51 protein-coding genes (2 of these 51 cut by a window edge) are annotated in these 57,671 nt (G+C 61.6%); 19 read left to right on the top strand and 32 right to left on the bottom strand.

Annotated features, from left to right (window positions below):
* Positions 1 to 656 carry the 5' portion of a bifunctional demethylmenaquinone methyltransferase/2-methoxy-6-polyprenyl-1,4-benzoquinol methylase UbiE gene (gene ubiE / locus CD175_RS26990; protein ID WP_007975568.1) on the bottom strand. The gene continues 115 nt to the left of window position 1, outside the view, so 656 of the gene's 771 nt are visible here — the first part of the coding sequence; its start codon is at positions 654 to 656; the stop codon falls past the left edge of the window.
* A gap of 155 nt (positions 657 to 811) precedes the next feature.
* Here ubiE and CD175_RS26985 point away from each other — a divergent pair, with 155 nt between their 5' ends.
* From CD175_RS26985 to CD175_RS26975, 3 genes are all read left to right on the top strand, one after another.
* Positions 812 to 1,087 (top strand): polyhydroxyalkanoic acid system family protein, encoded by a 276-nt coding sequence (locus CD175_RS26985; protein ID WP_015093124.1) that lies wholly within the window; start codon positions 812 to 814, stop codon positions 1,085 to 1,087.
* A 200-nt stretch (positions 1,088 to 1,287) separates the two neighbouring features.
* A complete protein-coding gene (locus tag CD175_RS26980) occupies positions 1,288 to 1,710 on the top strand; it encodes a phasin family protein (protein WP_104451116.1) in 423 nt (140 codons plus the stop codon).
* 10 nt (positions 1,711 to 1,720) lie between these two features.
* Positions 1,721 to 2,578 (top strand): phasin family protein, encoded by an 858-nt coding sequence (locus tag CD175_RS26975; protein ID WP_104451115.1) that lies wholly within the window; start codon positions 1,721 to 1,723, stop codon positions 2,576 to 2,578.
* A gap of 192 nt (positions 2,579 to 2,770) precedes the next feature.
* Here CD175_RS26975 and CD175_RS26965 read toward each other — a convergent pair whose 3' ends face one another.
* The 10 genes from CD175_RS26965 to CD175_RS26920 form a co-directional block, all read right to left on the bottom strand.
* A complete protein-coding gene (locus CD175_RS26965; RefSeq protein ID WP_007975574.1) occupies positions 2,771 to 3,391 on the bottom strand; it encodes a TetR/AcrR family transcriptional regulator in 621 nt (206 codons plus the stop codon).
* A 59-nt stretch (positions 3,392 to 3,450) separates the two neighbouring features.
* Positions 3,451 to 5,133, bottom strand: a complete 1,683-nt coding sequence (phaC, locus tag CD175_RS26960; RefSeq protein ID WP_104451114.1) for a class II poly(R)-hydroxyalkanoic acid synthase — start codon at positions 5,131 to 5,133, stop codon at positions 3,451 to 3,453.
* Positions 5,134 to 5,248: 115 nt separating this feature from the next.
* Entirely contained in the window at positions 5,249 to 6,103 is an 855-nt protein-coding gene (phaZ, locus tag CD175_RS26955) for a poly(3-hydroxyalkanoate) depolymerase (RefSeq protein ID WP_007975576.1), read from the bottom strand.
* A 163-nt stretch (positions 6,104 to 6,266) separates the two neighbouring features.
* A complete protein-coding gene (gene phaC, locus CD175_RS26950) occupies positions 6,267 to 7,946 on the bottom strand; it encodes a class II poly(R)-hydroxyalkanoic acid synthase (RefSeq protein ID WP_104451113.1) in 1,680 nt (559 codons plus the stop codon).
* Positions 7,947 to 8,204: 258 nt separating this feature from the next.
* The gene (locus CD175_RS26945; protein ID WP_008017032.1) at positions 8,205 to 8,582 is read right to left on the bottom strand and encodes a gamma-butyrobetaine hydroxylase family protein; all 378 of its coding nucleotides are present in this window, start codon (positions 8,580 to 8,582) and stop codon (positions 8,205 to 8,207) included.
* A gap of 115 nt (positions 8,583 to 8,697) precedes the next feature.
* Positions 8,698 to 10,035, bottom strand: a complete 1,338-nt coding sequence (hslU, locus tag CD175_RS26940) for an ATP-dependent protease ATPase subunit HslU (protein ID WP_104451112.1) — start codon at positions 10,033 to 10,035, stop codon at positions 8,698 to 8,700.
* A 54-nt stretch (positions 10,036 to 10,089) separates the two neighbouring features.
* Entirely contained in the window at positions 10,090 to 10,620 is a 531-nt protein-coding gene (hslV, locus tag CD175_RS26935; RefSeq protein WP_007975582.1) for an ATP-dependent protease subunit HslV, read from the bottom strand.
* 231 nt (positions 10,621 to 10,851) lie between these two features.
* Complete coding sequence (locus tag CD175_RS26930) at positions 10,852 to 11,565, bottom strand: SPOR domain-containing protein (RefSeq protein ID WP_007999206.1); 714 nt, start codon at positions 11,563 to 11,565, stop codon at positions 10,852 to 10,854.
* A 1-nt stretch (position 11,566) separates the two neighbouring features.
* Positions 11,567 to 13,303, bottom strand: a complete 1,737-nt coding sequence (gene argS / locus CD175_RS26925) for an arginine--tRNA ligase (protein ID WP_104451111.1) — start codon at positions 13,301 to 13,303, stop codon at positions 11,567 to 11,569.
* 218 nt (positions 13,304 to 13,521) lie between these two features.
* Complete coding sequence (locus tag CD175_RS26920; protein ID WP_104451110.1) at positions 13,522 to 15,741, bottom strand: primosomal protein N'; 2,220 nt, start codon at positions 15,739 to 15,741, stop codon at positions 13,522 to 13,524.
* 289 nt (positions 15,742 to 16,030) lie between these two features.
* Here CD175_RS26920 and rpmE point away from each other — a divergent pair, with 289 nt between their 5' ends.
* The 3 genes from rpmE (at position 16,031) to CD175_RS26905 (ending at position 18,525) form a co-directional block, all read left to right on the top strand.
* A complete protein-coding gene (gene rpmE, locus CD175_RS26915; protein WP_007975586.1) occupies positions 16,031 to 16,249 on the top strand; it encodes a 50S ribosomal protein L31 in 219 nt (72 codons plus the stop codon).
* Positions 16,250 to 16,284: 35 nt separating this feature from the next.
* The gene (locus CD175_RS26910) at positions 16,285 to 17,073 is read left to right on the top strand and encodes a thermonuclease family protein (protein WP_104451109.1); all 789 of its coding nucleotides are present in this window, start codon (positions 16,285 to 16,287) and stop codon (positions 17,071 to 17,073) included.
* Between the two features lie 183 nt (positions 17,074 to 17,256).
* Complete coding sequence (locus CD175_RS26905; RefSeq protein ID WP_104451108.1) at positions 17,257 to 18,525, top strand: malic enzyme-like NAD(P)-binding protein; 1,269 nt, start codon at positions 17,257 to 17,259, stop codon at positions 18,523 to 18,525.
* A gap of 267 nt (positions 18,526 to 18,792) precedes the next feature.
* Here CD175_RS26905 and CD175_RS26900 read toward each other — a convergent pair whose 3' ends face one another.
* A complete protein-coding gene (locus CD175_RS26900) occupies positions 18,793 to 21,231 on the bottom strand; it encodes a penicillin-binding protein 1A (RefSeq protein ID WP_420849153.1) in 2,439 nt (812 codons plus the stop codon).
* Positions 21,232 to 21,447: 216 nt separating this feature from the next.
* Between CD175_RS26900 and CD175_RS26895 the strand changes: the two genes are divergently transcribed.
* The 11 genes from CD175_RS26895 (at position 21,448) to hemE (ending at position 37,240) form a co-directional block, all read left to right on the top strand.
* Positions 21,448 to 22,512: a pilus assembly protein PilM gene (locus tag CD175_RS26895; protein ID WP_104451106.1), complete on the top strand. Its 1,065-nt coding sequence runs from the start codon at positions 21,448 to 21,450 to the stop codon at positions 22,510 to 22,512.
* Complete coding sequence (locus tag CD175_RS26890) at positions 22,512 to 23,078, top strand: PilN domain-containing protein (protein WP_104451105.1); 567 nt, start codon at positions 22,512 to 22,514, stop codon at positions 23,076 to 23,078. Before CD175_RS26895 ends, CD175_RS26890 begins: the two co-directional genes overlap by 1 nt.
* Complete coding sequence (locus tag CD175_RS26885) at positions 23,075 to 23,698, top strand: type IV pilus inner membrane component PilO (protein WP_104451104.1); 624 nt, start codon at positions 23,075 to 23,077, stop codon at positions 23,696 to 23,698. The genes CD175_RS26890 and CD175_RS26885 overlap by 4 nt, the downstream gene beginning before the upstream one ends.
* Positions 23,695 to 24,222: a pilus assembly protein PilP gene (locus tag CD175_RS26880; RefSeq protein ID WP_104451103.1), complete on the top strand. Its 528-nt coding sequence runs from the start codon at positions 23,695 to 23,697 to the stop codon at positions 24,220 to 24,222. Before CD175_RS26885 ends, CD175_RS26880 begins: the two co-directional genes overlap by 4 nt.
* A 13-nt stretch (positions 24,223 to 24,235) precedes the next feature.
* Complete coding sequence (locus CD175_RS26875) at positions 24,236 to 26,305, top strand: type IV pilus secretin PilQ (protein WP_104451102.1); 2,070 nt, start codon at positions 24,236 to 24,238, stop codon at positions 26,303 to 26,305.
* A 4-nt stretch (positions 26,306 to 26,309) separates the two neighbouring features.
* Positions 26,310 to 26,828 (top strand): shikimate kinase AroK, encoded by a 519-nt coding sequence (gene aroK, locus CD175_RS26870; protein ID WP_015093141.1) that lies wholly within the window; start codon positions 26,310 to 26,312, stop codon positions 26,826 to 26,828.
* 150 nt (positions 26,829 to 26,978) lie between these two features.
* A complete protein-coding gene (aroB, locus tag CD175_RS26865) occupies positions 26,979 to 28,079 on the top strand; it encodes a 3-dehydroquinate synthase (protein WP_007975598.1) in 1,101 nt (366 codons plus the stop codon).
* Positions 28,080 to 28,089: 10 nt separating this feature from the next.
* On the top strand, positions 28,090 to 29,679 hold the full coding sequence (locus CD175_RS26860) for an AAA family ATPase (protein WP_104451101.1): 1,590 nt from the start codon (positions 28,090 to 28,092) through the stop codon (positions 29,677 to 29,679).
* Between the two features lie 349 nt (positions 29,680 to 30,028).
* Positions 30,029 to 34,474 (top strand): glutamate synthase large subunit, encoded by a 4,446-nt coding sequence (gene gltB / locus CD175_RS26850; RefSeq protein ID WP_104451100.1) that lies wholly within the window; start codon positions 30,029 to 30,031, stop codon positions 34,472 to 34,474.
* A gap of 32 nt (positions 34,475 to 34,506) precedes the next feature.
* Complete coding sequence (locus CD175_RS26845; protein ID WP_007975602.1) at positions 34,507 to 35,925, top strand: FAD-dependent oxidoreductase; 1,419 nt, start codon at positions 34,507 to 34,509, stop codon at positions 35,923 to 35,925.
* A gap of 247 nt (positions 35,926 to 36,172) precedes the next feature.
* Positions 36,173 to 37,240, top strand: a complete 1,068-nt coding sequence (gene hemE, locus CD175_RS26840; protein WP_104451099.1) for a uroporphyrinogen decarboxylase — start codon at positions 36,173 to 36,175, stop codon at positions 37,238 to 37,240.
* 63 nt (positions 37,241 to 37,303) lie between these two features.
* On the opposite strand, the gene CD175_RS26835 is transcribed toward hemE, so the two are convergent.
* Positions 37,304 to 38,578, bottom strand: a complete 1,275-nt coding sequence (locus tag CD175_RS26835; RefSeq protein ID WP_205886358.1) for an MFS transporter — start codon at positions 38,576 to 38,578, stop codon at positions 37,304 to 37,306.
* A gap of 118 nt (positions 38,579 to 38,696) precedes the next feature.
* On the opposite strand from CD175_RS26835, the gene CD175_RS26830 reads away from it, so the two are divergent.
* Both CD175_RS26830 and CD175_RS26825 read left to right on the top strand, forming a co-directional pair.
* Entirely contained in the window at positions 38,697 to 39,599 is a 903-nt protein-coding gene (locus CD175_RS26830; RefSeq protein WP_015093147.1) for a LysR family transcriptional regulator, read from the top strand.
* Between the two features lie 499 nt (positions 39,600 to 40,098).
* Positions 40,099 to 40,314, top strand: a complete 216-nt coding sequence (locus CD175_RS26825) for a DUF6124 family protein (RefSeq protein ID WP_015093148.1) — start codon at positions 40,099 to 40,101, stop codon at positions 40,312 to 40,314.
* A 139-nt stretch (positions 40,315 to 40,453) separates the two neighbouring features.
* Here CD175_RS26825 and CD175_RS26820 read toward each other — a convergent pair whose 3' ends face one another.
* The 19 genes from CD175_RS26820 to CD175_RS26730 all read right to left on the bottom strand — a co-directional run.
* Positions 40,454 to 41,680: a beta-ketoacyl-ACP synthase gene (locus CD175_RS26820; RefSeq protein WP_015093149.1), complete on the bottom strand. Its 1,227-nt coding sequence runs from the start codon at positions 41,678 to 41,680 to the stop codon at positions 40,454 to 40,456.
* Positions 41,680 to 42,408 carry a 3-oxoacyl-ACP reductase FabG gene (fabG, locus tag CD175_RS26815; RefSeq protein WP_102698590.1) on the bottom strand — a complete coding sequence of 243 codons (729 nt, stop codon included), beginning with the start codon at positions 42,406 to 42,408 and terminating at the stop codon, positions 41,680 to 41,682. Before fabG ends, CD175_RS26820 begins: the two co-directional genes overlap by 1 nt.
* Positions 42,405 to 42,866 (bottom strand): hotdog family protein, encoded by a 462-nt coding sequence (locus CD175_RS26810; RefSeq protein WP_007974617.1) that lies wholly within the window; start codon positions 42,864 to 42,866, stop codon positions 42,405 to 42,407. Before CD175_RS26810 ends, fabG begins: the two co-directional genes overlap by 4 nt.
* The gene (locus CD175_RS26805) at positions 42,863 to 44,059 is read right to left on the bottom strand and encodes a beta-ketoacyl-[acyl-carrier-protein] synthase family protein (protein WP_104451097.1); all 1,197 of its coding nucleotides are present in this window, start codon (positions 44,057 to 44,059) and stop codon (positions 42,863 to 42,865) included. Before CD175_RS26805 ends, CD175_RS26810 begins: the two co-directional genes overlap by 4 nt.
* Positions 44,056 to 44,673: a DUF3261 domain-containing protein gene (locus CD175_RS26800; protein ID WP_167399554.1), complete on the bottom strand. Its 618-nt coding sequence runs from the start codon at positions 44,671 to 44,673 to the stop codon at positions 44,056 to 44,058. The genes CD175_RS26805 and CD175_RS26800 overlap by 4 nt, the downstream gene beginning before the upstream one ends.
* Positions 44,673 to 45,398, bottom strand: a complete 726-nt coding sequence (locus CD175_RS26795) for a class I SAM-dependent methyltransferase (RefSeq protein ID WP_104451095.1) — start codon at positions 45,396 to 45,398, stop codon at positions 44,673 to 44,675. Before CD175_RS26795 ends, CD175_RS26800 begins: the two co-directional genes overlap by 1 nt.
* Complete coding sequence (locus tag CD175_RS26790) at positions 45,395 to 46,642, bottom strand: NAD(P)/FAD-dependent oxidoreductase (RefSeq protein WP_104451094.1); 1,248 nt, start codon at positions 46,640 to 46,642, stop codon at positions 45,395 to 45,397. Before CD175_RS26790 ends, CD175_RS26795 begins: the two co-directional genes overlap by 4 nt.
* Positions 46,629 to 47,786: a sodium:proton antiporter gene (locus CD175_RS26785; RefSeq protein ID WP_104451093.1), complete on the bottom strand. Its 1,158-nt coding sequence runs from the start codon at positions 47,784 to 47,786 to the stop codon at positions 46,629 to 46,631. Before CD175_RS26785 ends, CD175_RS26790 begins: the two co-directional genes overlap by 14 nt.
* On the bottom strand, positions 47,786 to 50,125 hold the full coding sequence (locus CD175_RS26780; protein WP_104451092.1) for an MMPL family transporter: 2,340 nt from the start codon (positions 50,123 to 50,125) through the stop codon (positions 47,786 to 47,788). The genes CD175_RS26785 and CD175_RS26780 overlap by 1 nt, the downstream gene beginning before the upstream one ends.
* Positions 50,109 to 50,813, bottom strand: coding sequence for an outer membrane lipoprotein carrier protein LolA (locus CD175_RS26775; RefSeq protein WP_104451091.1), 705 nt, complete (start codon positions 50,811 to 50,813; stop codon positions 50,109 to 50,111). The genes CD175_RS26780 and CD175_RS26775 overlap by 17 nt, the downstream gene beginning before the upstream one ends.
* Positions 50,810 to 51,235: an acyl-CoA thioesterase gene (locus tag CD175_RS26770; protein ID WP_104451090.1), complete on the bottom strand. Its 426-nt coding sequence runs from the start codon at positions 51,233 to 51,235 to the stop codon at positions 50,810 to 50,812. The genes CD175_RS26775 and CD175_RS26770 overlap by 4 nt, the downstream gene beginning before the upstream one ends.
* Complete coding sequence (locus CD175_RS26765) at positions 51,228 to 52,772, bottom strand: HAL/PAL/TAL family ammonia-lyase (RefSeq protein ID WP_102673200.1); 1,545 nt, start codon at positions 52,770 to 52,772, stop codon at positions 51,228 to 51,230. Before CD175_RS26765 ends, CD175_RS26770 begins: the two co-directional genes overlap by 8 nt.
* The gene (locus CD175_RS26760; RefSeq protein WP_104451089.1) at positions 52,753 to 53,694 is read right to left on the bottom strand and encodes a lysophospholipid acyltransferase family protein; all 942 of its coding nucleotides are present in this window, start codon (positions 53,692 to 53,694) and stop codon (positions 52,753 to 52,755) included. The genes CD175_RS26765 and CD175_RS26760 overlap by 20 nt, the downstream gene beginning before the upstream one ends.
* Complete coding sequence (locus tag CD175_RS26755) at positions 53,691 to 54,425, bottom strand: glycosyltransferase family 2 protein (protein ID WP_104451088.1); 735 nt, start codon at positions 54,423 to 54,425, stop codon at positions 53,691 to 53,693. The genes CD175_RS26760 and CD175_RS26755 overlap by 4 nt, the downstream gene beginning before the upstream one ends.
* Positions 54,426 to 54,571: 146 nt before the next feature.
* Positions 54,572 to 56,251 carry an acyl-CoA synthetase family protein gene (locus CD175_RS26750; protein ID WP_104451087.1) on the bottom strand — a complete coding sequence of 560 codons (1,680 nt, stop codon included), beginning with the start codon at positions 56,249 to 56,251 and terminating at the stop codon, positions 54,572 to 54,574.
* The gene (locus tag CD175_RS26745; RefSeq protein WP_104451086.1) at positions 56,248 to 56,793 is read right to left on the bottom strand and encodes a COG4648 family protein; all 546 of its coding nucleotides are present in this window, start codon (positions 56,791 to 56,793) and stop codon (positions 56,248 to 56,250) included. Before CD175_RS26745 ends, CD175_RS26750 begins: the two co-directional genes overlap by 4 nt.
* Positions 56,790 to 57,044 carry an acyl carrier protein gene (locus CD175_RS26740; RefSeq protein ID WP_007972204.1) on the bottom strand — a complete coding sequence of 85 codons (255 nt, stop codon included), beginning with the start codon at positions 57,042 to 57,044 and terminating at the stop codon, positions 56,790 to 56,792. The genes CD175_RS26745 and CD175_RS26740 overlap by 4 nt, the downstream gene beginning before the upstream one ends.
* 9 nt (positions 57,045 to 57,053) lie before the next feature.
* Positions 57,054 to 57,314: a phosphopantetheine-binding protein gene (locus tag CD175_RS26735; RefSeq protein ID WP_095943238.1), complete on the bottom strand. Its 261-nt coding sequence runs from the start codon at positions 57,312 to 57,314 to the stop codon at positions 57,054 to 57,056.
* A protein-coding gene (locus CD175_RS26730) for a lysophospholipid acyltransferase family protein (protein WP_104451085.1) crosses the window boundary here: on the bottom strand, positions 57,295 to 57,671 show its final stretch. Its footprint extends 433 nt past the window's final position; only the last 377 of its 810 coding nucleotides appear in the window; its start codon lies off the right edge, out of view; it ends in the stop codon at positions 57,295 to 57,297. The genes CD175_RS26735 and CD175_RS26730 overlap by 20 nt, the downstream gene beginning before the upstream one ends.

Here is a 57,671-nt window from a genome sequence, read left to right as displayed (position 1 = left end):
ATGCGGATCGATTCGGCCAGGTAGCGATAGCTTTCCGAGTCGTTGGTGATCAGCTTGCCCATCAACGGCATGAAGGCGAACGAGTAGGCGTCGTAGGCCTTGGACATCAGCGCGTTGGTCGGCTTGGAGAACTCCAGCACCAGCAAGCGGCCACCCGGCTTGAGCACGCGCAGCATCGAGCGCAGGGCGTCTTCCTTGTGGGTCACGTTGCGCAGGCCGAAGGCGATGGTCACGCAGTCGAAATGGTTGTCCGGGAACGGCAGTTTTTCCGCATCGGCCTGGACGAATTCGACGTTGCCGGCCACACCGAGGTCCAGCAGGCGATCACGGCCGACCTTGAGCATGGACTCGTTGATGTCGGCCAGTACGACCTGGCCGGTCGGGCCTACCAGGTGCGAGAACTTCCTGGTCAGGTCGCCGGTGCCACCGGCGATGTCGAGTACGCGATTGCCGGCACGAACGCCCGACAGTTCGATCGCGAAACGCTTCCACAGACGGTGCATGCCGCCCGACAGAAGGTCGTTCATCAGGTCGTACTTGGCGGCTACCGAGTGGAAAACCTCAGCGACTTTTTCCGCTTTCTGGCTTTCCGGAACGTTTTTGAAGCCGAAGTGAGTGGTGGGTTCGGCATCGCTGCCTTTGCGCTGATCAGTCATATCGCTGTCACCAAAAGAGAATGCGCGACATTCTAATCCCCAAGGCATGCTTTGTCTTGGCAAGGCTGAAGGTAAGATGGGCAACCATCGGGACGTTTTGACGCAGCAGAGGTCAAGATGCCCCGGGAAAGCATCCACAAAGCAGGAGTCATTCAATGGCCCGTATTAGTGTTGAACGTGCCCACGGCCTGGGCAAGGAAGCGGCTCGCGAGAAGGCCGACAAGCTGGCGCAGAAACTGTCCGATCAGTATGGCCTGGAGCCGCAGTGGTCCGGTGACACCCTGAACCTCAAACGCTCGGGTGTGAAGGGTGCGGTGCATGTCAGTGAAGATTCGATCAAGGTCGATGTGGAGTTGGGCCTGATGATGTCGGCCATGAGCGGCATGATCAAAGCGGAAATCGAAAAGGCGCTGGATAAAGCGTTGGTCTGATCGTGACCCGTAGGAGCTGGCTTGCCAGCGAAGGCGGCATCACGGCCACCATCGATTCGCCAGCAAGCCGGCTCCTACAGGATCGCCCGTGGTTTTGTTGCAGTTGTTAGGGTGCCGTTTCTAATTTTTCTCCCTACTTTGTGCCAGAGCCCGACACTTATCCGGGCAGTTCCTCAAACCTTCTGCGCGTGAGGTGCACCATGGCCAAAGTTATTTTGAAGAAAAAAATCGACGCATCGACCAGCACGCTGGGCGACGTCAAATCCTATGCCCGCAAGATCTGGCTGGCAGGCCTGGGCGCCTACGCCAAGGTCGGCCAAGAGGGCAGCGAATACTTTCAAGAGCTGATCAAGGCTGGTCAGGTTGTTGAAAAGAAAGGCAAAAAAGTAGTCGCTGAGAAACTTGAAGCGGCCAATGCCGAGATCGATGAAGTCAAGAGTGAAGTCAGCACTTTCAAAGGCCGTGTCGAAGTTCAACTCGACAAGGTCGAGAAGGCGTTCGACACGCGTGTCGCAAGTGCCTTGAATCGTATCGGCATTCCGTCTAAACATGACGTTGAGACACTCTCTGCTAAGCTCGATGAGCTGACGGCATTGCTCGAACGTGTCGCGCGTAAATCTTAAGGAGAACGGGATGGCTGTTAAAAAGAAAACCGAAAAAGAAGGCAGCTCGTGGATCGGGAAGGTTGAAGATTACTCCCGAAAAATCTGGCTGGCTGGTTTAGGCGTGTACTCGAAGATCGACACTGACGGCAGCAAACTCTTCGATGCATTGGTTAAGGACGGCGAGAAAGCCGAGAAGCTCACCAAGAGCGCTGTTGGCAAGACAGTCGACGCCGCCAAGGACTCCGCTTCTTCGGCCAAATCGCGCATCAGCGGCGTGAAAGATCGTGCACTGGGCAAGTGGGATGAGTTGGAAGGTGCTTTCGACAAGCGTCTGAACAGCGCCATCTCGCGTCTGGGCGTACCGAGCCGCAACGAAGTCAAGGCACTGCACAGCAAGGTCGAGACCCTGACCAAGCAAATCGAAAAACTGACCGGTGCCAAGGTTGCGCCTGTTGCGGCGAAAACCGCGGCGGCCAAACCTGCTGCCAAGACTGCCGCCGCCAAGCCAGCCGCGAAAACGGCCGCCAAGCCACTGGCAAAAGCAGCGGCTAAACCTGCTGCCAAGCCTGCCGCTAAAACTGCAGCCGCCAAACCTGCTACTGCGAAACCTGCCGCCAAACCAGCAGCGGCCAAGCCTGCGGCTAAAACAGCTGCAGCAAAACCCGCCGCCGCCAAGCCCGCAGCCAAACCTGCTGCTGCGAAAAAACCTGCAGTGAAGAAGCCGGCAGCTCCAAAAGCCGCCGCGCCAAAACCAGCAGTAGCAGCTGCCAAGCCGGCAACCCCGGCAGCCGCTCCGGTCAGCGCCTCTAACTCCGCGACCGCGCCAACCCCTGCTGTCACCCCGACTGCCGCGCCAGCTCCATCGACGCCAACCAGTCAGTCCTGATTTTCAGGGCTCAAAAAAACGCCCGGCCTGCCAAGGTCGGGCGTTTTTGTTTGTGCGCGGATTTCTGAGCGACACAAGCCCACTGTGGGAGCGAGCTTGCTCGCGATAGCGGTGTATCAGTCGACATCCATGTTGGCTGAACAGACGCCATCGCGAGCAAGCTCGCTCCCACAGGGTTGGCGGGTGTCAGGCTTACTCGTGTGCTTCCAGGTACTGCATCGCCATTTGCTCCGTCGCCACTTTGATCGGTGGCAACAGATGCGGCGCCACCAGCATCATGATCTGGTAAACCACCAACCGCACCTCGCCTTCGCGATCGAGTATCCGCTGGTAATCCAGTGAAAACAGCAGGGTCATGGTGATCTGTTCCACCAGTTGCCCTAACGCCTGAGTGTCGCTGACCAATTGCCCTTGAGCCTTCAATCGTGCGAGCAACGACGCCAGCGTGCGCTTGAGTGCATTGAGCAGGTTGCGAATGCCCTTGGCCAGTTTCGGCAGGCGTCCGGCGAGGTTCGACAGGTCCTGGAACAGAAACCGGTAGTGGGACAGGCGTTCGACGATCAGATGCAGGAACAGCCAGTAATCCTCGGGGCCCAATTCGACGTCGGACGGTGGGTCGAGCAGCGGTTGCAGTTCACATTGAAAGCGCTCGAACAGCCCGAGTATCAGCGGTTCCTTGCCGTGAAAGTGGTAGTAGAGGTTGCCCGGGCTGATGCCCATTTCATTGGCAACTTCCATGGTGGAGACATTCGGTTCGCCCTTCTGATTGAACAACTGCAGGGCACATTCGAGGATCCGGTCGCGGGTTTTCATCCAGTCTTCTTAATGATCGGGTCTTGCCACGGCCGGCAGCGGCCGTGGCGCGTTGAACGTCAGCGCACGCGCACGTAAGTACCGGGTGCTGCCTCCATCGGTGGGTAGTTCTGGTTGCCGAGCGCCATGTGGGTTTCCTTCTGCGCGCCGGAGCGTTCCTGAATCCAGCCCAGCCATTGGGTCCACCAACTGCCGTCGACATGTTTGGCGTCGTAATACCAGGCGCGGGGGTCGCTGCTCAGTTTGCCGTTCTCGATGTAGTTGGCTTTCGGGTTGCTCGGCGGGTTGAGGATGCTCTGCACATGACCGCTGTTGGACAGCACGAAGCGCCGCTCGCCGCCGAGCAACAGCGTCGAGCGATACACAGCGTCCCACGGTGTGATGTGATCGTTGATGCCGGCGACGCTGAAGCTGTCGACGGTGACCTTCTGCAAATCGATCGGCGTGCCACACACTTCCAGTCCGCCCGGGTGGGTCAGCGGGTTGTGCTTGAAGAAGTCCAGCAGGTCGCCATGCAGGGCCGCAGGCAGGCGCGTGTTGTCGTTGTTCCAGTAGAGGATATCGAACGCCGGTGGCTCCTTGCCCAGCAGGTAGTTGTTGACGAAGTAGCTCCAGATCAGGTCGTTGGGGCGCATCCAGGCGAAGACCTTGGCCATGTCACGTCCGTCCAGCACACCTTTCTGATAGGAGCGGCGCTTGGCAGCCTCCAGTGTCTGCTCGTCGGCGAACAGCGTAGCGGGGCTGTCCAGCTGACTGTCGAGCAAGCTCACCAGATACGTCGCGCTGGACACCCTGCGCAGCTGCCGTTTGGCCTGCAAATGACCTTGCAGTGCGGCAATGGTCAGTCCGCCGGCGCAGGCGCCCATCAGGTTGACCTCACGTGCGCCGGTGATCGCCCGGCAGACATTCATCGCTTCTTCCACGGCTTCGACGTAGGTCGAGAGCCCCCATTCGCGGTGACGCACATCCGGGTTGCGCCAGCTGATCATGAAGGTTTGCAGGCCGTTTTTCAGGGCGTACTGGACGAAACTGTTGTGCGGGCTCAGGTCGAAAATGTAGTACTTGTTGATTTGCGGCGGTACCACCAGCAGGGGCTTGGAATACTGCTTTTCGCTCATCGGCTTGTACTGGATCAACTCCAGCAGCTCGTTGCGGAACACCACGGCTCCGGTGGTAGTGGCGACCGTCCTGCCGACCTCGAACGCTTGCTTGGTGACTTGCCGGGGCAGGCCGTCGTTATGCAGCAGATCGTCCACCAGATGGCCGATGCCCCGCACCAGGCTGTTACCGCCGGAATTGAACAGCTCCTTGACCGCCAGTGGGTTGAGCAGGGTGTTGGAGGGCGATACGGCGTCGTTGAGCAAGGTGAAGGCGAAGTGGGCGCGGGCGCGGTCGTCCGGGCTCATGTTGCTCTCGTCAATCCAGCTTTTGACCTGCTTCTGCCAGCTCAGATAGGCCTGCAGGCTACGGCGATAAAACGGGTTGAGGCTCCACGCCGGGTCGGCGAAGCGAGCGTCCTGAGGGTTGGTCGGGTGCAGGGTCTCACCCAGCAGCACGCGGCCAAGCTGACCGCCGAGCTTGAGGGCATGCCGGGCGCTGTGCAGTGGGTTGCGCAAGCCATGGGCGGCCACACTGCGCAGGGTCGACAGCAGATCCCGGCCGCGCAGGCCGGTAATCGCACTCTGTGCATTGATGAACGCGGCGGGAGTCGCTAAGGATTCCCTCGCTGGTTTCTCGCGCATGATTCAACACTCCTTCGTCTTCAGGCCAAAAACAAACACACTGAACCAGAACACCATAGACGCTGTAACGGGTTGTTGCGCGGCGTGGCGTCCTGCCGACCGCTGATGCAGCGCTTTAACTGCCCAATGGCGCCGGACGCGGATGCATCACCGCGCGCTGGCGCTCCTCCTCCAGGAATTTCATGATGATCGGGGCCACCGCTTCGGCCCGGGTAATCAGGAACAGATGACCGTCATCGATGATGTGCAACTGGGCGTTGGGAATCCGCCAGGCCAGCAAGCGCATGTTGACCAACGGGATCAACGGGTCATCGTCGCCGGCCAGCACCAGGGTCGGCTGGCGGATCTTGTGCAACCAGTGGATGCTGGTCCAGCCGAGGCCGGCGAACAGCTGCCAGTAGTAACCGAGCTTGCCCGCCGAACGCACCTTGGCCGCATGGCTGGCGGCCAGCGTCGGGTCGCGACGGAACGCACCACCGTAGATCATCGGCGCAATGCGGATTACGTGGGACGGCTGGATGTAGCGTCGCGGGCTGGCCATCATCCACAGCACTTTCGGTTTGCCCGGCACCATCACCGCACCCGCCGCCGTGGCGGCCAGCACGAGTTTCTTGCAGCGCTCCGGATAGTCGTAGGCGAACTGTTGGGCCAGGGCGCCACCCCAGGACACGCCGATGACATTGACCTGACCGTAGTCGAGATAGTCGAGCATCCGCGCCGTGAGCTTGGCCAACCCCGGAAAACGATACGGCCGGTTTGGCGTCGACGAACCGCCGACGCCGGGTACGTCGAAGGCAATGACTTCCAGGTCCGGGTCCAGCGCCGCAATGAACGGGAACACCAGCTCCAGGTTGGCGCCGATGCCGTTGAAAATCAGCAGGGGCGTCAAGTGAGGCTTGCCGGGGCGTACCGCCGTGCGGAGCGTCTGGCCATCCAGGTCGACGGTACGGAATATGAAGGGTTGCGGCATGCTTCAGGCCCTGTGGGTCGTTCTCTCGAATTCTTCCCGATCCCCTGTAGGAGCGAGCTTGCTCGCGATGAACTCAAGTGCAACGCGTTAATCCGGAAAGAACGCGTTATCGTTAACGTCCATCGCGAGCAAGCTCGCTCCTACAGGGGGGCGGGTGTGTCAGTTACCGCTCATGTACATAAGTGCCCGGGGCAGCTTCGCCCGCCGGGTACGCCTTGTTGCCCAGTTTCAGCGGAGCTTTTTTCAGGTTGCCCGAGCGCTGTGCCTGCCAGGCCTGCCAATGCAGCCACCACGAATCGGCGTGCTTGGTCGACTCTTCCTGCCAGTCATCGGCATTGGCGGGCATTTCAGTGCTGGTCATGTAGCGCGACTTCGGATTGCCCGGCGGGTTCAGAATGCTCTGGATATGCCCGCTGCTGGACAGCACGAATTCAACATTGCCGCCGAACAGTTGCGCCGACTTGTAGCAGGAGCGCCACGGGGTGATGTGGTCGCTGGTCCCGGCCAGGGAAAAGATATCGGCGGTGACCTGCTTCAGGTCGATCGGTGTGCCGCACACTTCCAGTGCATTCGGACGAATCAATGGATTGCTTTTGAACATTTCGATCAGGTCGCCGTGGAACGCGGCCGGTAAGCGGGTGGTGTCGTTGTTCCAGAACAGGATGTCGAACACCGGTGGCTCGTTGCCCAGCAGGTAGTTGTTGACCCAGTAGTTCCAGATCAGGTCGTTGGGGCGCATCCAGGCAAAGACTTTCGCCATGTCGCGGCCTTCCAGCACGCCGGCCTGATAGGAGTGGCGCTTGGCGCTTTCGAGGGTTTGTTCATCGACGAACAGCGCCACATCGCTGTCCAGGGTGGTGTCGAGCACACTGACCAGCAGGGTGAGGGCGTTGACCTTGTTCTCGCCAATCGCTGCGTAATGGCCCAGCAGCGCGGTGCAGGTGATGCCACCGGAGCAGGCGCCGAGCATGTTCACGTCCTTGCTGCCGGTGATCGCGGTGACCACGTCGACCGCTTCCTTGAGCGCCTCGATGTAAGTCGACAGGCCCCACTCACGCTGCTCCTTGGTCGGATTGCGCCAGCTGACGATGAAAGTTTGCACGTTGCTGCGCAGGCAGAACCGCGCCAGGCTTTTTTCCGGGCTGAGGTCGAAAACGTAGAATTTGTTGATTTGCGGTGGCACCACCAGCAAAGGGCGCTCGTGCACCTGTTCGGTGGTGGGCTTGTACTGGATCAGTTCCAGCACGTCATTGCGAAACACCACTGCACCTTCGCTCACGGCCAGGGTCTTGCCGACCTCGAATGCCCCCATGTTGACCTGGCTCGGCATGCCGCCGTTGTGTACCAGGTCCTTGGCCAGATGCGAGAGGCCGTCGAGCAGGCTTTTACCGCCGGTCTCGAAGAAACGTTTGACCGCTGCCGGGTTGGCCGCCGTGTTGGTCGGGGCGAAGGCCTCGGTCATGAGGTTGATCACGAAGTGCCCGCGGCTGACGTCCTTGGCCGGCAGGTTGCTGTCATCGATCCAGTCGTGGAGTTCCTTGCGCCACGCCAGGTAGGTTTGCAAATAACGTTTGTAGAGCGGGTTCTGGCTCCAGGCCGGATCGGCGAAGCGACGGTCATCGCCATTCGGAAGAAGCTCGGATTTACCTAGCAACACGTTCTTGAGTTCAAGACCGAAATGGGCGACATGCTTGGCGCTGTGAATCGGTTGTTTGATGGCCTGCCTGAGCACCATGCGAGCAGAAGCCAGTAGATCTTTTCCACGCAATCCAACGACAGGATTCAGCCCCAAGGTGTTTTCGGAGGCTTGTTGCTTCAAGTCATCGTTATTCTTGTTACTCATCTACGACGCTCCAATGTCCTGAGACGAGTACCCGGGGCCTGCTGTGCAGTCACACAACCAATGCCAGGTACTGCTGCTCGGGTGACCGTTAATACTGCATCGCTGCTTTTGTTCGCAGTGAGCACTGCAGGGAACTTGCCAGTTCCATTGGTTACCCGAGTTTAATTTTTTTCGCAAGCAGGCCAATCGACGGCCCTGAAGCGGAGCATTCAAACAGATGAAATTAGAAAATGCCCTCTAAAGAGCAAGAGGCTCGGATTAGAGCATCAGCTTGACGACGGATTCGTTCGGGTCGCGGGTTTTTCCGGCCGCTTTGAGTTCGGCCAGATAATCGTCCCAGAGTGCGTCATAACGTCGCGCCAGTTCGTAGAGGTATTCCCAGGTGAACAGACCGCTGTCGTGACCGTCATCGAAGGTCAGTTTCAGTGCGTACTGACCGGCCGGTTCTACCTTGGTCAGGCCGACGTTGATCTTGCCAAATTGCAGGATGGGTTTGCCGTGGCCCTGGACCTCGGCGGAGGGAGAGTGCACGCGCAGGAACTCGGCGGGCAGGGTGTATTCCTCGCCGGACGCGTATTTCAGCGACAGGGTTTTCGAGGCTTTGTGCAGCTTGATGTCGGTGGGGAGTTGGGTCATGACCGGATGTCCGTTTGTATGCGTGGTCTGACCCTTGTAGGAGCTGGCTTGCCGGCGATGGCGATCTCAGGTGCGCCATCGCCGGCAAGCCGGCTCCTACAAGGAATCACATGACCTACAGGATATAACGGGACAGGTCTTCGTTCTGCGCCAATTCGCCCAGATGGCTGTTGACGTAGTCGGCGTCGATCTGGATCACCTTGCCGTCATGGGCGCTGGCCAGGTCGCCGGCGCTGAACGACACCTCTTCGAGCAGGCGCTCGAGCAGGGTGTGCAGGCGACGGGCACCGATGTTTTCGGTTTTCTCGTTGACCTGCCAGGCGATCTCCGCAATGCGCTTGATGCCGCTCGGCTGGAACTCGATGCCCAGGCCTTCGGTTTTCAGCAGTGCGCAGTATTGCTCGGTGAGCGAGGCGTGGGGCTCGCTGAGGATACGTTCGAAATCTTCCGGGCTCAGGGCCTTGAGTTCGACACGGATCGGCAGACGGCCTTGCAGCTCGGGCACCAGATCGCTCGGCTTGCTCAGGTGGAACGCACCGGAAGCAATGAACAGGATGTGGTCGGTCTTGACCATGCCCAGCTTGGTGTTGACGGTGCAGCCTTCGATCAGCGGCAGCAAGTCGCGCTGCACGCCTTCGCGGGACACATCGACGCCGCCGGAATTACCGCGCTTGGCGACCTTGTCGATTTCGTCGATGAACACGATGCCGTGCTGCTCGACGGCTTCCAGGGCCTTGGCCTTCAACTCTTCATCGTTGACCAGACGGCCGGCTTCTTCGTCGCGCACCATCTTCAGCGCTTCTTTGACCTTGAGCTTACGGGCTTTTTTCTTGCCCTTGCCCATGTTGGCAAACAGGCTTTGCAGCTGGTTGGTCATTTCTTCCATGCCCGGTGGCGCGGAGATATCGACGCCGGCCATTTCGGCGACTTCGATTTCGATCTCCTTGTCGTCCAGCTGACCTTCGCGCAGGCGCTTGCGGAACAGCTGGCGGGTGTTGGAATCGGCAGTCGGGGCGTCATCGTTGCTGAAGCCCATGCGCGCCGGTGGCAGCAGGGCGTCGAGGATGCGCTCTTCGGCAGCGTCTTCGGCGCGGTGGCGAACCTTGATGATTTCCTGCTCGCGCAGCAGCTTGATCGCGGCATCGGCCAGGTCACGAATGATCGATTCGACGTCACGGCCGACATAGCCGACTTCGGTGAACTTGGTCGCTTCGACCTTGATGAACGGCGCATTGGCCAGTTTCGCCAGGCGACGGGCGATCTCGGTTTTACCGACGCCGGTCGGGCCGATCATCAGGATGTTCTTTGGCGTGACTTCAACGCGCAGCTCTTCAGGCAGCTGCATGCGGCGCCAGCGGTTGCGCAGGGCAATGGCGACGGCGCGCTTGGCATCGTCCTGGCCGATGATGTGGCGGTTGAGTTCGTGGACGATTTCACGGGGAGTCATGGACATAATATTCAGTGGACCTCAAGCAAGAATGAGCCGTGGTGCGATGGCTGCACGGGCTTACTCGGCGCAGTCCTGCTCCTCAATGGTCTGGGTGTGGTTGGTGAATACGCAGATGTCGCCGGCGATACCGAGGGCGGTTTCGACAATTTCCCGTGCTGACAGGTCGGTCTTTTTCAGCAGCGCGCTGGCCGCGGCCTGGGCGTAGGCACCACCGGAACCCATGGCGATCAGGCCGTCTTCGGGTTCGACCACGTCACCGTTGCCGGTAATGATCAGGGAGGCGTCCTTGTTGGCGACCGCAAGCATGGCTTCAAGGCGGCTCAGGGAGCGGTCGGTACGCCATTCTTTGGCGAGTTCGACGGCGGCGCGCACCAGGTGGCCCTGGTGTTTTTCAAGCTGGCCTTCGAAACGTTCGAAGAGGGTAAAGGCGTCGGCGGTTGCACCGGCAAAACCGGCAATGACCTGGCCGTGGTACAGGCGGCGAACTTTTTTCGCGTTGCCTTTCATCACGGTATTACCAAGGGAAACCTGGCCGTCGCCGCCCATGACGACTTTGCCGTGGCGGCGAACTGAAACGATGGTGGTCAAGGGAAGAGTCTCCACGCAGCGGGGCGAAAATGCCTTATGCCCATTCATATGGGGGTGGTGGAGGGTTTTTCAACTGTAAGGCGAGAGAGGGGACGAGCGGTGGCAGGCAGGGGAGGGATGTGTTGTCTGTTCGGACACCATCGCTGGCAAGCCAGCTCCCACAGGATAATCCCCAACCCTGTGGGAGCTGGCTTGCCAGCGATGAACGATGACTCGGTTGACCTTGGGGGGTCAGCGGCTCTGGCGTTGTTGTAACAACAGATTGCTGAAGCCGGCGCCGGCCAGTTGTTTCTGGGCGGTCGTCAGTTGTTCGCGGTTGCTGAACGGTCCGACCAGTACCCGATACCAGGTTTCGTCCTTCACCGTACCGGACTCAACCGAAACGGCCTGGCCCAGCAGGATGATCTGCGCGCGAACCTTGTCCGCATCGGTCTCTTTGCGGAACGAGCCAGCCTGCAGGAAAAACTTCGTCACAGGCGCAGCCTTGACCGGTGGCGCTGGCGGCGGCGTGATCCCGGCCAATGCAGCCTGGGCGCGAGCCGTGTCGATCTTCGCCGCTTCGGCCGGGGTGACCGGCGTTGTCGGGATGGCCGGCACTTGTGGCGTCGGCAAGGTTTTTTCCGGCACGGCATCCGGCGGCACGATGACTTCCGATTCTGGCAGTAAGGTGTAGAAGTCGTACTTCGGCTTCACCGGTTGCGTCGGGCTCGGCGGGGTCTTGTTGGCCTCGGCGATCTTGCTGGCTTTCTGCTGTTGCTGTTGCTCGACCTTTTCACGCTTGACCGTGTCGCTGCCCTTGCCCGGTTCCAGCTTCATCAGGAACACGATGAACGCGCCGACCGTCAGGCCGATGGCCATCCACAGCCAGCCCGGGATCGGTTGCTTTGCAGGAGCTTGGTAACGGCTGGCGCCACGCTTGGGTGCAGGTTTTTTCTTGGCAGCCAACTTACATACGCTCCAGAGTTTCCAGGCCCAAGAGTTCCAGGCCTTGCTTGAGGGTGCGTCCGGTCAGCGCGGCGAGGCGCAGGCGGCTCTGCATTTGTGCCGGGGTGTCGGCGGCGAGAATCGGGCAGTTCTCGTAGAAGCTGGAGAACAGGCCGGCGACGTCGTACAGGTAGGTGCAGAGGATGTGCGGGGTGCCTTTTTCGGACACGTTGTTCAGGATCTCGCCAAACTGCGCGAGCTTCGCTGCCAGTTCGAGTTCGTGCGGCGCTTCGAGGACGATCTGGCCGTCGACTTCGCTGAAGTCCTTGCCGAGTTTACGGAACACGCCGGCCACGCGGGTGTAGGCGTACAGCAGGTAGGGCGCGGTGTTGCCTTCGAAATTGAGCATCAGGTCGAAGTTGAAGCTGTAGTCGCTGGTGCGGTGCTTGGACAGGTCGGCGTATTTCACTGCGCCGATGCCCACCACCTTGGCGATGTTGCGCAACTCGGCCTCGGCCAGCTCCGGGTTCTTGTCCTTGACCAGGGAGTAGGCGCGTTCCTGGGCCTCGGTCAGCAGGTCGATCAGCTTCACGGTGCCGCCGTCACGGGTCTTGAACGGACGGCCGTCAGCGCCGTTCATGGTGCCGAAGCCCATGTGTTCCATTTCCATCGGATGGGTCACGAAGCCGGCCTTGCGCGCCACGGCGAACACTTGCTGGAAGTGCAGGGCCTGACGCTGGTCGACGAAGTACAGCGCGCGATCGGCCTTGAGCTTACCGCTGCGGTAGCGCACGGCCGCCAGGTCGGTGGTGGCGTAGAGGTAGCCACCGTCAGCCTTGACGATGATCACCGGCAGCGGGTCGCCGTCGGCGTTCTTGAACTCGTCGAGGAACACGCACTGGGCGCCGTTGCTCTCGACCAGCATGCCAGCGGCCTTCAAATCGTTGACCACGTTGATCAGGTCGTCGTTGTAGGCACTTTCGCCCATCACGTCGGCCATGGTCAGTTTGACGTTGAGCAGTTCGTAGATCTTCTGGCAGTGGGACAGCGAGATGTCCTTGAACTTGGTCCACAGTGCCAGGCAGTCGGCATCGCCGGCCTGCAGCTTGACCACCAGGCCACGGGCACGGTCGGCGAACTCTTCGGATTCGTCGAAGCGCTGCTTGGCGGCGCGGTAGAAGTTCTCCAGGTCCGACAGCTCGTCGCTGGTGATCGGGTTTTCCTGCAGATAAGCCATCAGCATGCCGAACTGGGTGCCCCAGTCGCCGACGTGGTTCTGACGGATCACGGTGTCGCCGAGGAATTCGAGAACGCGGGCCACGCCGTCGCCGATGATGGTCGAGCGCAGGTGGCCGACGTGCATCTCCTTGGCCAGGTTCGGTGCCGACAGGTCGACCACGGTGCGCTGTACCGGGCCGGCCTTGCGCACGCCGATGTGGTCATCGGCCAGGGCGGCGTCCAGGCGGGTCGCCAGGGCATCGGTGTTCTGGAAGAAGTTCAGGAAGCCGGGACCTGCGATTTCGGTCTTGGAAACGTTTTCGTCAGCCGGCAGCGCGGCGATGATTTTTTCCGCCAGATCGCGGGGCTTCATGCCGGCCGGTTTGGCCAACATCATGGCGATGTTGCTGGCGAAGTCGCCGTTCTTCTTGTCGCGGGAGTTTTCCACCTGGATCGCCGGCGACAGGCCTTCAGGCAACACACCTTCGTTGACGAGTTGGGTGATGGCTTGTTGGATCAGCTGGCGAATGGTGTCTTTCATGGTCTTCTCTTTCGACCGCAGGCGCGGCGGCGCATCATGCGCTGGTGGAAAAACTGGGCATTATCCGTTGCGAAGACGGGCTTGCCAACCTTAGCAGGCAGGTTGTGGATGTGTGGTGACAAAAGAAGCAAAGATCGCAGCCTTCGGCAGCTCCTACAAGGTTGGTGGTGAACACCGAGTCCTCTGTAGGAGCTGCCGAAGGCTGCGATCTTTTGATCTCAATACAAATCCACCGGGTCGACATCCAAAGACCAGCGCACCGCCCGCCCACTCGGCATCTGCTCCAGCACCAACAACCAACTGGCCAGCAACCGGTGCAGCGGCGCCCGCGCCGTAGCCTGCAATAACAACTGCGCACGATAACGCCCGGCCCGTCGCTCCATCGGCGCCGGCACCGGCCCCAACAGTTCGATCCCGGTCAAACCCTGTTCCGCCAGCAAGCGCTCGGCCTCGCTGCACGCCTCATCGAGAAAACCTTCGGCCTGACCCGGTTTATGCGCTTCGGCCCGCAACAACGCCAGGTGCGCAAACGGCGGCAAGCCAGCCGTACGGCGTTCGCTCAGGGCCTGTTCGGCGAAGGCGAAATAGCCTTGTTCGGTCAATTGCACCAGCAGCGGGTGGTCGGCCAGGTGCGTCTGGATAATCACCTTGCCCGGCTCTTCGGCGCGGCCTGCGCGGCCGGCAACCTGGACGATCAACTGCGCCATGCGTTCGCTGGCGCGGAAGTCGCCGGAGAACAGGCCGCCGTCGGCGTCGAGGATCGACACCAGCGTCACCCGGGGGAAGTGGTGGCCTTTGGCAAGCATTTGCGTGCCGATCAGGATGCACGGCTGGCCTTTCTGAATGGTCGCGAACAACTGGTTCATCGCGTCCTTGCGCGATGTGCTGTCGCGGTCGACCCGCAGCACCGGAAAGTCCGGGAACAGAATCGCCAGGCGCTCCTCGGCCCGCTCGGTGCCGGCGCCGACGGGCCGCAGATCGACCTTGTTGCACTTCGGGCACTGGCGCGGCACGCGTTCGACGTAGCCGCAATGGTGACAGCGCAACTCGCCGTAACGCTGATGCACGGTCATCCGCGCATCGCAGCGCTGACACTCGGACATCCAGCCGCAATCGTGACACAGCAGGGTCGGGGCGAAACCGCGGCGGTTGAGGAACACCAGTACCTGCTGCCCGGCAGCCAGGGTCTGGCCGATGGCCTGCTGCATCGGGCCGGAAATGCCGCTGTCCAGCGGGCGGCTTTTGACGTCCAGGCGCAGGAAGCGTGGCTGTTTGGCCCCGCCGGCGCGCTCGTTCAAGCGCAGCAGCCCGTAGCGGCCGGTGTAGGCGTTGTGCAGGCTTTCCAGCGAAGGGGTGGCGGAGCCGAGGACAATCGGGATGTTTTCCTGCCGCGCCCGCACCAGCGCCAGATCGCGGGCGTGGTAGCGCAAGCCTTCCTGCTGTTTATAGGAACCGTCGTGCTCTTCGTCGATGATGATCAGGCCGGGGTTCTTCATCGGCGTGAACAGGGCCGAACGGGTGCCGATAATGATGTCGGCCTCACCGTCCCGGGCGGCCAGCCAGGCATCGAGGCGTTCGCGGTCATTGACCGCTGAATGGATCAGCGCGATGCGGGCATTGAAGCGCTGTTCGAAGCGCGCCAGGGTCTGCGGGCCGAGGTTGATTTCCGGGATCAGCACCAGTGCCTGCTTGCCGGCCTCCAGGGTTTCGCGGATCAACTGCAGATAGACTTCGGTCTTGCCACTGCCGGTGACGCCGGCCAGCAGGAACGCGTGGTAACTGTCGAAGCCGGCGCGAATGGCCTCATAGGCGGCGCGCTGCTCCGGGTTCAACGGCAGCTCCGGTTGCGCCAGCCAGTGTTCGTGGCGTGCGCCGGGGGCGTGGCGACGGATCTCGACCTGCACCAGCTCCTTGGCCAGCAGCAAGTCCAGGCTGTCCTTGCTGAGCATCAGTTTGCTCAGCAACTGATGGGCGACGCCGTGGGGGTGCTGGGCCAGTGTGGCCAGGGCTTCGCGCTGGCGCGGAGCGCGGGCGATGCGCGGGTCATCGAGGCTGGCGCCTGGCGTGGCAGACCAGAAGCGTTCCTGGCGCGCTTCGGCCAGCTCACCCTGGCGCAGCAACACCGGCAACGCCCAGCTCAAGGTGTCGCCGAGGCTGTGTTGATAGTACTGAGAAGTCCACAGGCACAGCTTGAACAGCGCGGGCGGCAGCGGTGGCGTAGCGTCGAGCAAGGCCAGGGCCGGCTTGAGTTTCTCGGCCGGTACTTCGCTGGTGTCGGTGACTTCCACCAGAATCCCGATCATCTCGCGCCGGCCGAACGGTACCCGCAGGCGCATGCCGGGGTGCAGTTGGGCACGCAGGACGCCGGCCGGAGCGCGGTAGTCGAACAGGCGGCGCAGCGGCGAAGGCAGGGCGAGGCGCAGAATGGCGTCGGGCACGCGGGGGGATCTCGATCAACAGGCAATAAAGGGGTTTGGCACATAACTTGTGGGAGCGAGCCTGCTCGCGAATAGGGAGTATCAGTCAGCATTTATATCGCCTGACACACCGCATTCGCGAGCAGGCTCGCTCCCACAGGGGAGGGCGCTCAAGGCCGGGAGCCTAGCAGACGGTCGGTAGAAGCGACAGCTTGCGTGAACGGGATTGTCTGGTAGAATCCGCGGCCTAATTACGTGCGGTATTCAACAATAGTGTTGGGTGGCGGCACGCTAGCCCGAGGAAAACACCATGAAAGCTGATATCCATCCAGAATACCCGGCAGTTGCTGTTACCTGCAGCTGCGGCAACAAGTTCGAAACCCGTTCGACCTTCGGCAAAGCCCTGGCGATCGACGTTTGCAACGAATGCCACCCGTTCTACACCGGTAAGCAGAAGACTCTGGACACCGGTGGTCGCGTACAGAAGTTCGCCGACCGTTTCGGTGCTTTCGGCGCGAAAAAGGCCTAAGGCCGATCAACTTGGGAAGCCGCTACGGTTTTTCCATGCTGATGAAAAAGGCGTCCCTCGCGGGCGCCTTTTTTGTGTCCGCGATTTGGCTGTCCGGCGCGCAGGCCTTTTGTCCGACGCCAGGTGGCCTGACACCCGTCGCGGTGCAACGGGTGGTGGATGGCGACACCCTGCGCCTGAGCGATGGCCGCAATGTACGCATGATCGGCTTGAACACGCCGGAGCTGGGCAAGCAGGGCCGTTCCGACGAACCCTTCGCCGTGGCTGCGCGCAAACGCCTTGAAGCATTGGTGGCGGCCAGTGATGGTCGGGTCGGGTTGGTGCCTGGCAAAGAAAGCAAGGACCATTACGGCCGCACGCTGGCCCATGTCTACGGTGCAAATGGCGCCAACCTCGAAGCGCAGATGCTCGCCGAAGGCCTGGGTTTCCAGGTGGCCGTGGCGCCGAACGTCGACCTGGTCGCCTGTCAGCAAGCCGCAGAGCGCGACGCTCGACAGGCTGGGCTTGGTGTGTGGCGCCAGTCGCCTGTACTGAAAGCGGAGCAGATCAGCACTTCCGGTTTTGCCGTGCTCAGCGGTCGTGTGAGCAAGGTGCAGCGCAATCGAGGTGGGATTTGGATCGAGTTGCAGGACTCGGTTGTATTGCGCGTTGCACCCAATCTGCTGGCGCGTTTCGATGTGAATTCACTGGAAAGCCTCAAGGGCAAGCAGATCGAGGCGCGCGGCTGGGTGCTGGATCGTTCGCGACGTGGCGGACTGAAAGAAGGGCAGGCGCGCTGGATGTTGCCCTTGACCGACCCGGCGATGCTTCAAGCGGTACAGTGATAAAAAATTGTAGACATTTTTTCCATCGATTGTGAACAGTCTAAGCCTTGTGTGCCGTGGCTCTTGGCCCAAAGTCGTAGGGGCGGGCGCTTGACAGGGGTGACCAGTCAGTCTTGTGGGGACTTTGCGAGGCGCGTATCCTCGCTGACCAGTCTGTCCAACAGTAAAAAGCGGAATGCCAAAATGTCTGATCTGAAAACTGCCGCTCTCGAATATCACGCCAATCCTCGTCCAGGGAAGCTGAGTGTCGAGCTCACCAAGGCCACTGCTACCGCTCGCGACCTGTCGCTGGCCTACAGCCCGGGCGTAGCCGAGCCAGTACGCGAGATCGCCCGCGATCCCGAGCTGGCCTACAAGTACACCGGCAAAGGCAACCTGGTTGCAGTCATTTCCGATGGCACCGCGATTCTCGGCCTGGGTAACCTCGGCCCATTGGCTTCCAAGCCAGTGATGGAAGGTAAAGGCGTACTGTTCAAGCGCTTCGCCGGCATCGACGTTTTCGACATCGAAGTCGACTCCGAAAGCCCGCAGGCCTTCATCGACACCGTCAAGCGCATCTCCATCACCTTCGGTGGCATCAACCTGGAAGACATCAAGGCACCCGAGTGCTTTGAAATCGAACGCGCCCTGATCGAGCAGTGCGATATTCCGGTATTCCACGATGACCAGCACGGCACCGCTATCGTGACCGCGGCCGGCATGATCAACGCCCTGGAAATCGCTGGCAAAACCCTGTCGGAAGCCAAGATCGTCTGCCTGGGTGCCGGCGCCGCCGCCATCTCCTGCATGAAGTTGCTGGTGAGCATGGGCGCCAACATCGAAAACATCTACATGGTCGACCGTACCGGCGTGATCCACTCCGGCCGTGACGACCTGAACCAGTACAAGGCTGTGTTCGCTCACGCGACCGACAAGCGCACCCTGGCTGACGCCCTGCAAGGCGCTGACGTGTTCGTAGGCCTGTCCGGCCCGAACCTGCTGAGCCCTGAAGGCCTGCTGTCCATGGCGCCGAACCCGATCGTGTTCGCGTGCTCCAACCCTGATCCGGAAATCTCCCCGGAGCTGGCACACGCCACCCGTAGCGACGTGATCATGGCCACTGGTCGTTCCGACTACCCGAACCAGGTCAACAACGTACTGGGCTTCCCGTTCATCTTCCGTGGTGCCCTGGACGTTCGCGCCAAGCGCATCAACGAGGAAATGAAAGTGGCTGCAGCCAACGCCCTGCGTGAACTGGCCAAGCTGCCAGTGCCTCAGGAAGTGTGCGACGCCTATGGCGGCATCAAGCTGGAATTCGGCCGTGAGTACATCATTCCGAAGCCAATGGATGCCCGTCTGATCACCCTGATCTCCGATGCCGTGGCCAAAGCCGCCATCGAGACCGGCGTGGCGACTCTGCCGTATCCGAAGAACTACCCGCTGAAAAGCGTGGATGACGTGTTCAACGGCTAAGCCGTTGTAATGCTTCAACGAAAAGCCCCGGCTTGCGAGAGTCGGGGCTTTTTTATTCCTGAAGGTTTTGTGTTGTCTGTCAGGGCCTCTTCGCGGGCAAGCCCGCTCCCACAGTGGGCGATGGTGAACACAGGTTTTATGTACACCTACGACCCTGTGGGAGCGGGCTTGCCCGCGAAGAGGCCGGGCGAATCAATGCAAAACTTGCAGGCAAAAAAAGCCCTGCACTTCTCTCGAAGACAGGGCTTTTGGGTGTTGCCAGTGTGATCAGAACAAATCGATCGGCGCTGCTTCATCCGCTGGCAATGGACTGCCCGGCGCATTGCCGTTGCCGAGCTCGTTGCCCGACGGCGGCGTATCTTCGGCCTTGAACAGCTCGAAGTAGGCGCCTGGCGTGCCCGGGCTGGCCGCGCGGCCGCTGACCGGATCGACTCGCAGGCTGAGGAGGCCTTCCGGCTCCGGCTGCGTATGCGGCGGCTTGCCTTTGAGTGCGGCGCCCATGTAGTTCATCCAGATCGGCAGCGCGACGGTGCCTCCGAATTCCTTGCGGCCCAGGCTTTCCGGCTGGTCGAAACCGGTCCACACGGTGGTCACGTAATCGGCGTTGTAACCGGAAAACCAGGCGTCCTTGGATTCGTTGGTCGTACCGGTCTTGCCGGCAATGTCAGGGCGGCCCAGGGCTAGTGCGCGGCGACCGGTGCCGAGCTTGATCACGTCCTCAAGCATGCTGTTGAGGATGTACGTGGTGCGCCCGTCAACGATGCGTTCGGCCACGGCGGGTGCTTGTGGCGTCGGCGCAGCGCCCGGGGCTTCGCCCGGCGTTGCATTGACCGTGAAGGCTTGAGGCGCTGGTGCGGCAATGCCATCGCTGGCAGCGCCGCCCTGAGGCACGCTGGGCGGGTTGGCGACGAACAGCGTGTCGCCGTTGCGGCTTTCAATCCTGTCGATGATGTACGGGGTGATCTTGTAGCCGCCGTTGGCGAAGGTGCTCCAGCCGGTGGCGATCTCCATTGGCGTCAGGGTCGCGGTGCCCAGCGCCAGGGACAGGTTGGGTGGCAGGTCCTGTTTGTTGAAGCCGAAGCGAGCGATGTAGTCGATGGTCTTGCCAACGCCCATTGCTTGCAGCAAACGGATCGACACCAGGTTGCGCGACTTGTACAGCGCTTCACGCAGGCGGATCGGGCCGAGGAACGTGTTGGTGTCGTTTTTCGGCCGCCAGACTTTGTCCAGGTACTCGTCGACGAACACGATCGGGGCATCGTTCACCAGGCTGGAGGCGGTGTAGCCGTTATCCAGTGCGGCGGCGTAGACGAATGGTTTAAAGCTCGAACCCGGCTGGCGCTTGGCCTGCAGTGCGCGGTTGTAGTTGCTCTGTTCGAAAGCGAAGCCGCCGACCAGGGCGCGAATGGCACCGTTCTGTGGGTCCAGGGACACCAGCGCGCCCTGGGCCTGCGGGATCTGGCTGAACTTCAGCGAGTTGTCCGGCTGACGCTGCACGCGAATCAGGTCACCGACCTGGGCCACGTCCGAAGGCTGCTTCGGGTTGGCGCCCATGCTGTTGGTGTTCAGGAACGGACGGGCCCACTTCATGGTGTCCCAGCTGACGTGTTCCTGGCCGGTGCGGGTCAGCACCTGCAGGCCGCTCTTGTCGACCTGGGTCACGATGGCCGGTTCCAGGCCGCTGATGGTGCGTTGCTTGGTCAGCTCGGTTACCCAGGCTTCACGAGTCTTGCCCGGAAGCCGCGACTCGGGGCCGCGATAGCCGTGGCGCTGATCGTAGGTCATCAGGCCTTCGTGGACTGCGGTGTTGGCCAGTTCCTGGAGGTCGCTCGGCACCGTGGTGGTGACGCGGAAGCCTTCGGTATACGCGTCGCTGCCATAGCGCCCGACCATTTCGGCGCGGGCCATTTCGGCGATGTACGGCGCGTTCACTTCCGGAGTCGGCACGTGATAGCTGGCGTTCAGCGGCTCGTTGATCGCGGCGGTGTAGTCGGCCTCGGTGATTTTGCCGAGCTTGTACATGCGCCCCAGGATCCAGTCGCGACGCTCCTTGCTGCGCGCCGGGTTGGCCAGCGGGTTGAAGCGCGACGGCGCCTTCGGCAGGCCGGCAATCATTGCCATCTGCGCCAGGCTGACATCGCGGATCGATTTGCCGTAATAGACCTGCGCCGCCGCCTCGATGCCGTAGGCACGGTTACCCAGGTAGATCTTGTTGACGTACAGCTCGAGGATCTCGTCCTTGGTCAGCTGGCGTTCGATCTGCAGGGCCAGGAGGATTTCGGTGGTCTTGCGCGAAAAGCTGCGTTCGCTGGTCAGGAAAAAGTTCTTCGCCACCTGCATGGTGATCGTGCTGCCGCCGGACTGGATGTGTCCGCTTTTGACCAGTTGGGTCGCGGCACGCATCAGGCTGCTGGGATCGACGCCATAGTGGTTGGCGAAATTATCGTCTTCAGCACTTAGTAACGCATTAATGAAATTGGGGGGAATGTCGGCGAAACGGATCGGTGTGCGGCGCATTTCGCCGAACTCTGCAATCAACTTGTTATCGCTGCTGTAGACCCGCAAAGGAATCTGCAACTGGATGCTTCTCAGCGCCTCCACGGACGGCAGCCCGGGACTAAGGTAGAGGTACGCCCCGCTCAGACCCAGAAGGAGTCCGCAGAAAACCGCGACGATGGACCAACCGAAAAATTTCAGCAGACGAATCAAGGCTTTTGGATATCCAGGGCAAAAATGAATTGGGCAACAGGGTTCAGGCTAAATGAGAACGACCCGCGCTTGAGCAAATGCGGAAAAAAACGCTGGGCATTATAAGCATTTTTCTGATCGGGAGCGCGGTTGGCGCTGCTGTCAAGACGGGCGGATTGAACGCAATGGACATTGCAGAGTCCGTAACTCACGGAAAGTCATAGGGAATTGGTAGTGCCAGGACTCTTCAACAAAAAATCCAGTTCGCTCCTGGGAATCGATATCAGCTCTACCTCGGTAAAGCTTCTGGAATTGAGCCGTCAGGGCGAACGCTTCCGGGTCGAGGCTTATGCGGTCGAGCCGTTGCCGGTCGGCGCGGTGATCGAAAAGAACATCGCTGACCTCGAAGGCGTGGGGCTGGCCCTTTCGCGCGCGCTGACCAGGGCCAGAACCGGCCTCAAGGGTGTGGCCGTGGCTGTGGCAGGCTCGGCGGTGATCACCAAGATCATCGAGATGGATGCCGGCCTTTGCGAAGACGAGATGGAAAGCCAGCTGAAGATCGAGGCGGATCAATACATTCCCTATCCCCTGGATGAAGTCGCGATCGACTTTGAAGTCCAGGGCACCTCCGCGCGCAACCCGGAGCGCGTCAACGTGCTGCTCGCGGCTTGCCGCAAGGAAAACGTCGAGGTCCGCGAGGCCGCCCTGGCCCTGGCGGGGCTGACCGCCCGCGTAGTCGATGTCGAAGCCTATGCACTGGAGCGCTCATTCGGGTTGCTGGCCAGTCGGCTTGCGGTCTCCGAGGAGCCTTTGATAGTCGCGGTGGTGGATGTTGGCGCCACCATGACCACCCTGAGCGTGCTGCGCAACGGGCGGATTATCTACACCCGTGAGCAACTGTTCGGCGGTCGGCAGTTGACCGGGGAAATCCAGCGCCGCTATGGCCTGACGCTGGAGCAGGCGAGTCTGGCGCAAAGGAAGGGTGGCCTGCCGGATGACTATGCCGGTGAGGTCTTGCAGCCATTTCAAGAGGCATTGGTGCAGCAGGTGTCGCGCTCGCTGCAGTTCTTCTTTGCCGCCGGTCAGTACAGCGCTGTCGACCATATCCTGCTGGCCGGCGGTACCGCCTCGGTCCCGGGGCTGGACCGTTTGATCGAGCAGCAATTGGGCACGCCGACCCTGATCGCGAACCCTTTTTCAGCAATGACGCTGGGCAGCAAGGTCAATGGTGCTGCCCTGGCGAGTGATGCCCCGGCGTTGATGATCGCCTGTGGTCTTGCCCTCAGGAGCTTCGACTGATGGCACGGATCAACCTTTTACCCTGGCGCGAGGAGCGGCGTGAAGTCCGCCGCAAACGCTTCCTGCTGGTGCTGGTGGCCGCTATGGCGGGCACGATGGGCGCGGTGCTGGTTGCCAACCAGGCCATCAGCCGTGCCATCGACCGGCAAATCGCCCGTAACGATTACATCGGCAGGCAAATCGCCGTGGTCGATGAGCGGATCACGCAGATCAATGATCTCAAGGAGCGCCGCCAGCAACTGGTCGAGCGCATGCGCATCATCCAGGACCTGCAAGACAACCGTCATATCCGCGGGCGAATATTTGACCAGTTGGCGCGGGCACTGCCTGACGGCGTGTATTTCACCGAAGTGAGAATGACCGGAAAGACCTTGTCCATCACCGGTGCCGCGCAATCCAACAGCCGTGTTTCAGACTTGATGCGCAACCTCGAGGCATCAGACTGGTTCGAAGCGCCGAGCCTGACCGAAGTCAAGGCCGCAGCTGCCGGTCAGGTGGAGCAGGCCAACGTCTTCCAGTTGACCGTTCGCCAGTCTCAACCCGCAGCACCGGAGGGAGGCAAATGAGCCTGTCCGAATGGTTCGAAGGGCTGCGCAAGATCGACTTCAACGATCTGGACACCGGCAACATGGCGGCCTGGCCGCCGGTGATCAAGTGTCTGGTGGCCGGTTTGCTCATGCTTGTGGTGCTGGCCTTGGGCTATAACTTTTCCACTCGCGACCTCGAGAGCCAGCTCGATCTGAAGCGCGAGGAAGAGTCGACGCTCAAGGAACAGTTCGCCGGCAAAGCCCGCATGGCGGCGAATCTCGATCTCTACACCCAGCAGTTGAAGGAAATGGAGAACGCTTTCGGCGTGCTGTTGCGGCAACTGCCCGGCGACACCGAAGTGCCCGGCTTGCTGGAAGACATCACGCGTACAGGTCTGGGCAGTGGCCTGGAGTTCGAGGAGATCAAGCTGCTGCCGGAGGTCGCCCAGCCGTTCTACATCGAGTTGCCGATCCAGATCACGGTCACCGGGGGTTACCACGACCTGGCCACCTTCGTCAGTGGTGTGGCCGGGTTGCCGCGAATCGTCACCTTGCACGATTTCGACCTTGCCCCCGTCAGTCCCCAGGGTGCGCCGAAGCTGCGCTTGAGCATCCTCGCCAAGACCTACCGCTACAAAGATATGGGGCGACATCAATGACCCCGGCGCGTTGTTTTCCGATGGTGCTGTTGCTGTCTGTTCTGTCCGGTTGTGGCGCAGGCGATGACTACAGCGATCTGGACGCCTACCTGAGCGAAATACGCCTGCGCGGGCCAGGCAGTATTGAACCAACGCCGGTATTCCGGTCTTACCCGACATTCACCTACGAAGCAGGGAATCTGCGCAGTCCGTTTTCACCACAGGTCAGCACTGATCTGGCGACCCATCGGCAGGGTTCGCGCAACGTCAAGCCCGACCCTGACCGGGTCAGGCAATACCTCGAAGGTTTTAACATCGAGCAGTTTGAAATGGTCGGCACCCTTTCCAATGCGACGGGCTCCTTTGCCCTGTTGCGCGGGGCGGGTGGCGTGCACCGCCTGAAGGTCGGTGATTACCTGGGGCGTAACGACGGACGAATCGTTGCGATCAGTGGTTCGCAAGTCGATGTGGTTGAAATTGTCCCTGATGGTCAGGGCGCGTGGCTGGAACGTCCCCGGACCATCCCTTTGAAAGAGCACTCATAGTGGAACCCGAAAAATGAACAGGATTTTCTCCGCCTTCGGCCTTTCGCTATGGATAGCGCTGTTGTCGCCGATGGTACAAGCGGCCAATCTCAAGGCGCTGGATGTCGCTGCGCTGCCGGGGGACCGGGTCGAGTTGAAGTTGTCGTTCGATGCACCGCCCCCGTTGCCTCAGGGTTACATGACGGAGTCGCCGGCCCGGATTGCGCTGGATTTGCCGGGTGTCGCCAGTCAACTGGCCAGCAAGACTCGCGATCTCGGCAGTGGAAATGCCCGCAGTGCAACGGTGGTGGAGGCCGGGGACCGTACGCGATTGATCATCAACCTGGCTCAGTCGGCCCCGTACGACTCACGAATTGAAGGCAACAATTTGCTGGTGGTAGTCGGGCAGGGTGTCAAGCCGTCGACGCCCAGGCCGGCGGCCCCGGCAATGCCGGTTCAGGCGCGAGCCGCTGCGACGTCGGGCAAGGCCATTCGGGGTGTGGATTTTCAGCGAGGCACACAGGGCGAGGGCAACGTGGTGATCGACTTGTCGGACCCATCGATTGCGCCCGACATACAACAGCGCGAGGGCAAGATTATTGTCGGGTTTGCCAAAACCCGATTGCCCGAGCCGTTGCGCGTGCGTCTGGATGTGAAGGATTTCGCCACGCCCGTGCAGTTCGTCAATGCCAGCGCAAGTGGCGATCGAGCCATCATCAGCATCGAGCCCGGTGGTACGTTCGATTACTCGACCTATCAGACCGACAGCAAGCTCACGGTCAGCGTTCGTCCGGCGACGGTCGACGACCCGCAAAAGCGCAATGCCGGGCTACAGGCTTACAGCGGCGAGAAGCTTTCGCTGAATTTCCAGGACATTGATGTGCGTTCGGTGCTGCAATTGATCGCCGATTTCACCAACCTCAATCTGGTGGCCAGCGACACGGTGCAGGGTGGCATCACGTTGCGCCTGCAGAACGTGCCGTGGGATCAGGCGCTGGATCTGGTGCTGAAAACCAAGGGGCTGGACAAGCGCAGGGTCGGTAATGTCCTGCTTGTTGCACCGGCCGATGAAATTGCTGCCCGGGAGCGTCAGGAACTGGAATCACAAAAGCAGATTGCCGATCTGGCGCCATTGCGCCGGGAACTGTTGCAGGTGAATTACGCCAAGGCGACGGACATCGCCAAGCTCTTCCAGTCGGTGACCAGTGCCGAAGCGAAACCCGACGAACGGGGGTCGATCACCGTCGACGAGCGCACCAACAACATCATTGCCTACCAGACCCAGGACCGGCTTGATGAGCTGCGCAGGATTGTCACGCAGCTGGATATCCCTGTGCGTCAGGTCATGATCGAGGCGCGCATTGTCGAAGCCAACGTCGACTATGACAAAAGCCTCGGGGTGCGCTGGGGCGGATCGATACAGAACAGGGGCAACTGGAACACCTCCGGTGTCAGCAATGGGCTCAATGGCTCATCGACCATCGGCACGCCCGGCAGTACCAGCACCAACTCACCGTTCGTCGACATGGGCGTAGCCAACAACACCTCGGGAATCGGCATCGCGTTCATCACCGATAACGTCTTGCTGGACCTGGAACTGACGGCCATGGAGAAAACCGGCAACGGGGAAATCGTCTCGCAACCCAAGGTGGTCACGTCCGACAAGGAAACCGCCAAAATCCTCAAAGGCACCGAAATTCCCTATCAGGAGGCCAGTTCCAGTGGCGCGACTTCGGTGTCGTTCAAGGAGGCCTCGCTGTCGCTGGAGGTGACGCCGCAGATCACGCCCGACAACCGGATCATCATGGAAGTGAAGGTGACCAAGGACGAGCCGGACTACCTGAACAAGGTCCAGGATGTCCCACCCATCAAGAAAAACGAAGTCAACGCCAAGGTCCTGGTCAACGATGGCGAGACCATCGTCATTGGCGGCGTTTTCTCAAATACTCAGAGCAAGGTCGTAGATAAGGTGCCATTTCTTGGCGATGTGCCGTATCTTGGCCGCCTTTTCCGGCGTGATGTGGTTTCGGAGAAAAAATCCGAGCTGTTGGTATTCCTCACTCCGCGTATCATGAATAATCAGGCGATTGCTGTGAGTCATTGATTCTGTGCGAAATTTGATTCTTGTAGGACCGATGGGTGCTGGAAAAAGCACCATCGGCCGGTTGCTGGCCAAAGAGCTGCGCCTGCCATTCAAAGATTCCGATAAGGAAATTGAATTGCGCACGGGCGCCAATATCCCTTGGATCTTCGATAAAGAAGGCGAACCGGGCTTTCGTGATCGCGAGCAGGCAATGATTGCCGAGCTGTGCGATTACGATGGTGTGGTGCTGGCGACAGGTGGGGGCGCGGTCATGCGCGAAGCCAATCGTCGGGCACTGCATGCCGGTGGGCGGGTGGTTTATCTGCATGCGTCGGTCGAGCAGCAGGTTGGCCGCACGGCCCGTGACCGCAATCGGCCATTGTTGCGTACTGCCGATCCGGCCAAGACCCTTCGGGACCTGTTGGCGATCCGCGACCCGCTTTACCGGGAAATTGCCGACCTGGTGGTCGAAACCGATGAGCGACCGCCGCGAATGGTCGTACTCGACATTCTAGAGCGCCTGCAGCAGTTGCCACCCCGTTAAAGCGCCGCGCGAAATGCGCTATCCTCGGCGTCTCGCCATGACCGCTCAAGGTTGTGGCGGATGGCTACCGAACGGCGTCACACCAGCAGATGCCGTGGATATTCGTTAACTCAAGGCAGGACGCCTGATTCATCTTCACTGTGGGGACACATGCAGACACTCAAGGTCGATCTAGGCGAGCGCAGCTACCCGATTCATATTGGCGAAGGTTTGTTGGATCAGCCTGAGCTGCTGGCCCCGCACATTCGCGGACGGCAAGTAGCGATCATCTCCAACGAGACTGTTGCACCGCTCTATCTCGAGCGACTGACCCGCAGCCTGGCGCAGTTCTCGGTGATTTCCGTGGTGCTGCCCGACGGTGAAGCCTTCAAGACCTGGGAAACCCTGCAACTTATTTTCGACGGTCTGCTGACCGCACGGCATGACCGCCGCACCACGGTGATCGCCCTCGGTGGCGGTGTGATCGGTGACATGGCCGGCTTTGCAGCTGCCTGCTACCAGCGCGGCGTCGATTTCATCCAGGTTCCGACCACGCTGCTGTCGCAGGTCGACTCCTCGGTGGGCGGCAAGACCGGGATCAACCATCCGCTGGGCAAGAACATGGTCGGCGCCTTCTATCAGCCGAACGTGGTGCTGATCGATACCGCCAGCCTCAATACCCTGCCGGCGCGCGAGCTGTCCGCCGGTCTGGCCGAAGTGATCAAGTACGGGCTGATCTGTGATGAGCCGTTCCTGACCTGGCTCGAAGACAACGTCGACCGCCTGCGCAACCTGGACCAGCAAGCCCTGACCTATGCCATCGAGCGCTCCTGCGCGGCCAAGGCCGCGGTGGTCGGTGCCGATGAGAAAGAGACGGGCGTTCGTGCCACGTTGAACCTGGGCCACACTTTTGGCCACGCCATCGAAACCCACATGGGCTATGGTGTCTGGCTACATGGAGAAGCGGTGGCTGCTGGCACCGTGATGGCGCTGGAAATGTCCGCGCGACTGGGCTGGATCAGCGAGCAGGAACGTGATCGCGGCATTCGTCTGTTCCAGCGTGCAGGGCTGCCGGTCATTCCGCCAGAAGAGATGACAGAAGCCGATTTCCTCGAACATATGTCCATTGATAAAAAAGTGATCGACGGTCGTTTGCGCCTGGTGCTGCTGCGCCACATGGGTGAAGCGGTGGTGACCGACGATTATCCGAAAGAGGTTCTACAGGCCACGCTGGGGGCAGACTACCGCGCCCTGGCTCAGCTCAAAGGTTAATAAGAACGCGATGACTAGTTTGCATGCCGACGAGGCTTTCCTCGGCCATTACCAGTTGAGTCATGACCCTTTTGCTCCACGGGTGCCTGGCTTCAAATTTTTCCCGGCCCAGCGCAAACCCGTGCTGGGACAGTTGCATCACCTGGCCCGCTACAGTCAGCTGTTGCTGGTGGTCACTGGCCCCGAGGGCAGTGGCAAGACCCTGTTGCGTCAGGCTCTGGTCGCCAGCACCAACAAGCAGTCGGTACAAAGTGTGGTGGTGTCCGCCCGTGGCGCCGGCGATGCGGCCGGGGTGCTGCGTCAGGTGGCCCAGGCGCTGAATGTCGCCCAGGCTGATGCCGACGCTATCCTGGCCCAGGTGGTGCAGCTTGCGCTCACCGGGCAGGAAGTCTATTTGCTGGTCGATGACGCCGAACAGCTCGACGAGTCCGCCCTTGAGGTTCTGATGGTCCTGGCGGCCGGCGCGCCTGAAGGTCGCCCGCATGTGTTCCTGTTCGGTGAGACCTCGCTGATCGCTCAGCTTGAGGCTTTGCATCTCGAGGAAGAGCGTTTCCACGTCATCGAACTGCAGCCCTATACCGAGGACGAAACCCGCGAGTATCTTGAGCAGCGACTCGAGGGGGCTGGCCGTGGCATCGAACTTTTCACCGCGAATCAGATCTCTGATATTCACGAAAGCTCCGAAGGTTGGCCTGGCAGCATCAATCAGGTCGCCCGCGATGCAATGATCGAAGCCATGATCGCCAGCCGCTCTGCGGTCAAGCGTCCAAAAATGGGGTTCAATATGCCGAAGAAACACGTATTGGCGATTTCCGCCGTTGTCGTGGTTGCGGTAGCTGCCGCCTGGATGATGCCGGGTCGCAACAAGGCACCGACCACCGGTGCGCCGGCCAATGAACAGGCGCAACTGCCGCTTGGCCAGGGCCAGCCAACCGCGAATGGCGGTGCTCCGGCCGTCGAATTCGCCGGCAACACGCAGCCGATGCCATTGCCGTTGGTCGGTAACTCGCAACCGGTCATGCGCGCCCCGCTGGCTGAAGCCGCAGGCGGCATCACCGAAGGCGACGACGGCGTGCCGGTTGAAGGCTCCAGCGCCACACCACCGACGGTGACCACTACTGCGCCGCCTGTGGGCGTTCCTGCCGGTCCTGCGCCGACACCAGCGGCCAAGCCTGCACCTGCGCCGACTCAGGTCGCCACCGCCAAGCCAGCGCCTGCTCCAGTGGCCAAGCCTGCTCCAGCGCCAGCCAAGCCAGCCGTTGCTGCGGCGGCCAAGCCTGCCGAGAAACCGGCTCCGGCGGCCAAGGCGGCTGGCGGCACCTGGTACGCCGGTCAGGCACCTGGCAACTACGTGGTGCAGATTCTCGGCACCAGCTCCGAAACTGCCGCACAAAGCTTCGTCAAGGAGCAGGGCGGCGAGTACCGCTATTTCAAGAAAGTCCTCAATGGCAAGCCGCTCTACGTGATCACCTACGGCAACTTCGCCAATCGTGATGCAGCCGTTTCCGCCATCAAGGCCTTGCCAGCGAAGGTTCAGGCTGGTAAACCTTGGCCTCGCACTGTCGCCAGCGTCCAACAGGAACTGGCAACAACTCGCTGAAGATTCGGCGGCCTTACCCAGGCCGCCTCTCCAAGCACCTCAAAATTTCTACAAGTGCGCGCCGCCTTCCGGGCTGCGTGCCTTGTGGTGTCTGCGTCACAGTAGTCTTTGAGTCGTTGCGGTCAAAATTAAAAAAGTTTTGACTAGCACAGCAGATCGCTTTAAACCTTTCACAAATGCGACATAGATTTGCGACATTTCGTCGTCAAATTTGTGAGGCCAAGTGTCGGTGTGTACAATGACCTCCCTTTTGTCCCCGCAAAGCTGGCGTACGTTCGGCGCGGATGGCAAGTGGTTGAATTGAAAAGAAATTTGCCTCGTACAGAGGCAGCCTGGTGAGAAAGTGTCTATGAAAGCAGGTCTGTACCAACCAGATGAATTCAAGGATAACTGTGGTTTCGGCCTGATAGCCCATATGCAGGGCGAGCCCAGTCATACCCTTTTGCAAACGGCCATCGAGGCCCTGACCTGCATGACCCACCGCGGTGGGATTAATGCCGACGGCAAGACCGGTGACGGTTGCGGTCTGCTGATTCAAAAACCGGACGTGTTCCTGCGAGCCATCGCCCAGGAAACCTTCGGCGTCGAAATGCCCAAGCAATATGCGGTGGGCATGGTCTTCTTCAACCAGGACCCGGTCAAAGCCGAAGCCGCTCGCGAGAACATGAACCGCGAGATCCTGGCCGCTGGCCTGCAACTGGTCGGCTGGCGCAAAGTGCCGATCGACACCAGCGTCCTCGGCCGCCTGGCCCTTGAGCGCCTGCCGCAGATCGAGCAAGTGTTCATCGGTGGTGAAGGCCTGAGCGACCAGGACATGGCCGTCAAGCTGTTCACCTCCCGTCGTCGCTCGTCCGTGGCCAACGCCGCCGACACCGACCACTACGTCTGCAGCTTTTCGCACAAGACCATCATTTACAAAGGCCTGATGATGCCGGCGGACTTGACCGCCTTCTATCCGGACCTGAGCGATGAGCGCCTGCAAACTTCGATTTGCGTGTTCCACCAGCGCTTCTCCACCAACACCCTGCCGAAATGGCCGCTGGCTCAACCGTTCCGCTTCCTGGCGCACAACGGCGAAATCAACACCATCACCGGCAACCGCAACTGGGCCGTGGCCCGTCGCACCAAGTTCACCAACGACTTGATGGACCTGGAAGAACTCGGCCCGCTGGTCAACCGCGTGGGTTCCGACTCCTCGAGCATGGACAACATGCTGGAGCTGATGGTCACCGGCGGCATCGATCTGTTCCGTGGCGTGCGGATGATCATTCCGCCAGCGTGGCAGAACGTCGAGACCATGGACCCGGACCTGCGTGCGTTCTACGAATACAACTCGATGCACATGGAGCCGTGGGACGGCCCGGCCGGCGTGGTAATGACCGACGGTCGCTACGCGGTGTGCCTGCTCGACCGTAACGGTCTGCGTCCGGCGCGTTGGGTCACCACCAAGAACGGTTTCATCACCCTGGCCTCGGAAATCGGTGTCTGGAACTACCAGCCTGAAGATGTGATCGCCAAGGGCCGCGTAGGCCCGGGCCAGATCTTTGCCGTGGACACCGAGACCGGTCAGATCCTCGACACCGATGCGATCGACAACCGCCTGAAGTCCCGTCATCCGTACAAGCAATGGCTGCGCAAGAATGCCCTGCGCATCCAGGCGACCATGGAAGACAACGACCACGGTTCGGCGTTCTACGACGTCGATCAGCTCAAGCAATACATGAAGATGTACCAAGTCACGTTCGAAGAGCGCGACCAGGTGCTGCGTCCGCTCGGCGAACAGGGCTACGAAGCCGTGGGCTCGATGGGCGACGATACGCCGATGGCCGTGCTGTCCCAGCGCGTGCGCACGCCGTACGACTATTTCCGCCAGCAGTTCGCCCAGGTGACCAACCCGCCGATCGACCCGCTGCGTGAAGCCATCGTCATGTCGCTGGAGATCTGCCTCGGCGCCGAGCGCAACATTTTCCAGGAGTCGCCGGAACACGCCTCGCGCGTGATCCTCAGCTCGCCGGTCATTTCCCCGGCCAAGTGGCGCTCGCTGATGAACCTCGATCGTCCGGGCTTCGAGCGCGCGATCATCGACCTGAACTACGACGAAAGCGTCGGCCTCGAAGCGGCCATCCGCAACGTCGCCGATCAGGCTGAAGAAGCCGTGCGCGCCGGTCGTACCCAGGTCGTACTGAGTGACCGTCACATTGCCCCGGGCAAACTGCCGATCCATGCGTCCCTGGCCACCGGCGCGGTGCACCACCGCCTGACCGAAAAAGGCCTGCGTTGCGACTCCAACATCCTGGTGGAAACCGCGACCGCTCGCGATCCGCATCACTTCGCCGTGTTGATCGGTTTCGGCGCCTCTGCCGTTTATCCGTTCCTGGCTTATGAAGTGCTGGGCGACCTGATCCGTACCGGTGAAGTGCTGGGCGACCTCTACGAGGTGTTCAAGAACTACCGTAAAGGCATCACCAAGGGCCTGCTCAAGATCCTGTCGAAGATGGGTATCTCGACCATCACTTCGTACCGTGGTGCGCAGTTGTTCGAGGCCATCGGCCTGTCCGAGGAAGTCTGCAACCTGAGCTTCCGTGGCGTGCCAAGCCGCATCAAGGGTGCGCGTTTCGTCGACATCGAAGCCGAGCAGAAAGCCCTGGCCACCGAAGCCTGGAGTCCGCGCAAGCCGATCCAGCAAGGCGGTCTGCTGAAGTTCGTCCACGGTGGCGAATATCACGCGTACAACCCGGACGTGGTCAACACCCTGCAGGCCGCTGTGCAGCAGGGCGACTACAGCAAGTTCAAGGAATACACGTCGCTGGTGGACAACCGCCCGGTATCGATGATCCGCGACCTGCTGAAAGTCAAAACCCTCGACACGCCATTGGATATCAGCGAGATCGAACCGCTGGAATCGGTGCTCAAGCGCTTCGACTCCGCCGGTATCTCCCTGGGCGCCCTGTCGCCGGAAGCTCACGAAGCCCTGGCCGAAGCCATGAACCGCCTCGGTGCGCGTTCCAACTCCGGCGAAGGCGGCGAAGACCCGGCGCGCTACGGCACCATCAAAAGCTCGAAAATCAAGCAGGTTGCGACTGGCCGCTTCGGTGTGACCCCGGAATACCTGGTCAACGCTGAAGTGCTGCAGATCAAGGTCGCCCAGGGCGCCAAGCCGGGCGAGGGTGGTCAACTGCCGGGCGGTAAAGTGAACGGTCTGATCGCCAAGCTGCGTTACGCAGTGCCAGGCGTGACCCTGATTTCGCCACCGCCGCACCACGACATCTATTCGATCGAAGACTTGTCGCAGCTGATTTTCGACCTGAAACAAGTCAACCCGAAAGCGCTGGTTTCAGTGAAGCTGGTAGCGGAAGCGGGCGTCGGCACCATCGCCGCCGGTGTGGCCAAGGCCTACGCGGACCTGATCACCATCTCCGGCTACGACGGTGGCACCGGTGCATCGCCGCTGACCTCGATCAAATACGCGGGCGCTCCGTGGGAACTCGGCCTGGCCGAAACCCACCAGACCCTGCGTGGCAACGACTTGCGCGGCAAAGTCCGGGTACAGACCGACGGCGGCCTGAAAACCGGCCTCGACGTGATCAAGGCGGCCATCCTCGGCGCTGAAAGCTTCGGCTTCGGCACCGCGCCGATGATCGCCCTGGGTTGCAAATACCTGCGCATCTGCCACCTGAACAACTGCGCCACCGGCGTCGCGACTCAGAACGAGAAGCTGCGCAAGGACCACTACATCGGTACCGTCGACATGGTGGTGAACTTCTTCACCTACGTCGCCGAAGAAACCCGTGAGTGGCTGGCCAAGCTGGGCGTGCGTTCCCTCGAGGAGCTGATCGGCCGTACCGATCTGCTGGAAGTCCTCGAAGGTCAGACCGCCAAGCAGCATCACCTGGACCTGACCCCGTTGCTGGGCAGCGACCACGTGCCGGCGGACAAACCGCAATTCTGTGGCGTAGACCGCAACCCGCCGTTCGACAAGGGCCAGCTGGCCGAGAAAATGGTCGACATGGCCACCTCGGCGATCAACGACCTGAGCGGCGCTGAATTCGCCCTGGATATCTGCAACTGCGACCGTTCCATCGGTGCACGGATCTCCGGCGAAATCGCGCGCAAGCACGGCAACCAGGGCATGGCCAGCGCGCCGATCACCTTCCGCTTCAAAGGCACTGCGGGCCAGAGCTTCGGCGTGTGGAACGCCGGCGGCCTGAACATGTACCTGGAAGGCGACGCCAACGACTACGTCGGCAAGGGCATGACCGGCGGCAAGCTGGTGATCGTTCCGCCGAAGGGCAGTGTCTACCGCACCCAGGACAGTGCCATCATCGGCAACACCTGCCTGTACGGCGCCACGGGCGGCAAGCTGTTCGCCGCCGGCACCGCGGGCGAGCGTTTCGCCGTACGTAACTCTGGTGCCCACACCGTGGTGGAAGGCACTGGCGATCACTGCTGCGAGTACATGACCGGTGGTTTCGTCTGCGTATTGGGCAAGACCGGTTACAACTTCGGCTCTGGCATGACCGGCGGTTTCGCCTATGTGCTCGACCAGGACAACACCTTCGTTGACCGGGTCAACCACGAACTGGTGGAAATCCAGCGGATCAGCGGCGAGGCGATGGAAGCCTACCGTAGCCACCTGCAACGCGTGCTGAACGAGTACGTCGAGGAAACCGACAGCGAGTGGGGTCGTGAACTCGCCGAGAACCTCGATGATTACGTGCGCCGTTTCTGGCTGGTCAAGCCCAAGGCTGCCAACCTGAAGTCGTTGCTTTCCAGCACCCGTGCCAACCCGCAGTGATATGCGCCTGAAGAGTTTGATGAGGTTTTAAAATGGCTGAACGTCTGAATAATGACTTCCAGTTCATCGAGGTCGGGCGCAAGGATCCGAAGAAGAAACTGTTGCGTCAACGCAAGAAAGAGTTCGTGGAAATCTACGAACCCTTCAAACCCCAGCAGTCGGCCGACCAGGCCCACCGCTGCCTGGGTTGCGGTAACCCGTATTGCGAATGGAAGTGCCCGGTGCACAACTTCATTCCCAACTGGCTGAAGCTGGTGGCCGAGGGCAACATCCTCCAGGCCGCCGAGTTGTCGCACCAGACCAACACCCTGCCGGAAGTCTGCGGCCGGGTGTGCCCGCAAGACCGCCTGTGCGAGGGTGCCTGCACCCTCAACGACGGCTTCGGCGCGGTGACCATCGGTTCGGTGGAGAAGTACATCACCGACACCGCGTTCGCCATGGGTTGGCGCCCGGACATGTCCAAGGTCAAGCCGACCGGCAAGCGTGTCGCGATCATCGGTGCCGGGCCTGCGGGCCTGGGTTGCGCCGACGTGCTGGTGCGCGGCGGCGTGACCCCGGTGGTGTTCGACAAGAACCCGGAAATCGGTGGCCTGCTGACCTTCGGCATCCCTGAGTTCAAGCTGGAAAAGACCGTGCTGAGCAATCGCCGCGAAGTCTTCACCGGCATGGGCATCGAGTTCCGCCTCAACACCGAGGTGGGCAAGGACGTGACCATGGAGCAACTGCTCGAAGAATACGATGCCGTGTTCATGGGCATGGGCACCTACACCTACATGAAGGGCGGTTTTGCCGGTGAAGACCTGCCAGGCGTGTACGACGCACTGGACTTCCTGATCGCCAACGTCAACCGCAACCTGGGCTTTGAAAAGTCGCCGGAAGATTTCGTCGACATGAAAGGCAAGAAGGTCGTGGTACTGGGTGGTGGCGACACGGCGATGGACTGCAACCGTACGTCGATCCGCCAGGGCGCCAAGTCGGTGACCTGCGCCTATCGTCGTGACGAAGCGAACATGCCGGGCTCGCGCAAAGAGGTGAAGAACGCCAAGGAAGAAGGCGTGAAATTCCTCTACAACCGCCAGCCGATTGCGATTGTTGGTGAAGACAAGGTCGAAGGGGTGAAAGTGGTCGAGACTCGTCTCGGCGAGCCGGACGCCCGTGGCCGTCGCAGCCCCGAGCCGATCCCGGGTTCCGAAGAGATCATCCCGGCCGACGCCGTGGTCATCGCGTTCGGTTTCCGTCCTAGCCCGGCACCGTGGTTCGAGCAGTTCGAGATCCAGACCGACAGCCAGGGCCGCGTTGTGGCTCCGGAGCAAGGTCAGTACAAGCACCAGACCAGCAACCCGAAAATCTTCGCCGGTGGCGACATGGTGCGCGGTTCGGACCTGGTGGTGACGGCGATCTTCGAAGGCCGTAATGCCGCCGAAGGGATCCTGGATTACCTGGGCGTCTAACCCCCGTTCGAAACTGCAATGCAATACCTGTAGGAGCTGGCTTGCCAGCGATGGCATCACCGCGGTGTATCTGATGCACCGCGGTGCCCGCATCGCCGGCAAGCCAGCTCCTACAGTCGTTTTGTGGTGTTGCAAACACCGTGTTTCATTGCGACAAATTGACCCTATAGACAAAAGGCTGACCTGCATCCGTGCCTTTTGCGTCCGGCTCTGAGAAAATGCCCTCACTTTTTTTCCGGATGCCGACATGACTGCCCTGAAGAACGACCGTTTCCTGCGCGCCCTGCTCAAGCAACCCGTAGACGTCACCCCTGTGTGGATGATGCGTCAGGCCGGTCGCTACCTGCCTGAATACCGCGCCAGCCGCGCCAAGGCCGGCGACTTCATGAGCCTGTGCATGAACCCGGCGTTCGCTTGCGAAGTCACGATGCAACCGCTCGACCGCTATCCACAACTGGATGCGGCGATCCTCTTTTCCGACATCCTGACCATCCCCGATGCCATGGGGCAGGGCCTGTACTTCGAAACCGGTGAGGGCCCGCGCTTCAAGAAAGTCATCAGCACCCTGGCCGACATCGAAGCCCTGCCGATTCCTGACCCGCAGAAAGACCTCGGCTACGTGATGGATGCGGTCAGCACCATCCGTCGTGAGCTGAACGGGCGTGTACCGTTGATCGGTTTCTCCGGCAGCCCATGGACCCTGGCGACCTACATGGTCGAAGGCGGCTCGTCGAAAGACTTCCGCAAGACCAAGGCCATGCTCTACGACAACCCGCAAGCCATGCACCTGTTGCTGGACAAGCTTGCGCAGTCGGTCACCAGCTACCTCAACGGCCAGATCATGGCCGGTGCGCAAGCGGTGCAGATCTTCGACACCTGGGGCGGTAACCTGTCGGCAGCGGCGTATCAGGAGTTCTCCCTGGCCTACATGCGCAAAATCGTCAGCGGCCTGATCCGCGAGCACGAAGGCCGCAAGGTGCCGGTCATCCTGTTCACCAAGAACGGCGGCTTGTGGCTGGAAAGCATTGCCGAAGCTGGCGCCGATGCATTGGGCCTGGACTGGTCCTGCGACATCGGCAACGCCCGTGCCCGTGTTGGCGACAAGGTCGCGCTACAAGGCAACATGGACCCGACCGTGCTCTACGCCAAACCGGAAGCCATTCGCGCCGAAGTCGGGCGCATTCTTGCCAGCTACGGCAAAGGCAGCGGCCACGTGTTCAACCTCGGTCATGGCATTACGCCGGAAGTCGATCCGGAACACGCCGGTGCGTTCCTGCGGGCCGTGCATGAATTGTCGGCGCAGTATCACGAGTGATCGCAACCCGATAATAGAAAGCCCGGTATTTGCCGGGCTTTTTGTTTCTGAAGATCGTGAGTTTTAAGCTTTCACATTCTTCAACAGCGGCAACTTCGCCAGTTTCAACGCGATCAGCAGCGCAATCACCAGCAGCGTGCCGATGAACAGCCCGATCCCGTTCCAGCCACCCAGATGCCAGAACACGCCACCCGCCGTGCCGGCAATGCTTGACCCTGCGTAGTAGCTGAACAGGTACAGCGACGACGCCTGGCCCTTGGCCTTGGTGGCACGGCGGCCGATCCAGCTGCTGGCCACCGAGTGGGCACCGAAGAAACCGAAGGTGAACACCAGCATGCCGATGATCACCAGCGGCAGCGGTGTGAACATCGTCAGGGCCAGGCCGGCTATCATCAGTGCAATGGTGCTCCAGAGCATTTTGCGTCGACCGAGCTTGTCGGCCAGCGCCCCGATTTTCGCCGAGCTGTAGATTCCCGACAGGTACACCACCGAGAGCATCCCGACGAACGCCTGTTCCATGTGATACGGCTCGGCCAGCAGGCGATAGCCGATGTAGTTGAACAGCGTGACGAACGCCCCCATCAGCACAAAGGCCTCGAGGAACAGCAGCGGCAAGCCGGCGTCGCGAAAGTGCATGGTGAAGCCGTCGAGCAGGCTGCGCGGGTGCAGCGAGCGGGAGCGGAAGTTGCGCGATTCGGGGAGGATTTTCCAGAACACCGCCGCCGCAATCAGGGCCAGGCCGCCGATCACCAGCATTGCCGTGTGCCAACTGACGAAGTCAATCAGTACCCCGGTGATCAAGCGCCCGCTCATCCCGCCAATCGCGTTGCCGCCGATGTACAGGCCCATCGCCAGGCCGATGTGCTGCGGATGGATCTCTTCGCTCAGGTAGGTCATGGCGACCGCCGCCAGCCCGCTCAATGACAGGCCCACCAACGCCCGCATCGCCAGTACCGCGTGCCAGCTCGGCAGCATCGCGCTGGCAAGGGTGCACAGGGCGGCGGCGAACAGCGCGGCGACCATCACCGGTTTGCGCCCGACACGGTCGGAGATCGGCCCCGTGATCAGCAAGCCGAAAGCGAGCATGCCGGTGGCGACAGAGAGGATCAGGCTGCTTTGCGCCGCGTTGATGGAATATTCGTGGGACAGCAGCGGCATCATCGGTTGCACGCAGTAGAGCAGGGCGAAGGTCGCAAAGCCGCCGCAGAACAGCGCCAGCACCGTGCGCATGAACGCTGGCGTGCCTTTTTCGATGTAGATCTCCGCCAGCTCAACGGCGATAGCGTCCGGCGCTACGGGAGGAACTTCATGGGCGAGTGGAGCGACAGCAGTTTTCACGGGGGACCTCGGAGGACGCAGCCGGTCAGGCAATGAAAAAAGCATATAGCTGGCTAATGATTCAATCCAATATATTGTTCGACCTGTTTGATAGCTTTTACGACCTAATGGGGTTTTCATGGAATTGCGTCATCTGCGCTACTTCATCGCCGTCGCCGAAGAACTGCACTTCGGCCGCGCCGCACAGGTGCTGGGCATCTCCCAGCCGCCGCTGAGCCAGCAAATCCAGGCACTGGAACAGGAAGTCGGCGCGCGGCTGTTCGAGCGTACCAATCGTCGGGTCGAGCTGAGCGAGGCCGGTCGGCTGTTCCTGGAAGAGGCGCGGCTGGTGCTGGCACAGGTCGACAAAGCGGCGGATGTCGCGCGACGGGCGCAACTGGGTGAGTTGGGTGAATTGAAGATTGGCTTCACCTCATCGGCCCCGTTCAACTCGACCATTCCCCAGGCGATTTTCTCTTTCCGCCAGCGCTTCCCGGCGGTACACCTGAACCTGCGGGAAATGAGCAGCACCCAAGTGGCCGATGCGCTGGTGGACGAGTCGATTGAGGTCGGCATCATGCGCCCACTCGGGCTGCCGGATTGCCTCAGCGTGGTCGAGCTGATGCGTGAACCGCTGGTCGCGGTGCTCAGCTCCAAGCATCCGTTGGTAGAGGGGAGCGAGGAGGGACTGTTTCTGTCAGCCCTGGCGCTTGAGCCCTTTGTGTTCTTTCCACGCAGCTACGGCAGTGGTCTGTATGCGCAGTTGCTCAGCCTGGCCCGGGATTCCGGCTTCAGCCCGCACTTCGCCCAGGAGGCTGGGGAGGCGATGACCATCATCGGGCTGGTGGCGGCGGGGCTCGGTGTTTCGGTGTTGCCGGCGTCTTATCAGCGGATGCGTATTGATGGTGTGGTCTACCGGCCGTTGCTTGATCCGGCAGCGGTGTCGGCGGTGTGGCTGGTGCAGCGTAAGGATCAGAAGTCGGCGATGGCCAAAGCGTTTGTTGAGCTGCTGACGCGTAAGGTTGAGCCACTGAAGCCGTGACGGCTGCGCCGTCAATCGCGAGCAAGCTCGCTCCCACAGGGTTCAGCGCAGTGAACACAATCTTGGTAGCGCCGGGAAACCCTGTGGGAGCGGGCTTGCCCGCGAAGGCGTCCGCAAAAACACCAACAGTATCCCAAGCCAGCAGGAAGCTTTACCGCCAGCCGTGGGACATTTCCGAAATCCATCGGACAGGCTACAGCGCCTTGCGGCGTTGCCTACGACTACTCCAGAATCCGCCGGCTTGTGCGCTTTGAGGGCCATCGGTAGCTTGATTCGTGTCACTGATGGTCAGTGATCGGGTTTAGCAGCCCGTATCGAAGTAAGCGCATTTGCGCTCCTGATAGGCAGGTATGTCCATACCTGCCCTTGACGGTGGCTGTGCGCAGGGCGCCTTCGGGCGCGCCGGTTTACTTCGTCCGGTCTGCTAACCTGCGTACAGCTGCCACCCATATGATCAGCAACGATTCGGCGTGGCCGCCCACTTTCAGGACGCTGAATCATGACCAGTACAATCTTCCTCATCGCCCCCGACATCGACAACCGCACCCTGCTGGAATACGCCTGCGTGTCGCTGGCCTCGGCAAGCGTCATGGCGAGTGACTTCGCCAGAGACCTGAAGGGATCGCAGGGCCACACCCTGCTGGGCATCCAGCAGTCGATCATGCTGGGGGAAATGGCGGTGAATCGGGTACTGGATAACCTCGACCCACCGTGATCGTCCGGGGAGGCGAGAACCCTTGTGGGAGCGAGCCTGCTCGCGAAAAACGCCCAAACAACGCGGTCATCCAGGCCCCGTGCGTTATCGTTGACGCCCATCGCGAGCAGGCTCGCTCCCACAAGGGAAATGTTTTTGCTTACGACCAGCGCTTGAAAATCAGCGAAGTATTCACCCCGCCAAACGCAAAGTTGTTGTTCATCACGTACCGGTTACTCATCTGCCGAAACTCGCCGCGCAGGTAGTCGAGCTTGCCGCAATGCGGGTCGACTTCGTCGAGGTTGAAGGTGTGGGCGTAGAGGTCGCGGTTCATCATTTCGATGCTGAACCAGGATTCCAGTGCACCACAGGCACCGAGGGTGTGGCCGAGGAAGCTCTTCTGCGAGCTGATCGGCATGTGTTCGCCGAACAGGCTGCTGGTGGCCAGGGTTTCGGCGATGTCGCCCTGTTCGGTGGCGGTGCCGTGGCCGTTGACGTAGCCGATGTCCGAAGGTGTCAGCCCGGCGTCTTCCAGGGCCAGTTCCATGGCCCGGCGCATGGTGACTTGCTCCGGACGGGTGGTGTGCTGACCGTCGGCGTTGCTGCCGAAACCGACAATCTCGGCGTGGATGCGGGCGCCACGGGCCAGGGCGTGTTCCAGTTCTTCGAGCACCAGCATGCCGCCGCCTTCGCCGATCACCAGGCCGTCGCGTGCGGTGTCGTAAGGGCGCGGGCTGCGTTGTGGGGTGTCGTTTTTCAGGCTGGTGGCGTAGAGCGCGTCGAAGACCATGGCTTCGGTCGGGCACAGTTCCTCGGCACCGCCGGCGAGCATCAGCGGCAGGCGGCCGAACTTGATCGCCTCGTAGGCATAGCCGATGCCCTGGCTGCCGCTGGTGCAGGCGCTGGAGGTGGGAATCAGGCGGCCGGTGAGGCCGAAAAAGATGCTGATGTTCGCTGCGGTGGTGTGCGGCATCATCCGCACGTAGGAATTGGCGTTAAGGCCTTCGGCCACCGAGTTGAGCAGCATATTGCCGAACGCCTTGATCTCGTCGGTGCTGCCGGTCGAGGAACCGCAGGCGACACCCATGCGCCCGTCCTTGATCGATTCGTCGCCCAACAGGCCGGCATCGGCCAGCGCCATCTCCGCCGCACCCACCGCCAGCCGCGAGACCCGGCCCATGCTGCGCAGTTGCTTGCGGGTCCAGTGGCTTGGCACTTTGAAGTCATCGATGGGGGCTGCCAGGCGCGTGTTGAGTTCGGTAAAACGATCCCACTCGTCCATCCGGCGGATGCCGCTGCGGTTGGCCGCGAAGTTGCCGGCGATGGTGTCCCAGTCGCTGCCCAGTGAGGTGATGCCGGCCATGCCGGTGACGACGACGCGCTTCATCAGCACAGGCCTCCGTTGACGGCCAGAACCTGCCGGGTGATGTACGAGGCTTCCGCCGACATCAGGAAATTCACCGCGCCGGCCACCTCTTCAGGGGTGCCCATGCGTTGTGCGGGGATCATTTTCATCAGTTCTTCCACCGGCACGTTTTCGTCGAGCATGGCTGTGTCGATCAGGCCGGGGGCGACACAGTTAACGGTGATTTTGCGCTTGCCCAGCTCGATCGCCAATGCCTTGGCCGCACCGATCAGTCCGGCCTTGGAAGCGCTGTAGTTGACCTGGCCACGGTTGCCGATCAGCCCGGACACCGAGGTTATGCAGACAATTCGCCCGGCGGCGCGACGCCGGATCATCGGCATCATTACCGGGTGCAGCACGTTGTAGAAGCCGTCGAGATTGGTGCGCATCACCACATCCCAATCGTCCTCGCTCAGGGCCGGAAAGGCGCCGTCGCGGGTCAGGCCGGCATTGAGCACTACGCCGTAATAGGCACCGTGGGTTTCCACGTCGGCTTCGAGAATTTCCTTGCAACGGGCGCGGTCGGCCACGTCGAACTGCAGGATGCGCGCACGGCGGCCCAAGGCCTCGACTTCGGCCTTGACGGCTTCGGCGTCGGCCAGGCCGCTACGGCAATGCAGCACGATGTCGTGCCCGGCCCGGGCCAGGCGCAAGGCGATGGCGCGGCCGATGCCACGGCTGGAACCGGTGACCAGTACGGATTCAGTCATGACTGGACTCCTTCGGGTTCATGGAGATATTGAGCAGCCTGGGGTGGGCGGAACACGTTCAGACGGGCAGTGGCGTGGATACCGTTGCCGTTGATGTGGCACTCGAACACGCCCATGCCGTTGTCGTCTTCCAGGGAGCGAATCCCGTGGAGGGTCAACTCGGTGCCGGCCGGGAAGCTTTCCACGTTGCATTCGAATTTGCGGCTGCCGAGCAGGAAGCCCAACTCCACCGCATCGCCGCGCTGACGCGCATGGCAACCGGCGAAGGCGGCAACACTTTGCGCCATCAGTTCGATGCCGACCCAGGCCGGCAGGCTGCCGTCGGGGAGATTGAACAGGCCATCGGGCTTGACGGTCAGGCGGGTGTGAATCTGCTCTTCATCGAACGCCAGGACCTGATCGATCAGGATCATGTCGCCGGCGTGGGGCAGCAGTTCGGCGAGCGGCCAGTCAATCATGGGGCGTCTCCGATAATCAGGCTGACGTTATTGCCACCGAAGGCAAAGGAATTGCTCATCAGGTAACGGGGTGCAATGGACGTCAGGCGAGTGGCCGGGGTCACCCAATGCAGCGGCGGCAATTCGGGATCGGGCTGTCCGTCCCAGACGTGCGGCGGCAGGGCATGCCCGCGATTGTCGGCGCTCAGGCTCAACCAGCAGAACGCCGCTTCCAGCGCCCCGGCTGCACCGAGGGTGTGGCCGGTCATGGGTTTGCTCGACGAACAGGGCACGCCGGCCGGGAACAGCGTCGCCACGGCCAGGCTTTCCATGGCGTCGTTGTGTTGGGTGGCAGTCCCGTGCAGGTTCAGATAAGCGATCTGCTCCGGTTGCAGGTTGGCGCGGCCCAAGGCTTTGCGCATGGCTTGCAGGGCGCCACGCCCCGTCGGCTCGGGGGCGGAAATGTGATGCGCATCGGAGCTGGCGCCGCTGCCGAGCAAGGCAATCGGCTGGCTGTCGCCTGCGTGCCTGGTCATCAGGAACAGCACCGCCGCTTCGCCAATGTTGATGCCGTTGCGGTTCAGCGAAAACGGATTGCAACGCTGTTCCGAGACCGCTTCCAGCGCCGAGAAACCGTTGAGGGTCAGCTTGCACAGGGTATCGACACCGCCACACAGCACCGCGTCGCAGATGCCCAGGTCCAACAGGCGCTGGGCGCTCATCAGGGCTCGGGCACTGGAGGTGCAAGCCGTGGAAATGACATAGGCCGGCCCGCTCAGTTGCAGCCATTCGGCGAGGAAGTTTGCCGGTGCCCCGAGCTCCTGTTGCTGGTAGTCGTACTCAGGTGGGAACTGCTTTTCGCGCAGGTAATGCGCCAGGCCCTGGCTGGCCTCGTCGATGCCCGAGGTGCTGGTGCCGAGCACGACACCGATGCGATCGCGGCCGTAAGTCTGGATGGCGCTGTCGATGTCCGCGCGGATTTGCAGCGTGGCTTCCAGCAACAGCTGATTGTTGCGACTCTGATGTCGCGACATGTCGGCGGGAAGGGTTGCCAGGTTGCCTTGGACCGCGCCGACCGGCAGCGTGCATTGCGGCACCCAGCCGGCTTGTTCGCGCATGCCGCCGCAGTCGCCGGCAAACAGGTGGCGGGCAACCTCCTGCTTGTCGCGGCCCAGCGCGCAGACCAATCCGAGGGCATTGAGGTAAGCCGTCATGGTGCTTCACCGCTCAGGGGCGTGACTTGATAGGTCGCACCGTTCGCAGTCATCAATTCAAAATTCTGCGGTTGTGTGTAGCGGACGTCCCAGCGCTCGGGCAGGGACCGTTGTCTGCCGTGCTGCCAGGCGCCGGGATAGTTGGCCGCCAGTTCATCATCCGGCGTTAGCGCAAACAGCAGCGCCGCGAACAGTTCCCGGGCTTGCGGGTTGGGTGGCAACAGGCCGTCGGCGTGCCAGGTTTTATCGTTCAATAGCTGGCGGGCCTGGGGAATGCCCAGCAGGTCCATCATCGACCAGCGAATGCCCGTCTCTTCGCGCTGGATCACCACTACCCAGTCCAGGCGGTCGTCAGGTTTCAATAGCTGGATATGCAATTGCAGCGGCAACGGCAGATCCGGATTTTTTTCGGGCAATGGCGCCCGGCTGGTGCAGGCGCTTAGCAGCAGGGCCACGGCAAATAGCAGAAATCGCAACACACCGACTACCCCTGTGGGAGCGAGCTTGCTCGCGATGGCGGCGATACATTCAGCATTGATATTGGCTGACCCACCGCTATCGCGAGCAAGCTCGCTCCCACAGGTTGAGTATTCCAGGCGACGGGTAATCGACATCACACAGTTCCTTCAAAAGGTTTGCGCGCCACCACATTGACCAAGGTTTCTTCCCGTTGGCCAAAGGGTTTTGGCTTGCACACACCCAAGTATTCGAGCAGGCCGAAATCTTTGGCGCGACTCCACCACAGGTACGGATAAGACACGTTTTGCGCGGTAAATTCGAAACCCTGTTGTCGGATCATTTGCAGATACTGCGCTGCGCTTTTCTGCACGTGCATGGGGTGGCGGAACAGCCAGCGGATCACCCAGGTATCAATGTAGGCCTCGGTGGACTCGGCGAACAGAAGATAACCGCCCGGCTTGAGCACGCGGTAGAACTCGGCCAGGGCCTGTTCCTGCTGCACCAGGTGATGGAACGTCTGGTGACAGAACAGCAGGTCGATACTGGCGTCCGCCAGCTTGAGGCTCGCGCAGTCGCTGCCGATCAGTTCCACGTCCATGCCCTGGCGCACCGCTTCTTCGGCGCTCTGGGTGAGGCTCTGCGGGTCGGCATCGATGCCGATCAGGCGAGCGGGCGCAAAGGCCTGGCGCAGCAGCGCGAATGACTTGCCCTGACCACAGCCGGCATCCAGCAGTACCGGGTCGGCAGGCGGAGCTTCGCTGAACAGGCCGCGCAAATCGTTGACCGCCAGCCGCAGCACATAGTGTTGCCAGATCCGGCTGCGCAGGAACCACAAACCGAAACGGGTTTCTTCGACGTAGTTGTCGCTCAAGTGGTTCATGACGCATCCCTTGCACAGAACTCCGATATCACCTTCAACCGGCGCCGGGCTTCGCTGACGAACGGGTTGCGTGGGTCCCAGGCATAGCCTGCAAGGATGGAGCTGATCATTCCGCGAATTTCCGGCGAACTGCTCTCATGGAAAATCACATCCTGGAAAGTCCCGGCGTACCAGCCTTCGACGTAGCAACGGAAGGTGTCGACGCCGCGCTTGAGCGGCTCGGCGAACTCGGTTTGCCAGTCGACGGCTTCGCCTTGCAGCTGGCGGTGCAACACCCCGGCCGCCATGCTTGCCGAACGCATGGCGATGGTCACCCCGGAGGAAAACACCGGGTCGAGGAATTCCGCGGCATTGCCCAGCAGCGCGAAGCCCGGACCGTGCAGGGTTTTGACGTTGGCCGAGTAACCGCCAATGGTTCGGGCTGCGGTATCCCAGCGCGCGTTGGTCAACACGCTGGCGAGGCTTGGCGTCTCGCCGATAAAGCCGCGCAGGCACTCGTCCAGATTATCGCTGCGGCCGGCGAAACGTTCCTCGGCGGCGACCACGCCGACCGAGCAGCGCCCGTTGCTGAACGGGATGGTCCAGAACCACAGGTCTCGCTGGGTCGGATGAGTGGTCACGAGGATCTTGCTGCGGTCGAAGGCCGGGTGGTCGATACGGTCTTCGACATGGGTGAACACGGCCCGGCGCACCGGGAAGTTCGACGGCGCCTCGAGGTCGAGCAAGCGCGGCAGCACGCGGCCGTAGCCACTGGCATCGAGCATGAATCCAGCTTCGATGCGGTACTCGCTGCCGTCTTCGCGGCGCACGCCGAGCTGTGGTTTTTCCGGTTCGATGTCGACGCTGACGATCGTTTCGCCATAGCGGATCTCCACGCCTTGCAGCGCGGCCTGATCGGCCAGCAGCTTGTCGAAATCGGCGCGCTGGACCTGAAATGTCGTTGATTTGCCGTGGCTGAACGTCTCGCCGAAATCGAACGCGCTGTAACGTTCGCCCCAGGCAAAGGCGGCGCCGGTTTTCACCTGGAAGCCGGCCGCGTTGACGGCGTCGAGCATGCCCGCTTCTTCGACGAAATCCAGGCAATGGGCCAACAGGCTTTCACCGATGGAAAAACGTGGAAAATGCTGACGCTCGATCACCAGCACATCGTGTCCCTTGCGCTTGAGCAACGCGGCGGCGATGGCACCCGAAGGACCGGCGCCGATGACCACGACCTGGCGGCATTCCATTTCAACGGTTGGCATGAGGGCTCCTTGCCGGGACAGCGGTTTTCAGGGGGATTCGGTGCATACCGGTCAGGGCTGGCAGCAGTGTAGCGATCAGGCCCATCAGCATCAGCGCAAAGTACAGCGGCGGGCTGATGAGTTGCTGTTGCAGCAACAGGTTGAGAAAGACGATCTCGCTCAAGCCACGGATGTTCAGCAGCACACTTTCCCGCCAGCGGCTGGCGCCCTTGAACGAGGCCCCGGCCCAGCCGAGGCCGACCCAGTTGCCCAGCAGTTTGCTCAGCATCGGCAACAGCAGCAGGGCGACCAGTTGCACCCAGCCGAGGCTGTCCATCGCGCTGTGCACGTTGATCTGCACGATGCCGAACGTGAGGATCAACGGGATGGCGATGTACGTCTGCAAACGGCTCATCCAGATGGCCGGTAACGGCAGCACCAGCGGCGCTTTCAACGCGGCCATGATCAACACATAGCCGATGCCGAAAATCAGCGCATTGAGCTTGTAGTGCTCGGCGACGACCAGCAGGGCGAAAAAACACAGGCTGTAGAGCCACGTCTGGCGCAAACCAAGCAGCCGCAGCAGCACCGGCAGGCAGGCGCCGGCCAGTGGCAGCAACAGGCTGCTCAGGTGCAGGCTGCCCTGGGCGAGGCCGAACACAGTCCAGCAGGCGAGGTCGATGAGGATCGCGGTTTGCACCAGGCGCCGGGTGGCAGCGGGCGGGTAATCGATGTGCCGCAGGTACAGGTACAGCACCGGAATCGCGGTGATGGCGAACAACAGGCCGACGGCCAGCGAGCTGATCCAGGGTTGCGCCGGCAACAGCCAGACGGCCGTGGCCAGGCCACAGGCAAACGGTATGCAAAAGCTCGGCAGGGCGATTTTCAGGCTCTGTCGATCCAGTTGCAGGTCGATCACATCGCTGAGGATGTAGCCCAGCAACAGGGCAAAGCTCAGGCTGTAGAGGTTCTTCAGCCAGCCCGGCGACACCAGCTGCGCACCGCTCAATTGCCATTGCGGCTCGATCCAGAAATACATCAGCAGCGGCAAACCGAGGGTTGCCAGCAACAACTGGCTGACGATGGGAATCAGGCCGAAATGCCGGCCGACACGGGTCGCCAGCGCGAACAACGCCAGGGCCATCGCCCAGAACAGAACGACCATCACACTGCACGCTCCGCGGCCGTGGACTCATGCACCTGTCGACCGGCCCAGGGTGCCAGCAGGAAGCTGAAGACCAGGCCGAGGCTCACCGACAATCCGAAGTTGCTCACCGCCGGGGTGCTCGACACCGCCAGCAGACCGAACGACAACCAGGTGGTCAACGCCGCCAGCAGGGTGCCCAACAGGCTCACGGCCGCGCCGCCGACCTGTTCGCGCATCAGGATCGCGTAATCGACGCTGATCGCCGTCACCAGCAGCAGGCCGAACAGGCTGAATAGGGTCAACGGCTGCCCCAGCCAACCGAGGCTGGCCAGGCTGCATAACGCCGCCAGCAGCGGCAGTGACACGATGCGCAACGCACCGCCGAGGCCGAACGGCAGGATCAGCACCAGCACGATCAGCACGCAGGACGCGAGTTTCAGTTCGGCGGCACTGATTTGGGTGGCGGCGAAGACAGTGTTCAATTCACCCAGTCGATCCACCAGTGTCACGCCGGGTAAGTCCTCGCCCTGGAGCCGCAGCAGGGCCGGGTTGTTGATGCCTTGCAGGCTGACTATCGCCGCCACGCCGTCTTCGGTCGGCCCCAGCCACAGGGGCCGGTAGGGTTCTGCCAGCGGGCCGCTGAGCGCTGCGTCGATGTCCACGGCCGGCAATGCCTGGAGCTTCGTCAGCTCGGCTTGCAGCGCCTCGGCCGGTACACCGATGTCGAGCAACGGCTGCCAGAACGCCGGCAGTTTGTTCAACGCTTCGCGCACCTGTTGCTGTGCGCTCGGCGTGCTGACCAGTTGATTGAGCGTCAGATACCCCTGGAGCTTTTCCAGGCCAATCAATTGATCCAGTCGCTCGCTCAGGGCGGTCTGGCGTTCAAGCAGTTGCTGTTGGTTGGCGGCGCGTATCAGGAAAAACTGGCTGGTGGGTTGATAACCGGTGATCCGTGCAATGGTCCGGGCTTCGTCGGTCAAATTTTGTGGTGCGCTGATCCACTGGCGGATGTCGTTTTTGCTGTTCAGCTGCAACAGCCCACCCACGCAAAAGGCGATCAGCAGCGCCAGCAAGACTGGCGTTTTCACTTGATTGAGCAGTGCTTCACGACAGCCCAGCAAAAGCTCGCAAACGCGCAATGGCCACTGCGCCGGACGCAGCTCCACGCCCTTGAGCAATGCCGGCAGCAGGCACACGGCGGACAAATAGGCGCCGAGCAAACCGGCGGCAGAGAACACGGCAATCTGGGTCAGCGCCGGGAAGGGTGTCCAGGCCAGGGCCAGGTAGCCGATACCGCTGGTGATCAGGCTCAGGGTCAACCCTGGCAGGGTCAGGCGCAGGGCAGGCCAGCTGTGCCAGGGTTTCAGGCTCCAGCTTTTGGACAGGTAGTGCAGCGGGTAGTCGACCGCCACACCGATCAGGCTCGAACCCAGTACCAGCGTCATCACGTGCATATGGCCGAACAACGCCACGCAGGCCACCGCTCCGAAGAGCATGCCCACCAGCACCGGCACGAACGCCAGCAACACGCGCCAGCGCCGGAAGGCCAACAGCAGCAGCAACAGAATCCCGACGGTGGCACCGCCACCGACCCAGGTCATTTCCCGGGCGGCCTGCTGTTGCCCGTGGGCCGCGTACAGCAAGCCGCTGGCGGCAAGCAGTTGCACATCGTGCTGCGCAGCTTGTTCGCGGCTGTGCTCGAGCAGGTCGGCTACTTGCAGCGGCAGGTTCATGTCGAAGGCGTTGCCGGTGGTGCGCGCGCGCAGCAGCACCCAGCTTTTGCCATCGGCATCGGCGACCAGGGTGCCACTGCCGATGTCCAGTTGCACCGAACCGCGTTGCGGCTGGCTGTTCTGGATACGCCCGGTCAGGCCCAGCCAGTCATCCTGGCTCGGCACCAGGCTGTAACCGTTGAACGGATCGAACAAGGCCTGCACGCGTTGCTGGATAAAGGTGTCGGGGTGCTCGATCAGCAGTTGCCGGTCCACCGCCGAGAGCATCGCCAGGCGACCTTGCAGCAATTGCGTGCGCAGCGCCGGCAAGTCGGCTTGCAGGGTCCACTGGACCTTTTCGAACAGTCCGCTGGCCTGCCATTGCTCGCCGAGGGTTTGCGCCATGGTCACGGCTTGCTGGCGATCGGCGTGGCCGACCAGCACCAGCATTTCGCGGTTCAGCGGTTCTTGCATGCGTTGTTCGGCGCGCAGTTCCAGGGCGTCGGGCGCCGTGCCGGGCACCAGTTCCATCAGGTTCGCCGACAGTGGCGCGCCGTCACGCCATTGCCAACCCGCGAGCGCCAGCACTGCCAGCAGCAGGATCAGAAACAGCCGTGGCAACCACCGTTCACTCGGCAAAGTCATGTTGCTCCGCGTCGCTCAACGGTTGCGCGCTGGTGCTGTCCTGCATGCGCAACAACGTACTGTCGCCCTGGGTCTCGAGCAGTTCGATGCTTTGCACCAGTGCTGCGCCGGTAATGTTGATCTGGTTGAACACTTGCTTGAGCAGCATCGAGCGCGGCACCAGCGTGAGCTTCCAGTTCTGTGCGTCGCCGCTCAGGGACAATTCGAAATCCCGTTGCAGCCCGCTGCTGTCGCCTTGCAGCACGGCGAGTAACAAACGGTTCTGCTCGGCACCGGCGCTTTTGCCCGGCAGCATTTGCCAAACACTGCCGTCTCGCCGGGCAATGCCTTTGGCGGTGATGCGATAGTCCTGCTGCAACGGCGTTTTCAGCAGCCACAACAAGCCGTGGTTTTTTGCCAGCACGAACGTGCCCTTACTGGTCAGCGGCTGGGGCAGGGCGCGCAGGTGTTTCTCCTGGATGAAGTTGCCGTGGATCACCTCGGGTTTGGCCAGTTGCTCGCTGAGTTGTTGCAGGTCGAAGGCATGGGCCAGTCCGGGAATACCCAGTAGCACGCAGAACACTGTAGGAGCGAGCTTGCTCGCGAAAAACCTGAGAACGCCGCGGGGTGTCAGGGGCCCGGTGTCATCGTTAACGACCATCGCGAGCAAGCTCGCTCCTACAGGGGGGCGGGGTTGGCAGAGCATCATGGCAGGGCCCTTTCAACGGCATCGGTGAACACCTTCGGCGAAGTCAGTTGCATCTCGCGGCTGGCGAGGTCGACGGCGACCTGTACCGTCATGGCCCGGGTCAGGCGTTCACCGGTTTGCAGATCGCTGATCAGGTAGTTGATCTTCAAGCGGTTCTCCCACTCCACCAGGTTGGCGCGCACGTTGAGTTTCTGGCCGAACACCGCGCCGCGCACGTAGCGCAATTGCAGGTCGATCACCGGCCACGCGTAGCCGGATTCGTTCATCGCCGTGTAGTTGTGGCCGATCGTGTCCAGCAGCGCGCAGCGGGCGACTTCGAGGTATTTGACGTAATGGCCGTGCCAGACCACGTGCATGCTGTCGACGTCAAAGAAGGGCACGACGATTTCCGTGTCGGTGTGCAGAAGTCCCTTGCTACGCATGCAGCCTCCAGTGTTGTTCGGCGATGCGCTGCAGGCACAGGCGCAACTCGCCTTCCAGCGCGCGGTCTTCGATGACCGGTGGGAAGTCCCCGGCCAAGGCTTCGTGCATGGCGGCCAGTGCGGGTGGCAGTGGGCGTGCATCTTCGGCCTGGCCGCGCAGCCAGACGCCCTGATTGGCCGCCAGCAGCGTGGCGGCGGCCACTTGTTCGGTGAGTTCCAATACGCGGATCGCATCACGGGCGGCGATGGTGCCCATGCTGACTTTGTCCTGGTTGTGGCATTCGGTGGAGCGCGAGAAGACGCTGGCCGGCATGGTGTTTTTCAGCGCTTCGGCAGTCCAGGCGCTGGTGCCGATCTGCACGGCCTTGAAGCCGTGGTTGAGCATGGCGCGGTCCGCCGTGGCGCCGGACAAGTTGCTCGGCAAGCCATGGTTGTAGCGCTCGTCCACCAGCAGCGCGAGTTGCCGGTCCAGCAGGTCGGCAACGTTGGCCACGAGGTTTTTCAGGCTGTCCATGGCGAACGCGATGTGCCCGCCGTAGAAGTGCCCGCCGTGCAGCACGCGCTCGGCTTCGGCGTCGATGATCGGGTTGTCGTTGGCGCTGTTGAGTTCAATCTCGATGAACGAACGCAGCCAGTTCAGGCTGTCGGCCAGCACGCCCAGCACATGGGGCGCGCAGCGCAGGGAGTAGCGGTCTTGCAGGCGATGCAAGGGGGCGGTCGGTGCGTCGATGGCCAGATCCTTGCGCAGCCACGCGGCGACCTGCATCTGCCCCGGATGTGGCTTGGCGGCGAACAGGCGCTCGTCGAAGTGCTCCGGGTTGCCCTGCAGGGCGACCACGTTCAGCGCGGTGATGCGGGTGGCCAGTTGCAGCAGGTAATCAGCACGGGCGAATGCCAGGCAGGCGAGGCCGGTCATTACGGCGGTACCGTTCATCAGTGCCAGGGCTTCTTTCGGACGCAACACCAGCGGCTGCCAGCCGAGTTCGCGGTGCACATCGGCAGCCTGCCGGCGTTCGCCGCGGAACATCACTTCGCGTTCGCCGGACAGCGTGGCGGCAACGTACGAAAGCGGCGTCAGGTCACCGCTGGCGCCGACCGAACCTTCCTCCGGAATCAGCGGCAGGATGTCGTGTTCAAGGAACGCCTGCAGGCGTTCCAGCAGCTCCACGCGCACCCCGGAAACACCGTGGCACAGCGACTGCAGACGCGCCGCCAGTACCGCGCGGGTGGCCTGGGCGTCGAGCAGTTTGCCCAGTCCGCAGCCGTGGAAGGTGTACAGATGCTGCGGTAGCGCTTCGACGTGATGCAGCGGCACCGCGACCACGCAGGAGTCGCCATAACCGGTGGTCACGCCGTAGATCACGCCTTCCTTGTCCAGCAGCGAGTCCAGAAAACGCGCGCCCTTGGCGATGCGCTCGCGGTAGGCGGGATCGCTTTGCAACTGCGCCGGCACCTTGCGGTTGGCCAGTGCCAGCACATCTTCAATGCGCAGAGGGCGTTCGCCGAAGGTTACCGGCTCAAGCGTTGGCGTCGTCATCGGTCTTCCAGAAAGGGTAAAAGTTGAACCATTGTTGGGGCGCTTCGAGGCAATAGTGACTCAGGCGCTCGGCGTAGCGGGACGCCCACTGATGAATGACCTGTTCGCGGTCGCTGCGTATCCAGGTGATTGCCTCAGCGAAGGGTTCAATGGTCAGTCGATAGTCGCCGTCGGGCTTTTTCAGGCACAGCAGCAGATTGATCGGGCATTTCAGCAGGCCGGCCAACAGCCACGGGCCTTGAGGGAATCTGGCCGGATGGCCGAGAAAATCCACGGTCACGCTGCGCCCGCCATGCAGTGGCACGCGGTCGCCGGCAATCGCCAGCCACTCGCCACGCTCCAGGCGCTCGCTCAATTGCAGCATGATCCCCGGGTCGAGCTCACTGACCTGAATCAGGCGCAAGTTGGTCGCCCCGGCTTCACCCAGCAAACGGTTGAACTGTTCGGCGTGCTTGGTGTGCACCAGCACGTTCATCGTGACCTTCTCGCCGATTTCCGCCAGTGCGCGGCAGACTTCCAGGTTGCCCAGGTGTGCGCCCACCAGCATCTGGCCGCGGGCAGCGCGCAACTGGTCGCGCAGCAGCGCCGGGTCGATGATTTCGATTTGCTCGATGCTCAGCCTGCCGTTCCAGACGTCGAGTTTGTCGAGCATGGAGTCGGCGAACGCCATGAACTGGCCGAATACCCGCCAATGGCTCGGGCGCAGTTCGTTGCGACCGCTCCAGTCGGCCAGGCGCTGCTGGTATTGCCAGGCACTGTGTCGGGCGCTGCGTCCGAACAGGAAGAAGTACAGGACGATGCCGTACAACACTGGGCTCAGTACTCGACGGCCCAGCACTTTGGCGCCGAATGCGGTGAGCTTCATCAGCCAGAAACTGCCGCGCTCCTCGCGGTCGGCCCAGTGTTGTTTGTCGACGCTCATGTCCACCACCGTCGCCAGAGGATCACGGGGGAGCGCAGCAACATGCCGAAGAACAGCCGCGTGTGCATGCTGGAAATCAAAACGTTGTCGTGGAACATCCGAAAATGCGAAACGCCGTCCAGCGGGTAACGGACTTTGGTTTGCAGCCATAACATCGGCTGATTGCGCCAGGCCAGACGCACCAGGATGTCCGAGTCGAAGTCCATGCGCTTGCCGATTTTCGCCGACTCGATCAACGCCAGAACCGGTGGCAACGGGTAGACCCGGAAACCGCACATGGAGTCGCGAATCTGCAACGACAGGGTGTTGATCCAGACCATGACGTGGGTGAGGTAGCGCGCATACAAACGGCCTTTCGGCACGCTGGCGTCATATTGCGGATAACCGCAGATCACCGCCCGTGGGTGGCGGCGTGATTGTTCGATGAAGCGTTTGACGTCCTGCAGGTCGTGCTGGCCATCGGCATCCACCTGCAAGGCATGGCTGAAACCCAGGCGCGAAGCTTCGCGCAAGCCGGTCATGACCGCGCCGCCCTTGCCCTGGTTTTCGGCGAGGCGGATCAGGTAAACCATTTCACGTTGGGCCAGGCGGTCCAGTACCCGGGCGCAGCGCGGGCTGCTGGCATCGTCCACCAGGATGCACGGCAGATGGCTGGCGATCAGCGCATCGACCACTGTGGTGATGGCGCCTTCGTGGTTGTACACCGGGACAATGGCGCAGGGGCTATGCATGTTGGTGTACACCTGAAAGACCGAGGTGTTTGCTTCGCGAGCAGGTCGAATCGTCGCACCGTCGCTCCCACATGGGGTCCACGGCGTTCACAAATCCAGTGTGGGAGCGAGCCTGCTCGCGATTGAGTGCGCAGCACTCACCAAACTTACACATGCGCCGCCTCCAGCAAGATCCGCCCACTGGAGCAGGTGGCTGTTTCGTTGCGATAGGCGAAATAGAGCTTGCCGCGCGCCGGGTCGAAGCGCAGGTGCAGCTGGATTTCATCGCCCGGGCGCACCAGTTGCTGGAACTTCAAGACTTCCATGCCGGCGAACTTTTCCGGCAGGTGCATCAGTTGCCGGCCCAGGCTCAGCGCCCAGTCCACCTGCACTACGCCAGGCAATACCGGCGCCTTGGGGAAATGACCGCTGAAATAGGCCAGGTCCGGTGGCACGGCCAGTTGCAGGCTCCACTCGCCATCGCTTTCGACTTGCTCCAGCACCTCTGGAGCTTTGGGGCGCGACGCCAACAGCAGGGCGTCGACGTCGGCCTGGGGCAGTTTGCCCTGAGCGTTCAGCGGCAGTTGTCGCAGCAGGCGCCAGCGTCTCGGCAGGGCCAGGGTTTCGCAGTGTTGGCTCAGGTGTTGGCGCAATTGTTCGGTGAGACTGCGTCGGCCCAGATTACGCAGAGCATGCAAACCGGCTTCGCTCGGGACCACCAACGCCCCCAGGGAAGCGCGGTTTTCCCGAACCACGCCGAGCCGCGCCTCGCTGACCCAGTCATGGGCCATCAGCGCCTGTTCCAGCATCGGCAGCGAGATGCGTTTTTCTTCCAGTTTGACGATCCGGTCCAGTCGCCCGAGCAATTCGAAGCGACCATCGACGGCGATGCGTGCTGAATCGGCGGTCTGTTCGACATGACCGTCAGGCAAGTAGGGCGAAGCAATCAGCAGCGCACCCTCGCTGTCTTGAGTCAGTGTGACATCGGCAAAGGGCTGCCAGAGTTCGGCGCCCTGACGCCAGGCGATGCCGCCGGTTTCCGAGCTGCCGAAAATTTCCGTTGGCCATTGCCCGAGACGCTCATGCAGGCTCTGTGCAGCCTCGACCGGTAATGCGCCGCCGGAGGAAAACACCCTGCGTACGCAGCTCAAGGCCGGCCAGTCGAGGTTGTCGCCCATGCGCTTGAGCAGCGCCGGGCTGGCCACCCAGGCGAAGGCCGGTTGCTCGCGGCTGGCACGTTGCAGGTCTTCCGGGAACGCCAATTGCCGACGTACGAACGGACGCCCGGCGCACAACGGCCACAGTACCCGAAACAACAAACCGTAGATGTGCTGGGTGGCGACGCTGCCAATGATGCACGCCGGGCCCAGGCCAGAGCCCCACAGCTGTTCCAGGGCTTCGATTTCGTTGGCCAGTTGACGCAGGTTTTTTTCGATGCGCTTGGGGTCGCCACTGGAACCGGATGTGCACAGGCTCAACCGACAGTTATCCAGGTCCAGCGCAGCGGTACTGAGCGGTGGCTGTTGGAAATCGCTAAGGTGCATGTCGCCCGGTTGATCGGTCAGCCACAGATCAACTTCGCCTGACCAGCGTTGGCGGGTCTGCGGTTGCAGGTCCGAAGGCAGCAGCACACTGACCCCGGCACGCCAGGCGCCAAGCAGGGCAATCGCCAGGTCGGCGGCATCCTCAAGGTGCACGGCCATCTGTCGTACACCCCGGGCTTGCAGGCCGGCAGCCAGGCTCAGCGCTTGTTCGCAGAGTCGGGCGTGATCCAGTGCCGGACCGCTCGTGATGGCGCGGTCCGGCTGAGCCTTGAGCAGCAGGTGCTCAAGTTTTATCCAATTCATGGGTGGCCTCGTACCCTTAGTCGTATCAGCCATTCAATGGCAAACATCAGGCCTATCAATCCGTAGGAGATCAGGCCGGTGTACAGCGTCCACCAGCTCAGCGGCGCCCAAAGGGTCAGGGCGGCAGCACACAAACCGTTGCATAGAAAGAAAACGCTCCAGGCGATGGTCACCTGACGGGTATAGCGAATGCCCTCGGCCGGCAATTGCGGCTCGCGCACCCGGGCCAGGCGTTCGACGATCGGTGGGCCGAATGTCAGGCTCGAGCCGAACAGCACCAACATGAAGGCGCTGATCAACACCGGATACCAGCGCAACAGCGCCGGGCTGTCGAACAGTGCCAGCAACAGGCAGAACACAATGGCCACCGTCGCCATCCACAGGCTGCCGGGCCGACGTTTGCCGGTCAGCACCCGGGCCAGCCACAGTCCGCCCAGCAGCAGGCCGAACTGCCAGGGGGCGAAATGCTCCATGCCGAAATACACCGCAAAGGGATACAAAAGGCCTGCCAGCAGCAGGCCGAGGCCAATCAAACGACTCATGCGGCCGGTTGAACCAGACGGTAGACCGCCTCGACCACGTCACTGACGGTACGCACCGATTTGAATTCTTCGGCGGCGATTTTCTTGCCCGTCTGACGTTTGATGTGATCGATCAGGTCGACCGCGTCGATGCTGTCGATTTCCAGGTCCTGATACAGGTTGGATTCCAGGCTCACACGCCCGGGGTCCAGTTCGAAGAGCTCGACCAGGGCATCGCGCAGGGTGTTGAAAATGTCGTCACGAGTTTGCATGGTCCGGTCTCAAGCTGCCTGTTTTGCGGTGACGAACGCCGCAAGGCTCGCCACGTTACTGAAGTGATTACGAGTGTCTTTGGCATCGGCATCGATTTTGATGCCGTACTTTTTCTGGATGGCCAGGCCCAGTTCCAGGGCGTCCACCGAGTCCAGGCCCAGGCCTTCGCCGAACAGCGTCTGCTCGTTGCCGATGTCTTCGGCGCTGATGTCTTCCAGGCCAAGGGCGTCGATGATAAGCATTTTGATATCACGGTGCAGATCGCTCATCTTCGGCGAGCTCCTTAATAAAGTAAGAATGTAGATAATCGTTGAGCTTGCGCGAGGCTTGCGGAGCCGGCCCCTGCGTGGCGAAGGTCTGTGGGTCTATATCGGCCCCGACCCGGAAACTGAAGTGCACGCGCCGCTTGGGGATGCGATACCAGGGTTCGGCCTTGGTCAATGTGGTCGGGCTGACCTTGATAATGACCGGGGTGAGGATTTTCGCACCCCGCAGGGCGATTGCCGCACCGCCCCGATGAAAGGCCGGTGCCTGGCCGGGTTGGGTGCGCGTACCTTCGGGGAAAATGATCAGGGTCTGGCCGTCTTTCAGCGCATCGGCAGCCGCGTCGAGCATGTCCATGCTGC

It is taken from the genome of Pseudomonas laurylsulfatiphila, assembly GCF_002934665.1.
GTDB lineage: Bacteria > Pseudomonadota > Gammaproteobacteria > Pseudomonadales > Pseudomonadaceae > Aquipseudomonas > Aquipseudomonas laurylsulfatiphila.
The sequence above is the reverse complement of the archived record's forward strand: the minus strand, read 5'-3'. Positions and strand labels throughout refer to the sequence as shown.

Coding starts and splice junctions, on each gene's coding strand:
- CD175_RS26985 (WP_015093124.1), top strand. CDS start 812: ATGGCCCGTATTAGTGTTGAACGTGCCCACGGCCTGGGCAAGGAAGCG.
- CD175_RS26980 (WP_104451116.1), top strand. CDS start 1,288: ATGGCCAAAGTTATTTTGAAGAAAAAAATCGACGCATCGACCAGCACG.
- CD175_RS26975 (WP_104451115.1), top strand. CDS start 1,721: ATGGCTGTTAAAAAGAAAACCGAAAAAGAAGGCAGCTCGTGGATCGGG.
- CD175_RS26965 (WP_007975574.1), bottom strand. CDS start 3,391: ATGAAAACCCGCGACCGGATCCTCGAATGTGCCCTGCAGTTGTTCAAT.
- phaC (WP_104451114.1), bottom strand. CDS start 5,133: ATGCGCGAGAAACCAGCGAGGGAATCCTTAGCGACTCCCGCCGCGTTC.
- phaZ (WP_007975576.1), bottom strand. CDS start 6,103: ATGCCGCAACCCTTCATATTCCGTACCGTCGACCTGGATGGCCAGACG.
- phaC (WP_104451113.1), bottom strand. CDS start 7,946: ATGAGTAACAAGAATAACGATGACTTGAAGCAACAAGCCTCCGAAAAC.
- CD175_RS26945 (WP_008017032.1), bottom strand. CDS start 8,582: ATGACCCAACTCCCCACCGACATCAAGCTGCACAAAGCCTCGAAAACC.
- hslU (WP_104451112.1), bottom strand. CDS start 10,035: ATGTCCATGACTCCCCGTGAAATCGTCCACGAACTCAACCGCCACATC.
- argS (WP_104451111.1), bottom strand. CDS start 13,303: ATGAAAGACACCATTCGCCAGCTGATCCAACAAGCCATCACCCAACTC.
- rpmE (WP_007975586.1), top strand. CDS start 16,031: ATGAAAGCTGATATCCATCCAGAATACCCGGCAGTTGCTGTTACCTGC.
- CD175_RS26910 (WP_104451109.1), top strand. CDS start 16,285: ATGCTGATGAAAAAGGCGTCCCTCGCGGGCGCCTTTTTTGTGTCCGCG.
- CD175_RS26905 (WP_104451108.1), top strand. CDS start 17,257: ATGTCTGATCTGAAAACTGCCGCTCTCGAATATCACGCCAATCCTCGT.
- CD175_RS26890 (WP_104451105.1), top strand. CDS start 22,512: ATGGCACGGATCAACCTTTTACCCTGGCGCGAGGAGCGGCGTGAAGTC.
- CD175_RS26885 (WP_104451104.1), top strand. CDS start 23,075: ATGAGCCTGTCCGAATGGTTCGAAGGGCTGCGCAAGATCGACTTCAAC.
- CD175_RS26880 (WP_104451103.1), top strand. CDS start 23,695: ATGACCCCGGCGCGTTGTTTTCCGATGGTGCTGTTGCTGTCTGTTCTG.
- CD175_RS26875 (WP_104451102.1), top strand. CDS start 24,236: ATGAACAGGATTTTCTCCGCCTTCGGCCTTTCGCTATGGATAGCGCTG.
- aroB (WP_007975598.1), top strand. CDS start 26,979: ATGCAGACACTCAAGGTCGATCTAGGCGAGCGCAGCTACCCGATTCAT.
- CD175_RS26860 (WP_104451101.1), top strand. CDS start 28,090: ATGACTAGTTTGCATGCCGACGAGGCTTTCCTCGGCCATTACCAGTTG.
- gltB (WP_104451100.1), top strand. CDS start 30,029: ATGAAAGCAGGTCTGTACCAACCAGATGAATTCAAGGATAACTGTGGT.
- CD175_RS26845 (WP_007975602.1), top strand. CDS start 34,507: ATGGCTGAACGTCTGAATAATGACTTCCAGTTCATCGAGGTCGGGCGC.
- hemE (WP_104451099.1), top strand. CDS start 36,173: ATGACTGCCCTGAAGAACGACCGTTTCCTGCGCGCCCTGCTCAAGCAA.
- CD175_RS26830 (WP_015093147.1), top strand. CDS start 38,697: ATGGAATTGCGTCATCTGCGCTACTTCATCGCCGTCGCCGAAGAACTG.
- CD175_RS26825 (WP_015093148.1), top strand. CDS start 40,099: ATGACCAGTACAATCTTCCTCATCGCCCCCGACATCGACAACCGCACC.
- CD175_RS26820 (WP_015093149.1), bottom strand. CDS start 41,680: ATGAAGCGCGTCGTCGTCACCGGCATGGCCGGCATCACCTCACTGGGC.
- fabG (WP_102698590.1), bottom strand. CDS start 42,408: ATGACTGAATCCGTACTGGTCACCGGTTCCAGCCGTGGCATCGGCCGC.
- CD175_RS26810 (WP_007974617.1), bottom strand. CDS start 42,866: ATGATTGACTGGCCGCTCGCCGAACTGCTGCCCCACGCCGGCGACATG.
- CD175_RS26805 (WP_104451097.1), bottom strand. CDS start 44,059: ATGACGGCTTACCTCAATGCCCTCGGATTGGTCTGCGCGCTGGGCCGC.
- CD175_RS26800 (WP_167399554.1), bottom strand. CDS start 44,673: ATGTCGATTACCCGTCGCCTGGAATACTCAACCTGTGGGAGCGAGCTT.
- CD175_RS26795 (WP_104451095.1), bottom strand. CDS start 45,398: ATGAACCACTTGAGCGACAACTACGTCGAAGAAACCCGTTTCGGTTTG.
- CD175_RS26790 (WP_104451094.1), bottom strand. CDS start 46,642: ATGCCAACCGTTGAAATGGAATGCCGCCAGGTCGTGGTCATCGGCGCC.
- CD175_RS26785 (WP_104451093.1), bottom strand. CDS start 47,786: ATGGTCGTTCTGTTCTGGGCGATGGCCCTGGCGTTGTTCGCGCTGGCG.
- CD175_RS26780 (WP_104451092.1), bottom strand. CDS start 50,125: ATGACTTTGCCGAGTGAACGGTGGTTGCCACGGCTGTTTCTGATCCTG.
- CD175_RS26775 (WP_104451091.1), bottom strand. CDS start 50,813: ATGATGCTCTGCCAACCCCGCCCCCCTGTAGGAGCGAGCTTGCTCGCG.
- CD175_RS26770 (WP_104451090.1), bottom strand. CDS start 51,235: ATGCGTAGCAAGGGACTTCTGCACACCGACACGGAAATCGTCGTGCCC.
- CD175_RS26765 (WP_102673200.1), bottom strand. CDS start 52,772: ATGACGACGCCAACGCTTGAGCCGGTAACCTTCGGCGAACGCCCTCTG.
- CD175_RS26760 (WP_104451089.1), bottom strand. CDS start 53,694: ATGAGCGTCGACAAACAACACTGGGCCGACCGCGAGGAGCGCGGCAGT.
- CD175_RS26755 (WP_104451088.1), bottom strand. CDS start 54,425: ATGCATAGCCCCTGCGCCATTGTCCCGGTGTACAACCACGAAGGCGCC.
- CD175_RS26750 (WP_104451087.1), bottom strand. CDS start 56,251: ATGAATTGGATAAAACTTGAGCACCTGCTGCTCAAGGCTCAGCCGGAC.
- CD175_RS26745 (WP_104451086.1), bottom strand. CDS start 56,793: ATGAGTCGTTTGATTGGCCTCGGCCTGCTGCTGGCAGGCCTTTTGTAT.
- CD175_RS26740 (WP_007972204.1), bottom strand. CDS start 57,044: ATGCAAACTCGTGACGACATTTTCAACACCCTGCGCGATGCCCTGGTC.
- CD175_RS26735 (WP_095943238.1), bottom strand. CDS start 57,314: ATGAGCGATCTGCACCGTGATATCAAAATGCTTATCATCGACGCCCTT.